Below are 57,671 nucleotides of genomic sequence, written 5' to 3'. Positions count from 1 at the left end.
CGTCATTCCGCTCCACGTTCCGCCGCTTGCCGAAAGACGGGAGGACATTGAGCCGCTGGCGAATGCCTTTTTGCAAAAATGCGTGACGAAAACGGGGCGCAGCTTTTTCGGCTTTTCCCCCGATACGTTGGCTGTGCTCAAGGCGTATGACTGGCCGGGAAATGTCAGAGAGCTGGAAAACGCGATCGAATATGCGATGAACATGGAGAGCGATTCCGTCATCACGCCAGGCAGTTTGCCACCCCGGCTGTGCAGTCGGTTGGTCACTGGCCACTCTGCTGCGACGACTGCGATCAAGGCGCGCGTCGCTGATGTGCAGGCGGACGCGATCCGCGCTGCTTTGCAAAAGCACGGAACCGATCTGAAAGGAAAGCAGAAAGTAGCGGAAGAGCTGGGAATCGGAATCCGCACGCTGTACCGGAAGCTGAAACTGCTGGGCATATAGCTGGCATATAGGAGGGCGACAAAATGGGTGAGTTCGATACTTTGTTTCGGCAACGAATTGGCATTCCAGAAACTGAGACGATTCCTTTTGAAAAGCTGGACTTGGTTCTGGAAAAAGCAGCGCTGGCTATCCCTTTTGAAAATATGCGCGTCATCGAGCAACAAACGAAAGCGATCACCAAAGAAAATGTGATGAGCAAAATATTGGTGGAGCGGGAAGGCGGGCTGTGCTACGAGCTTAATTCGCTTTTGTATTTCTTTTTGCTGGAAAACGGCTTTGATGCCGTTTTGACCAGAGGGGTCGTGTATAAGCCTGCGGAACGAGCCTTTTTGACGATTGGGCGCACGCATCTGACGATTGTGCTCCGTCATCAAGGGCGGCAGTATTTAGTGGATACGGGGTTTGGCGGGAACTTGCCGCTGAAGCCTGTTCCGCTGAGCGGGGAGACGGTGACTTCTGCTAATGGAGAGTTTCGTGTAGGCAGAATGGATAGCGAGTATGGGAGCCATGTGCTGGAGATGAAGTTGAAGCACAAGGATACGGAGTGGAGAATCGGGTATGCTTTCGACCCCGAAAGACCGATTGCCGGGCTATTCGAATGCGATGAGATTCAGACGATTATCGCTGATCACGCGGAGTCTCCTTTCAACAAAAGCCCATTGCTGACGCAGTTGACGCCTACGGGAAACATCACTTTGACGAATGCCACGTTTACCGAGTGGGTCGATGGGCGTGTGACGAAGGAGAGCGTTGACGAAGCTAGATTTAAAGAGTTGGCCAGGCGGTATTTTGGCTGGCGGGATTGGGATTGATGACTGTTAGGCTTTGGGCGGATCGTGGTTTTTTGAAAGATTGATCTGGGGTGGAAATTTTTAGTGCGGGTGTTGAGCGGAGCTGTAGTGGAGAGAGGAAACAGGAGAAACCGCTGTAGGGACTTGGGCCTCTAGCGGGGAAGCGTGGACTGGCCGTCTCCGGCGAAAAAGGAAAACCGCGTCAAAAGCAGCGAGATCGAGGAAGTGGACGCACGTTGCCGCTTAAAGGCGTGTTTTCCTTTTTCACCTCCGTCTCGGAAGGAGTCCCAAAGCCCTTTCGCTTGTTTCTCCTGTTTCCTCGGCCAACGTGTGGCTTTGGTCGGACATCGCTTTTGGATGGTTGATCAGGGGGGAAAATCCAGAGCAGAAATTGAACAAGTTTTTTCATGAACGGGTTGTATGAAGCGACCGTCTTCAAGAAGACTCTTGCTCATGTTTCTGTGTTTTTTTGAAATCCCCGATCACCACCGCTAAAGTACCGATGACGCAGACTACAAAGCGTCAGCTAAAATAAGCTTTTTGGCATTGGTATTTTTCTTTGAAACCCGCGCCGACCACAATCAGCCCCTGACGAGGAAAGAGACGAANNTTCCGAGGAAAAAGCGAAACACGATTTTAAGCGTCAACGTGCGTCCGCTTCTCTGAGTCCTCTACTTTTGACGCGGTTTCGCTTTTTCCCCGGAGCCGTGCAGTCTAGACCCACAGAGGGTATCCCAAGAAGCTACAGCGATTCGTCTCTTTCCTCGCCACGTCTAAAGTACCGATGAAGCAAACTGCAAAGCGTTACCCAGACCAGGTTTTCTTTTATGTATTCGCATTTGGCGTTTTATTAAAACTCGCGCCGACCACCGCCAGCCTCTTTCCACGTCACGCCTAAAGTACCGAAGAAGCAAACTGCAAAGCGCCGCCCAAAAAAGAAAAAAGGCTTCGCACACAACACAGTGGCGGAGCCTTCCATCGTATGTTCTATCAGTGAGCAGCTTATTGCGGCAAATATTTCAACGGATCAACAGGCGCTCCATCTTTGGTCATCTGGAAAAGAAGATGCGGCCCCGTGCTGCGGCCCGTGCTTCCCAGCAACCCGATAAGCTGGTCTTGGGCGACGAGTGCGCCTTGCTCGACCTCCAGCTTTTCCAGATGCGCGTAAACGGTTTGGTAGCCGTCTTCATGCGCAACGACAACATGATTCCCCGATTTTGCATCATAAGCGGCTTTGATTACAGTTCCGGCGGCAGACGCTTTGACAGGGGTGCCCTCTTTATTCATGATGGAAATGGCGTACTGCTCGCCGCCACTTACAACCTCACCCGCGACAGGCAGGTGGAACAGCGGCTCTTTGCCCCATGTTTCCTGGGCGCCTGTCAAAGTGAATGCGCCCAAAGCGATAATGGCGCTTATGCTGAAAGCGGCCCATGCATACGTGGTCCTTTGAAATCGACGGATCATGTGGATTCTCCTTTTGATGTATTTTTTTGAACTGGCAAATCCGGCGGTCAGGGCGCTTTGTTGTGGGTTCGCATACAATTCCAGCGCTTTGACCATGGTGTAGCCGTACGCTGTCACTTCCGATTCGCGCAAACAAGCAAGGGTCATGGCGTCGCAAGCAACCTCCTGATCTTGCCTCATGCGGAAAACGGCGTACCACATCAGCGGATTGAACCAGTTTAGAATCAGCAGCGCGTGTGCCAGGCCGTTCACAGCGATGTCATGCCGTTTGTAGTGACAAAGCTCGTGCAAGAAAATATGGCGCAATTCGTCTGCATCGAGCTTTTCCAAAAACAGCGCGGGCAAAAGAATCCGCGGCCGCCAAATCCCCAGCAAGGCAGGACTTGTCACGGCGCTGCTGATCGACAACGGAATAGAAGCGGCGATACCTAGCTGCTTTTTGCAACTCGCATACAGTTGTAAAATCGCAACGTCTTGCACTGGCTGAATGTCCAATTTGCGTGCCGAAAAGCTGCGGGCGGACCAGGCTGTCGCAACAGCAAAAACAATGACCCCGAGCAGCCACAAAAAAGAGAGCGGGTCGAACCAAAAGAAACGTGCCTCTTCCGGCATGTATGTATATGTATCTGGATGCGCGACAAAATGCGGCGGCTGAAGAGGAACATCGACTTGCAAAGCAGCGGTTCCAGCTCGGGAGGACGGATATGGCACGGGTGTGGAAAAGGCAGCTGGCAGCCAATTAAAGAGACTGAGCGGACTTGCGAGAGACAAAGGGACGGCCAGCTTGATGATCAGCAGAAACCAGACGCCATAGTGAAAGCGGGCAGGCAAATATCCGCCCAAAATCAGCTTGAACAGCAAAATCACCAGCACCAGAAAGCTTGCTTGCAGGGAGTTGAGCGAAATCCAGGAAAATGTCGCGTGCAGGAGCGAGACTAGCCATTCCACAGAGCTATTTCTCCTTCTCCGCCAAAATATTTTTCAACTCTTCTATTTCCTTGGCTGAGAGTTTCTCTTCCTGCAAAAAGTGGACGAGCATCGGCTTTAGCGCTCCCCCGTAGACGCGCTGCAAAAAAGACTGCCGCTCGGTTCGCTTGCATTCTTCTTCGCCGAGCACAGGCGAGTAATAATAGACGCGATTGATTTGTTCAAACGAAATGACGCCCTTTTGCAAAAGGCGGCTGAGCAATGTCTTGATGGTCTTTTCCTTCCAGGTCTTGTTGTCGCGCAAGGCAGCAATCACTTCAGATGCCGCAGCCGGGGATTTGGCCCAGAGGACCTTCATAATCTCCCATTCGGCATCGGAAATTCGCGGATGATCATCCATTAACGACAGTCCTCCTTGGATTACAATTGTAGTCGATCGACAGTTATAGATTACATTCGTAATCTAGTGTTGTCAACTCTCTCTGTCGCATATGAAATCTTTTAAATCCGACAAACGAAAAAGCCCCAACAGTCCCTGTGATCTGTTGAGGCGAAGCATGGCAGCCGTCTTTTATCGTAAAGTAGCATACAAAAACGCAGGAGGGATCGGGCATGGAAGTAATCGAGCAGTTTGGCAATATAGACATTTATTTGTTTGATCAGTTGCTAAAAGGGCGGATACAAAAGCAGATGCGCATTCTCGACGCAGGCTGCGGCTCAGGGCGCAACCTCGTTTACTTTTTGCGCAATGGCTATAAGGTTTACGCCGTGGATCAGTCCGCCAAGGCAGTAGAAAGCGTGCACAAGCTCGCAACGGAGCTGGCAGCGAGCGATTGGGCAGCAGATCGTGCGCGCGTAGAAGCGGTTGACAACATGAGCTTTGCCGACGAGCAGTTCCAGTTTGTCATCAGCAACGCTGTCCTGCATTTTGCGGAAAATGATCAGCATTTCCGGCAGATGCTGCAAGAGCTGTGGCGGGTGCTTGCGCCAGGTGGCGTACTTTTCATGCGTCTGGCTTCCTCGATCGGGATTGAGCATGCCGTGCAGCATTTGGGCGATGAGCGGTATTTGCTCCCGGATGGCAGTACGCGTTTTCTCGTAAACGAAGAGCGGATGCTCCAAGCGACAGCTGACTTGCAGGGCATTTTTGTGGAGCCGATCAAAACGGTAAATGTAGCCGGGCAGCGCTGCATGAGTACGTGGTGCATACAAAAGCCCGCGCTCTAAAAGTCGCGCAATTGGTCAAAGCGCTCGAACAGAGGCGCGAGGTCGATGGCGAGTCCTTGTGCGGCAAGGCTTTGCTTGGTCGAATCTAGCAGGTCGTGCAGCACGACATAAATTTCTTCCCGCTCGACTGTTTCGATAAAGCCTGTGCGCCGATCCATTTTGTTAAAGGCCAAAGTGTACGCTTCAACCAGCTCAAGCAAGGCAGCTTCGAGGTCGGCCGCTTTCGGAAGCTCGCTGGCCTGTTTTTGCAAGGCGGTGAGGGCAGTCGCTGTCTTTTTGTACTGATCAGCCGCTTTTTTGGCTTGTGCCGCCGTAATATTCTCCCTGCCGTCCCAATCGCGGAACGGATTGGTCAAATTGTTTGCGAGCCATTCCGAATTGCGCGGCTTCGTGATGGACAGATTCAGGCCGCGTTTGCTCTCCTGTTTGTAGGCAGTCTTGATGCTTTTGGCGGCATCTGCTGGCAAGCTGGTCATCCACAGTGTCGAGAGCTTTGGCAATTGTTGCGGCGGCGGAAACTGGTCTGGCAAAAAGCCGAATATGTCGTACGTCGAAAAGGAAGCAAGCTTGCTCAACTGACTGATGCTGTCGAGGTTGCTGATCGTTCCCGGTTTTCCCCACAGACGCATTTCTTGCAATTCCGGAAAGCGTTGGACGATAGGCAGCAAGTCCAGCTCCGTCACCTGATGCAGGTGAAGTCCTGCCAAACGGGGCAATCCGTGAAAGTCTGGAGGAGATGAGGTAAATCCAGCACTCAACCAATAGCCGCCCTCGTCCGCCTCTATGTGCAAGTCGGGTGAGATGTCGCTGCCCATCGTCAAATTGGTCAGCCCTTTGTTGAGCGTCAGCTTCTCCAGTCCTTGGGCATTTTGTATAAACAACTTGCGAATCTGGCTGCCGCTGAGGTCGATGGACGACATCGGCGTTTTGCCCAGGTGAAGCTCAATTATAAACGGATTGTTTTTGACAAAAGCCAGCAAGGAAGCAGATGCTTCTGCTGCATGGATTTTGGTGAGGCACGGGAGTTTTTCCAGCTCGGAAACATCATCAAGCTCGGCCAGCATGTCTTCCCAAACGACATTGGTGGAGCGGCGAAGGCTCCTGGTTCCCAAGGTGATGAGCGCGTCATCCTTTGCGGCTTGCTTGAACAGTTGGCGCTTCTCTGCGGGAATTTGCTCCCACTGCCATTGACGGTAGATGCTGCCGCCGACATTCCAGGTGCCGTAGCTGTTTGTTTCTCCCGGAAGAAGCGGCGGGATATTCCCTGCCTTGATGTAGTCTTTCGGTACGGCAGCCTCGACATAGCTGTGCTGCAAGTTGTTGTTCCAAAAATAAAAGTCGCAGGATAGCGGCTTCATCGTCAATAACTCAGCTTCGTCAGGGAGCGTGTCGCTTAGCCAGTCCAGTTCGAGCAGGCTGATCAGCTTGGAGGATTTGCCGGACTCGGACTCCTTGAACGAAGTCACCTGGCACGCTGTATATTTTTGCAGCTTTTCTACGAAAACGCAGTAAATATCTCCAACTGCGGGGATCAAACGAATCATCCTTTCCGTTTTGGGAGTCTTAACCCATTTGGCGCTTCTTAGCGTATTTTTACATATTGCCAAGATTTTGGCTATGCGACGAAAGTGCCTGTATGGGCAGCTGTCGTTGTCGTGGCAAGCTGCATTTTCTATAATGGAGGGAACGAAAGCGGCACCAGTTTGGCTGGCGCAAGAGGAGGCGGGCGAATGAAGAAAGATGAGAGCCGACAGCAGTGGATGAGCCGCGTTCTGGAAGGAATCGTGGAAACGTCCCGCGATCACCTGCTGATTACGGACCCCGAGGGCTACATTCAACTGGTCGGTGATTCCTCCTACGACATGTACGGAATCGGAAAAGAACAACTGCTGGGGAAAAATGTGATCGAGCTGGAAAAGGAAAAAGTATTTTCCCCGTCTGTGACGCGCAAGGTGATGGACACAAAAACACCGCAAACGATGATGCAGGAAATTCCCGGCGGCAGAAAGCTGATGGTCACAGCCTATCCCCTCTGGAACGAGGACGGCAGCATGCATTCGGTGATTAGCTATTCGCATGACCTGACAGAAATCATGGAGCTGAAACGGCGCTACGAGAGCCTGACCGAGCAATTGAAGCAGTTCGAAACAGAGATTGAGGAGCTGCGCGAAAAAAATCAGGAAGGCTTCGTCGCAGTCAGCCAGCCGATGCGCGACATTGACCGTCTCATCAAAAAGGTCGCCATGGTCGATTCTACGGTGTTGATCCTCGGCGAGTCCGGGGTCGGAAAAAACGTCATTGCCAGCCAGATTCACCGCCATAGCCGCCGATCCGCCGGGCAATTCGTGGAGATCAACTGCGGCTCGATTCCGGAAGGGCTGTTGGAGTCGGAGCTTTTCGGCTATGAAGCGGGAGCTTTTACAGGCGCTGGCAAGCAAGGCAAACAAGGAATTATCGAGCTGGCGAACCAAGGCACGCTGTTGTTGGACGAGCTGGGGGAGCTGCCGCTGACCTTGCAGGCCAAGCTGTTGAAGGTGATCCAGGAGAAACGGTTGCAGCGCGTAGGCAGCATGCAGTATCGCGATGTCGATTTTCGCCTGATCGCTGCCACCAATCGCGATCTGGAGAAGATGGTGAAGGAGGGCAAGTTTCGCCAGGACTTGTATTTCCGGCTGAACGTCGTGCCAATCCACGTCCCTGCTCTGCGAAATCGCCCGGAAGATATCGCCGCGCTCCTCAAGCTGGTCGTGCGCTCGCTGAACGAGCGATACGGGATGAACAAAAAGCTGGACGCCGCAGCTACTCACGCTTTGCTGCACTACGATTGGCCGGGGAATGTGCGGGAGCTGGAAAACGTGCTGGAGCGGCTGGTGGTAACGGCAGATGAAGAAGTAATTACGTCGCAGCACTTGCCTGCGGAAATCAAGGCGGCAGGGGAGGAGCAGACGGCAATGGAGCCGAGTGTTGCGGCCGCCAAAATGTCGCTGCGGGACGCGATGGAGCAAGTCGAGGAAAAGTGGCTGCGCCATGCGGCAGAGCGTTGCCGGACTACAGCGGAGATGGCCGAGTTTTTGGGAATCAGCCAGCCATCTGTCGTGCGCAAGCTGCAAAAATACCACATCCGTCCCCGTTAATTCAAAAATGAATTTTTAATTCAAAAATGAATCGAACTATTTACAGGTTTCGATTCATTTTTGAATTAGCGGAGATTTCTGCTATGCAAAAAACGCGCATCACAGCAGGCTTTCTCGTTTGGCACGGGTATTGCTACATATCGGAGTCGAAAGCATCACCTAAGCTGTTATCATTCTCATACAAGGAGAGATTACGATATGTCCAAACAACGCAAATTCGCCAATGTAGCTGCTGGTGTTCCAGGTCCGAAGGGGGCCGCTTTGATTGAAAAAAGAAAACAGTTCGTGCCAAAAGGCATCGGCAACAACACGCCGGTTTTTGTAGAGACGGCATCCGGGGCGCTCGTGACAGACGTCGACGGCAACACGTACATCGATCTGGCAGGAGCGATCGGAACGCTCAACGCTGGTCACTGCCCGCAAGAAGTGGTCGAGGCGGTAAAAGCGCAAATGGACAAATACATTCATCCTTGCTTCCACGTCGGCATGTACGAACCGTATGTGGCGCTGGCAGAAAAACTGGCTGAAATTACGCCGGGCAGCTTTGAAAAGAAAACGATGTTTGCAAACAGCGGCGCAGAAGCCGTAGAAAACGCGGTGAAGATCGCGCGCAAATACACAGGACGCCCTGGCATCATATCTTTTAGCCGTGGATTCCACGGACGTACTTTGCTCGGCATGTCGCTCACGTCCAAAGTAAAGCCGTACAAATTCCAGATGGGGCCGTTCGCGCCAGCTACCTACAAGGCTCAGTTCCCGTACCCGCTGAACAAACCGGAGTCCATGACAGAAGACGAGTACGCACAATTTTGCGTCCGCCAATTCGAAGACTTCCTGCTGACAGAAGTCGCGCCGGAAGAAGTAGCGGCCGTCATCATGGAGCCGATCCAGGGCGAAGGCGGATTCATCGTGCCGCCAGTATCGTTCGTGCAAGGCGTATTCCAAATTTGCAAAAAGCACAATATCTTGTTCATTTCCGACGAAATCCAAACAGGCTTTGGCCGGACCGGGGCGATGTTCGCTTCCACTCATTTCGGAATCGAGCCTGATATCATTACCATGTCCAAATCGCTTGCAGCCGGTTTGCCCATCTCCGCTGTGACAGGCCGCGCAGAAATCATGGATGCGCCGAATCCGGGTGAAATTGGCGGCACGTATGGCGGCAGCCCGCTCGGTTGCGTAGCGGCACTTGCTGTAATTGAGAAAATGGAGCGCGAAGACTTGTCCGGACGCGCCAGAGAGATCGGCAAGGCGATCAAGTCGCATTTTGAAGCCCTGCAAAAAGAGTTCCCTGTCATTGCAGATATTCGCGGATTGGGTGCCATGTGTGCGGTAGAATTTATTGATCCACAAACCAAACAGCCTGCAAAAGAACTGGTAGCCGGGCTGACCAAAGGTTGCTACGAATCCGGTGTCATCGTGCTTTCCGCAGGGGTACACAGCAATGTGCTGCGTTTCCTGTCTCCGCTCGTGATTACCGATGAGCAATTGCAAGAAGCGCTCGACATTATGACCGATGTGTTGAAAAGCCAGTACGTGACCCACTAATTCACCAGGGAGGTACGCATGAAAAAGCATCTGTATATTAACGGACAATGGAAAGAAGCAAACGAGTACGCGCCACTCTACTCTCCTTATTCCGGTGAGCTTTTGGCGGAGATCGCACAGGCTGACGAGGCTGACGTCGATGAGGCGATCCGCGCAGCGGCTGCGGCGGCAAAAACGATGGCAAAGCTGCCAGCCAGCCAGCGCGCACTGATTTTGGAAAAAGCGGTGGCGATCATGGAAGCGCGCAAGGAGGAGCTGGCAGTGATTCTCGCCCAGGAAGCTGCCAAGCCGCTGCGCACAGGACGGGTAGAGATCGCCCGCACGATTCAGACGTACAAATTCGCGGCCGAGGAAGCGAAGCGCATTCACGGGGAAACCGTTCCGCTTGATGCGGCTCCTGGCGGCGAAGGCCGACTTGCTTTTACCGTTCGCAAGCCGATTGGCGTAGTCGGGGCGATTACACCGTTCAACTTCCCGTTCAACCTGGTGGCGCACAAAGTCGGCCCGGCGATTGCGGCAGGGAATACGGTCGTATTGAAGCCCGCGAGCCAGACGCCGCTCAGCTCCTTGGTCCTCGCCGACATTTTTGCGGAAGCCGGATTGCCGGAAGGGGCGCTGAATATCTTGCCAGGAAAAGGCGCGGTCGTAGGCGAGAAGCTTGTCAGCGACAGCCGCATTGCCGCGATTACGTTTACAGGCAGTCCTGCGGTCGGAATCGCGATGAAAAACAAAGCAGGTCTGAAGCGCGTGACGCTTGAGCTTGGTTCGAACTCTGCCGTCATTATTGACCAGACGGTTGAGATTACGCAGGCGCTGGTTGATCGTTGCGTGGTGGGCGCATTTTCCTTTAGCGGGCAGGTGTGCATTTCGCTGCAACGCGTCTATATTCACCAGAGCAAGTACGAGGAGTTTCTCGATAAATTCAAGACTGCGACAGAGAAGCTCGTCCTGGGCGATCCGTTGCAGGAGGCGACAGACATGTCCTCCGTCATTTCGGCAAAAGACCACGAGCGGATGGGAGCATGGGTACAAGAAGCGGTTCAGGCGGGAGCGCAGGTCGTGACAGGCGGCAAAGCAGTGAACGAGCGGCTTTTCGCTCCGACGATCCTGACGAACGTAAGCGCCCACTCCTCTGTCTCTTGCCAGGAAGTATTCGGCCCAATCGTCGTAGTCACGCCGTTTGAAGCAATAGGCGAGGCGATTGAAGCCGTGAATGACTCCCGTTTCGGGTTGCAGGCGGGCATTTACACGAGCGACATTCATGCAGCGATGCGCGCAGCCGAAGAGCTGGAAGTGGGCGGCGTGATGATCAATGACATCCCGACCTTCCGCGTGGACAACATGCCGTACGGTGGTGTCAAAGACAGCGGATTTGGCCGCGAAGGAATCAAATACGCGGTTGAAGAGATGACAGAGTTGAAGTTGATTGCCATCAAGCTGTAAAAAGTTTTGAGCGAGAAGCAAAGACGAGCCGTTATGCGCTCGTCTTTTTTTGCGTGATAGCACGTCTTGCGATCGGTTTAATGTTCGATTTATAACGGATGTTAATATGGGAAATAACTATAAAAGCAACGAATTACCGATTAAAAACGAACATTAATTAGTTTTCGTTTGAAAAAGATCGCCTTTTATGTTACCTTAACTCATGTGAAAAAGCGGTCATTTGTATACAGCAGCGAAGTGAGGAGAAGGACAACATGGAATGGAAAGACATAGTAGCGGCCCTCAGTGTCGTATTGAACGGCTTGCCGCAAGGGCTGTTGGCATTGTCTCTTGGCTTTGCCTCCGTGCCGACGGCTCTGGCCTTTCTGGTAGGCGCAACGGGCAACGCTCTGACAGGCTCTGTCGCGGTCGTATCCTATCAGGCGGAAACGATTGCCTTGGCGGGAACGATCGGAAAAAGCATGAGAGAACGACTGTCCATGATTTTTGTTGGCGGAATTATTATGACCATCATCGGTCTGTTTGGTTTTCTGGAAAAGATCGTCGATTTTATTGGCCCGGTCATTACCAATGGCATGATGGCAGGTGTCGGCATCATGCTGGCGCGGGTGTCGTGGGAAATGGCTCGCAACAACATGCCTGTTGGTGTCACTTCGATGGGGAGCGGGTTGCTGACGTATTTCATCACAAAGGATCTCGTCTACACCGTGACGATCTCGGTGCTCATCTCCAGTCTGGTCGCCATCCTGCTTAAACAGGGAAGCTCGATCAAGCCGATTGCGAACGACCGTCTTGTTCTGCAAAAGCTGACGTTTTCCCCTGGCATTTTGCGCGGAGCGATGGCGATGGTTTGCCTCAATATCGGGGCGAACATCGCTTTTGGACAAATTAACGGTGAAATCGCCAAATCCGATGTGAACATTGACACGCTCAGCGTAATCTCCAGCGTGGCCGATATGGTGTCGGCACTGTTCGGCGGAGCGCCGGTAGAGGCGATCATTTCCGCTACGGCCGGGGCGCCCAACCCGGTTGCGTCCGGTGTTTTGATGATGGTGCTGATGGCGGCGATTCTGTTTGCAGGTCTTTTGCCGAAAATCGGCCGCTACATCCCGAGTGAATCGATTGCCGGGTTCCTGTTCGTGCTCGGGGCCATCGTGACGGTGCCGGGGAATGCGACTGCCGCTCTGACAGGGGGAGAAGCTTCGTCCGGTTTGATTGGCGGAACAACGATGGTTGTGACGGCGATTTCTGACCCGTTTTTCGGGATGCTGGCAGGCTTGCTGATGCGAGCATTGATCCATGCATTTGGCATGTAGGGACGCAAATCAGGAGGGATTTTTTGTGGATAAAACATACACGCTGGAAGTGGCAGGCGTAACGCGCGAGCTGCCGATTATGCCGATAGCGGACAACCTTAGCATCGCGAGCTTCGTCATCCTGGGCGATACAGAGCTGGTGACGGCAGCGGCACCACTGCTTGCCGAGAAGCTCCCGGAAGTCGATGTATTGATTACGGCGGAAGCAAAAGGCATTCCTTTGATTTTTGAAGTATCCCGTGTATTGAAGATGAAAAAGTATTACGTTGCCCGGAAAAGCACGAAGCCGTATATGGATGCTCCGCTGATCAATGAAGTCGAATCGATTACTACGCAGAAAAAGCAAATTCTTTGCCTGGATGGCGCGGATGCCAGAGAAATTTCCGGCAAACGCGTCGCGATTATCGACGATGTCATCAGCACAGGCAAGTCGCTGCAAGCGATTGAAGATCTCGTAGTCAAGGCAGGGGGCCATGTCGCAGCGAGAGCGGCTATTTTGGCGGAGGGAGACGCAGCCAAGCGCTCGGACATCATCTTTTTGCAAGAGCTTCCGCTGTTTTTCCACGAATAGAAGTAAGTTCAGCGCAACATAAAAAAACCTTCTCAACGATTGCTGAGAAGGTTTTTTGCTTGTGGATATAAGGCAAGGTTGAAGGCTGCATTCGCATGAGTCACGCGCAACTACTGCAAGTAGTAAATCGCCCGCGAGCTGATGATTCCTTTTACTTCTTGCCCTTCGGCGACCTTTTGCTCGATATACGGGATACCCGCCTCTTGCAGACGGATGCGATTGGCGTTGAAGTGGCGGAAGTCGACGATCATGGTCTTGTTGCTCGCCTTGATTTCCTGAAGCTGTTGCTCGGCCATTGCGTTAATGGACCTTTGTCCCAGCATGTGGGCGCTGCCAACGAGCAGCATGTTGACCAGCATGACAGCGAGCAGGATGCGGCTGCCGTAGCGGGTGAGCGCAGCTTGTGCGTCCCAGCCTGCCAGCGTGACGAGAAGCGGGATGAGCCAAAGCTGCGGAACGTACCGCGCCCACCAGCTTTCCGGGTTGATCAGGACAGTGATGAGCAAGATGATGCTTGCGACGAGGAGCGGCAAGGCTTTCCTGCGCTCGCGACCGAAAAGCAAAGCAAGCACGATCAGGAAGGCAAGCAGCACCGCGCCGCCAAACCATGGCCCAAAGCCCGCCACTCGCACGTCCGGAGCCAAAAACACCTTCAGTTCCTGCTCAGAGAAGGTAAAGGGCCATTTCAGCGTCGTTTCTTTTGGCGTAGCGATATTTTCCGATTGGGCGAACAAGGAAATGCCAAGCTTGCTCAGCGAGTTGATGTCTTTAAAGTCGTGCGGGCTGTTCGAAGTCATAATATCCACCGCGCCCTTGCCCGCCAGCGGGTAGAAAGGATGTCCCTTGGCAAGCGTATTGGTGACGTATGGATTGTAGCCGACAACGACGACGGTAATGACCAGACTCGCGGCGAGCCACGCCAGAACGGTTTTCCAGCGTTTTTGGCGATCGCAGAAAAAGAACAGCACCAGCAAAGCGCCGCCAAGCAGTACGGCATACACCAACGCTGTGAACTTGATCTGCGCAAGCAACATCAGGGCAGAGCAGAGAGCGAGCATGGTCCAGGTGTGGTAGCGTTTGAGCAGCAAATACCCGAGCGCGCAAATGATCAGCACGAGCGAGCCAAGCTGTCCGTCAATGTAAAAGGACGTCGCCTGCGACACGACGACCGGATTGCAGGCAGCCAAAATCGCCAGAACGACCGCCAGCCCCTTTTTCGCAGGAAAAGCCGTCCGCAGCGCTGCCAAGCTGAGGAAGAAGGACGCAGCCATGAGCAGCAGGTTGAAAATTTTCCCGACTTCAATCTGGTTAGTCACCTTGTACATGACCGCATCCAGCATCCAGGGCCCTTTGGCGTAATGGTTGATCCACAGGTGGAAGGCAGACAAGATTTCCTTGTTGTCCATTTCTTCGATCGGCTTGCCTGGCGGCTTGAGAATCGGGGCATCGTGCACCGGATTCCAGCCATTCGTAAGCAAGATGATGGCTTCCTGGTGATACGTTTGTCCATCAAAAGACAGATCGAACGTATTGGCGCTAATGTACCAGCCGCCCCCGATGACGATGGCCAACCCTGCGAGCAAGGCGACCAGCCAGGTCGGGCGGCGCAAAGGAACAAACGTGGCCGTCATGGCCAGCAGGCAAACAAGAGCGGCCAGGACAGACAGCCAGAAGCTGACCGCAGTAACCGGGATGCCCAGCAAAAAGAAAGTCGACGTAACGAGTACGATCGAGGCGATAAAAAACAGCAAGGTCGCCCCGATTACAAACGAGTAAGTAGCGGTACGGTTATTCATGAATGTAATCTCCTGTTTTTGAATCTACAGAACAGGGAGGTTTGCAGCCAAAAGGTGCAGGACGGTGGCGAGAATGATCCCCAGCACCAGCCCCCCGGCAATTTCCCATTTGGTATGACCCATGCTCTCGCGCAACGGCTTGGACAAAAGCTGCTTGTCCGGGTGTTCTTTTGCCAGCGCATTGAGAGCGGCGGCATGCTTGCCTACGGCTCTGCGCAGTCCGGTGGCGTCGATGATCACGATAAACGTTACGGCGACCCCGAGCCCGAATGCCGGATGAGTGAAGCCCTCCTGCAAGCCGATCAAAAATACGGTGGTGACCATGACCGTTGTATGCGTGCTGGGAAACCCGCCGTTCCCCACCATGTTTTTTGCTTCTTGCCCAAATCGGAGGTAATTAATCAAAAATTTGGTTATTCCAGACACAAGCCAGCCGATAAACGGCGCCAGCGCATATAACATGACTACGCTCCTCTTTCGTGATGATTATGACTGGGAGATGACAACGACGCCTACGACGATGATTGCCAGCCCTACGATACGGGTGAGCGACAACGGCTCTTGAAAGATCAGAAAAGAAAGTCCGGCTACCAGGACGTACCCGAGGGCCGCCATCGGATAAGCGTAAGAAAGCTGAACTTTTTCCAGCGCGGCAATCCAGATAAACGCGGAAAGCCCGTAAAGCGCCAAACCGACCATGATCGGCAGGTTCGTAAAATAGTGCAGGAACTTCAACACCAGCGCGTCATTGTTGCCAGAGAGGGAGGACGCCCCCATTTTCATGGCAATCTGACCACTTGCGCTGAGAATGACCGAGATGAGGATAAGAACGATGGATGGCATAGTTTGATCCACAACCTGTCTGTGCAATTAAAATTCAAAGGTGTAAATAATGCCGGCTACGGCGATGACGTAGAGCAGTACCGTGATGAGAATCGGCTTGTCCTGGAGCAGAACTTTTTCAGGGCTGCCGCCTTTGTCCGTAATCGTAATCAGGTACAGGTAGCGGAAAATGCCGAAGATCACCAACGGAATCGTCCACATCAAATGAACGGTTCGCCCGGAGGTAAAGGTGAACAAGCTGTAGCTGATAATCGTGGCTGTCGTGACAATCGTATTCAGTTGATTCAACAATTCGGACGAATAGCTGTCCAGTACCTTGCGATGCGTGCCTTTGTGGGCTTGCAGCAAAAGCAGCTCATGGCGTCGCTTACTGATCGCAAGAAACAGGGCAAGCAGCATGGTACAGAGCAAGAACCATGGCGTAAACGGCGTGTTGATCATCAGACTGCCCCCGATGGCCCGCAAGACAAATCCGGACGAGATAATCATCACGTCGAGGATGACGACATGCTTCAGCTTGAGCGAATAGGCGACGTTGAGCACAAAATACACCGTGAGCACGACGCCGAACAGTCGGTCAAAATAAAAGGCCGAAAACAGCGAGCCTGCCAGCAAAAATACCCCGAACGACAAGGCGAGCGCAGGCGGCAGCGCGCCGGAAGCCATCGGACGGAATTGCTTCTCCGGGTGGTTCCGGTCGTTTTTAATGTCTACGAAATCGTTCAAGATGTAGACACAGCCTGACACGAAGCAGAACAGCAGGAAAGCAAACAGCGATTTGCCGATGACATCTGTGCTGACTTTGTGCAAAGAAAAGAGCAGTGCCGCAAACACGAGCAAATTTTTGGTCCATTGGTGTGGACGAAGCTGCCGAATTAACAGATAGACCATATTTTGGCGGACGCGCGAAGTCGTTTTGACGTCGACTTTTACAGAGTTTGATGTTGCCCCCATATTTCTCTCCAATCCATAAGGAATCTTACCATCCTACTAATGACGAATCATGTAAAACGAAAGTTACATCTGTTGCAAGATAACGTTTAATTCTGTCGTAAAATGGGCGGGTTGTCTATACCTTTTTACAGCATTTGTGAGATTTTGGCAGAGGGAAATGAGAGAATGCATCATTTGAAGGTTGTATGTCCCTATGAAAAACGCAGCTTCCGGCACGGGTGTCATGCCAGTGAGCTGCGTTTTATGCTTGTATGCTTAATTTGTCCGCGGAACGCCTTTCGCTGGCTTTTTCCACGAATACAGCGACAGGTTCACCAAAATGATGGCGAGAATGACAAGCTGCGGAATCGTCGTTTCCCAGTTCGCGTAGATGCCCAGATCAGGCAAATGGAGCAACAGCTCCGAGCTGTGCGCCGGCAGGCTGCCCGTGACTTGCAGGGCGTGTACGCTGACCCCGATGAACTTGAAGGCCATGTAATAGAGCAGCAGGCTGGCAACCAAAAAGAACGGACGGACGGGAATCCGCGAGCTGAGCCTGATGAAAGCGAAGCTGATGATGGCGAGCAAAAGCAGCGCGCCACCGATCCCGAGCAAAAGGTTTGTCATGGAAATCGATGCTGCCATCCCCATGTAAAAAATGATCGTTTCCGCGCCTTCGCGAACAACTGCGAGGAAGGCCGTGAAGGCAAGCGACCACAAAGCGCCTTTTGCCAGAGAGGAACCGATTGATTTCTGCACAAACTCGTTCCAGGCTTGCAGGTTGGACTTTTTATGCAGCCAGGCGCCGATTGTCACCATGAACACGACAGCAATAAGTCCTGTAATGCCTTCGATCGTTTCCCGCGAGCTTCCTGTAGTGAGATTGGAAAAGACGATGCTGAGCACAATCGCGAGCAGCGCGGAGGCAACGATACCAAGCGCCGCCCCTGACCAGACCCATTTGCGCTTGTCCGCATTCCCTGACTTTTGCAGGAACGCAAGCAGCGACATGATGATCAGGATCGCTTCCAAGCCTTCGCGGAACAAAATCAGTCCTGCGTCCCACGCTGTATAGGAGGCGGCGGTAGCAAACGGCTCAAGCTCGACTTTCATTTCGCCCAGCAGAGCCGCTGCTTTTTCCCATTGCGGCGGGTTGGACAAGATCAAGGTCGGCACGGAAACCATCTTTGCTTCGATGCTGCTGTAGGTGGCTGGCGACTTGGTCATGACCACGCCTTCTACCAAAGGCCACGAGGCAATAAACGTGTCCATTTTTCCTGCGGCGTCGTCGGCCTTTTGGCTGGCGATGTCCGTTTCTACCGAACTGATCAGCTGCAAAAGCGAGGAGATCGTTGGCTGTTCCCCTGATGCGACGGCACTGGAGCCAGGCGCCACTGATTTTCCTGCTACGTAGTCTTCGACGGCTTGCTTCAACGTTTGCAGTTTTTCCGTACTTTTTTGTGCATTCGGCGGCTCGGTATTCAAGGCGATGCGGGCGCCGCTAATTTTTACTTCCATATCACCATAGACGGAGGCGTTTTCTGAGCGAACCAGACTCTCCGCCTTGTACCAGCCTGTTACGAAGCTGTTGTACGATTGCTTGGCCTGGGGCCAGTTGTTTTCCGAGATAGCAGTCAGACTTTTCTCCAGAAAAGGCAGCAAGTTGGCGATTTGCTTGTGCGCTTTTTCCTTTGGCTGACCTGCTGATTCTTTGCTGGTTACGTAGCGGTCGGCTGCTTTTGCCAGATTGGAGATGGCAGCCGTGGCTGCTTCGGGATTCGACTGTATTTCGCCGAGTGCCTGCTGGGCTTGCTCAACCGCTGCCGACAAAGCCTGAGCCTCTGCTGACGTATCGTCCGTGTTCGCGTCCCAGACGGCTTTCAGGCTGGTTACGGCTTTGGTAACCTCGTCCCAGTTCTTGTCTCCGCTGCTGATCAGCGCATCGCTGGAGAGCGCGATCAGCTGTTTGAGCTGATCAGGTGCGAGCGGAGCGGCAATGGCAGTCGACAGCCCGGAGATGAGCAGCAGGAGGCAGAGGAAAACGGAAAAAAGATAGCGTTTCAAAGTATTCACTCCATCCATGCTAGTTGGTTAGAACAGTGTGTCTCCGATGTAGCCGCCTTCGCTTACACCCGGAAGACATGCATAAAGCCCACTGCCGACATGGGTGATGTATTCGTTCAGCAAGTCGACTGACGCGAGTTTTTGTTGCATCGGGATGAATTGCTTGCGCGGGTCGCGGTTGAAGCAGATGAACAGCAGTCCGGCGTCAAGCTGCCCGGTGCGGACATCGAGTCCGCTGGAATACGAATAGCCGCGGCGCAGAATTTTGACTTTGCCTTCCATATGCGCCAAGGCTACGTGAGAATCAGCCGGAATGACCAGGTTGCCCTTGGCGTCTTTGCGATTCAGCTCCAGATCGTCGAACTCGTTTGCTTTTCCGAGCGGTGCGCCAGAATCGCGATGTCGGCCAAACGTGTTTTCCTGATCGTCCAGGGCTGAGCGGTCCCATACTTCGATTCGCATGCGGATTCTGCGCATGACCATGTAGCTGCCGCCAGCCATCCAGGCCGGATTGTCCGACGGTTGCGCCCAGACGATTTCATCGGCAGCGGCCGGGTCGTCGACTTTCGGGTTGTTGCTTCCGTCTTTAAAGCCCATCAGATTGCGAGGGGTAGAGCCGCTTGGATCGGCTGCGCCCGTGCGCTGGAAGCCTTCCTGAACCCAGTGCAGCACAGCTTTTCCGCGCGCGATTCGAGCCAGGTTGCGCAGCCCGTGGAAAGCAACTTGCGGGTCGTTGGCGCAAACCTGGACGACGATGTCTCCATCTGACCATTCCTTGCGAATTTCGTCACTGTTGAAGCGGGGCAGATCGACCAGGGCGGCGGGCCGCTTGGCAGACAGACCGAATCGTTCGTCGAAAAAGGAAGCGCCCAGTCCAAAAGTAATCGTCAGCCGCATCGGGTTGAGCCCGACGCTCTCTCCTGTATCGACAGGCGGGAGGTGCGGGCTGCCGCTCTCCTCATCTACCGTCTTGCCAGCCGCCAAACGGGCTGCGGCGGCCGTCCAGCTTTGGAACAGCTTGCGGACGTCGTCCAATGATGTCGTCGTTAAATCAAAAGCACCCATGCAGATAAAATCCTGCATAGGTGTAATGATCCCGGCCTGATGCTTCCCGTAAAAAGGGATAATGCCGTCGGAAAGAACAGGGGTCGCAGCTGCTTTCTCGCTGGAAGGAGTTGACGGCATGAACGATTTCATGCCAGTCGCGCCCAGAATCAGCCCGAGTCCTCCTACGCCAGCGAGCTTCAGCGCTTCACGACGAGTAAATTTTGTCTGGTCGTTTTCGGGATGCTTGTTGTTCATCAGTTAGCCTCCAATGATGGTGCCCATTTTGGACAGTGGCTCAGCCAATGCATCCAGAGCTTGGCTCAGTTTTTTCACTTCGTCTGGCTTCAATTCTGTGTACAGCACATATCCGCCATCTTTGCGGTAAGGAGCGAGGGCCGCGTCCAGCTCAGCAAAACGGGTTTCGATCTCTTTGGACAGAGCCGCGTCTTTGGCATCAACAGCAGGTTTCAGCACTTTGAAAATCTCGTTTGCGCCTTCTACGTTTGCTGCGAAATCGTACAGGTCAGTGTGGGAGTAACGCTCTTCCTCGCCTGTCACCTTGCTGGTAGATACTTCATTCAGCAGTTCTACAGCGCCTGTTACGAGCATTTTTACATCGATCTCCACGCTTTCGACTTTGACGCGGAGTTGTTTGACGTCTTGCAGCAGCTGGTCTGCTACAGCGCCCGAATCAGCAACCGATTTGGTTTCCCACAGAGCTTTTTCCAGTTTGTGATAACCGCGCCACTCGTTATCTGGAACATCGCCTTCGCGAGCATCGATCCAAGGGTCGAAATCACCCAAAGATTCAGCGATTGGCTCGATGCGCTCGAAGTAGGCGCGAGCTGGAGCGTATTCTTTTTTCGCTTTCTCCATATCGCCAGCTTTAACAGCTGCGGTAAAGCTTTCGGTTGCTTTTACCAGTTGGTCTGTCTGTTCGATGACCCATTTGCGGTAGTCGTCGATCGGAGCTTTCAAATCAACAGCGGTAGTAGCTGCTGGCGTTTCAGTAGCAGCAGGTGTAGCAGGTTGAGTTGCCTCAGGTTTTTTCTCTTCTTTTGGCGTCTCAGCGCTTCCGCAAGCAGATAGCATGAGAGACGAGCCGAGTACAACTGCGGACAACGGATAACCCCATTTTTTCATCATGTGAAAACATCCCCTTATTTATCATATAAGTGTGTACTTATTCGTTGATAATAAAAATCATTATCATCCCAGAAAGTAATGTAAACCTTTCATTGTATCTTTGCAATATTTTTTTACAGCTTGGTCAGTGGTTTATTTCGCCTGGCGAAAAAAGAGAGCAGAAAAAAGACGAACAGCCGCCGAATCGCTCGACAGCTGCTTTTTCGTTCTCTCAATTAGCCAAATATTTCAGAAGAATTTGTTCTACGTGGAGCAGGTGTTCAGTCATTCTGGCTTGGGACGCTTCCGGGTCTTGTCGCTTCACGGCCTCGTAGATCGCTTTGTGTTCGAGAAAAAACTGTTCGGAGACAGAGCGGTTGGAGTAAATCTCGACTCTTCTCGTCTCGCGAATGCCAATCTCCATCTGCTTGGAGATCGATTCAAACAGATGCACGAGTATGGAGTTGTGCGTCGCTTTGGCGAGCGCCAGGTGAAAGAGCAGATCGGTGCGCTCGCCTATGTCCTCGTTTCCGATATGCTGCTCCATCTCGCTCAAAATTTCTTCCAGGGCGTGCAGGTCATGTTCGTCCCGTTTGCTTGCAGCGATGGCAGCGTTGGCGACCTCCAGCGATTTTCGCGCTTCGATCAATTCAAGAATGGTCTGGCGATTGTTGCGCAAGCCTTGCAGATCAGGCAGCAAGCTTTGGACAGGAGAGCAGGTGCTTTTCACTGTGCAGTGGCCGCCCTGGCGAATCTCGATCAGCCCCATTGCCTTGAGGGCACTAAGCGCTTCGCGGGTGGTAGAACGCCCGACACCGAATTGCTCCGACAGCTCCTTGGTGGAGGGGAGCTTGCTCCCGGCTTGCAGTTCGCCGCTGAGAATGAGCGTTTTCAATTGCTCCGTAATGTGTTCATAATGGTTTTTTTTCGCGAGCCTGGAGAGATCCATTTCAACACTCCTGTACAATCCGTTTTTTTCCAAATTCATTGTAACACAAGAGAAAATGCGAGAAGAGAGGAGGGTTGAGGTTATGAAGAAGCTTGTGTAAACTGTTCATCAACAAGGGTGACTTCAAACGGTTCATCGCAGGAAGAACGGGGGGAGCGTAACGGATGGCGAGACAAAAACTGCACATCGATGAACTATATGAGGTATCGGGCAAAATTTTGGTGGAAAAAGGGTACGCGGGCTTTCACTTCAAGCTTGTGTCCGACCAGTTGAATGTGAGCCGCAGCACGATCTACGAATATTTTTCCAACAAGGATGAATTGATTGCTTCTTTAATGGTGCATCTCATGGATACGATTATGGCCGAGTACAAAGACACGGATGAGATCGCGCGGCCGCTTGCGAAGCTGCGGAACATGTACGATTCGTTCATGAAATACGCAGACATTCACCAGATTTTGTTGTTTGCTCCTTTCGTGAACGGGGCTGCATCGCCGAATGTGGAAAAGGCGATGACGACGCTCAGACAACAGCACTATATATTGAACAAACTTTTGACAGACGTCATTGAAGCTTGCAAGGAAGAAGGCACGATTCGCCGCGAAATTCCTAGCGAGCTGATCGCTGGCTTGCTGTTTCAATCGATACAAATTCCCAAAAGTCGCAAGGTCGCGGAGGAGGAGTGGCACAACCTGATTTTTCAGGTGATGCTGGATGGATACGGCGTCAAAATGTAGGGTAGCGCCTGGGCATTCGCGGCCTTTATTTTTTGTCCTTTTTTCGACACTTCTGTCAGACGTAGTGCAATGACGTGAACAACTGCAATAAGATTAGAGCGTCTACGAAAAGAATGATTCTGAACATTCGGCATACATCTGGAGGTTTCTATGATGAGCTTTACACAAGTAAAGTTCATGGGCGAAGGAAGGGATCGATTTTGAATCAGATGAAGCAACGCGTGATCGTGCTTTCCAGTGCTCTTTTGCTTGCTGCATGCAGTCCAGCTGTCTCTGATAAGGCAGCAGTGGAGCAGACCACTGTCAAACGAGTGGCAGTTACCCAAGTGAAGGAAGAGGCTTTTGGGCAGGTGGCGAAGTGGTCCGGCATTTTAACGCCAGTGGAAGAGACGCAGGTGTCGTTTGAAATAAATGGCCGCATCGTCACGCTGCTGGCAGAAGCAGGCGACTATGTGGAGACGGGGAGTGTCCTTGCCAGTCTGGATGGACGCGATTTATCGTTACAGGCTGCAAGCGCGGCGGCATCGGTTCAGCAGGCCAAGGCGCAATTGGCGCAAGTGACGAACGGCGCTCGCGCAGAGGAAGTGCTGCAAGCGCAAAACAATCTGGACAAAGCCAAGGCGCTCATGGATAAGGCAAAAGCGGATTTGCAGCGGTCGGAAGTGTTGTTCCGCCAGGGCGCTTTGTCGACAAACGATTGGGAAAACGTTCAGAACAAGGCGGCATTGGCCGAAAAAGATTGGGGAAATGCCAAAGAGACGTATGCCCTGGTTGCAGAGGGGCCGCGCCAGGAGCAGAAACAACAAACCGCTGGCGTGTATCGGCAGGCGGTAGTCGGCCAGCAGCGGGCCGCTTTGACGCAGACAAAAGCAGATTTGACCGCGCCCATCTCCGGTGTCGTGCTGGAAAAGCTGGCTTCGGTCGGCCAACTGACATCTACCGGCACACCCGTATACCGGATCGGCAATGTAGATGCGCTGCTGATCCAGCTCGCCGTTTCGGATCGTGACATCGGCTTCTGGAAAAAGGGAGACGAGGTTACCGTTACTTTGTACGATCAGAAACGAAGCGGAATCGTGCAGCGCGTGTCGCCCGCAGCCAGTCAAGGGAGCGGGACTGTCCCTGTCGAGGTGCGGGTAGAGAATCCCGACCGCGCTTGGCTTGCAGGGCAAGTCGCTACGGTCGTTCACGAGCATCAAGGACCAAAGGGCATTTTTGTCCCTGTACAAGCGGTGCAAAGCAGGGGAGAAACGCAGCCGTACGTTTTTGTTGTCCGGGATAACAAAGCGGCAAAAGTTCCCGTGACACTCGGCACGATCGTTGACAACCAGCTGCAAATCACATCCGGTCTCACCATTGGCGAGCAGGTGGTTACCAAAGGGGCGGAGCAATTGTTCGCGGGCGATACGCTGGAAGTCTCGACGGGTGAGCGGCCATGATCGACTTTTTGATCCGCAAGCAAAAAATTACGCTGCTGTTTTTCATCATGGTAGTTCTGGTCGGGGTGTTGAGCTTTTTTCAACTGCCGCATCAGGAAATTCCGGAGATTGCCGTTAATCGCGCATCTGTCACGACCGCGCTGCCAGGCGCTTCGGCAGAGCGAATCGAGCAGACGGTGACGAAGGAAATCGAAGCCAAAATCAAGGAAATGCAGGGGCTAAAGGCTATCACCTCGCAATCGCAGCCGGGCCTTTCCATCATTACGGTCGAGGTGAACAACGGAGTAGACCAAAAAGAAACGTGGGAGGAGCTGCGCAAAAAGGTCAAGGACGCAGAAGCCTTTTTGCCGGCAGAGGCGAGACAGCCTGTCGTGAACGACGACATGGGGAGAATGTTCGCCCAGACGTTCATGATTTCGGTGGACACGGCTTCCCGGCTCGATGAGTTGCGAGAGCCGCTGACCATGTGGGAAAAGCAACTGAGCAAAATTCCGGGCATCTCCAGCGTGACGATTGAAGGGCTGCCGGAGCAGGAAATCCAGATTAGACTCGACCCGCAAAAGCTTGCATTCATGCATTTGACCTGGGCACAAGTGCAAGCTGCGATCAAAGCGGCGAACGAGACGGCTCCGCTCGGCAGCTATCAAATCGATCAGCGGACGTACGAGCTGAGAATGACGGAATGGAAAGACATCAAGCAGCTGGAGCAGGTAGTGGTCGGCTACGGAAAAACCGGGAGCGCGATCTATCTCGGACAGGTGGCCGATGTGCAATTTACAGCCAAAGCCCCTGCCTATCTCGCCTATCACAACAACAAGCCAGCCGTCTCGATCAGTTTGATGACCGAGTCAAAAGCAAACATCACCCGATTGCAACAGCAAATCGATGCAAAGGTAGACATGCTTCGCAGCACCTTGCCTGCCGGGGCGCAAGCAGAGTCTCTCTACACGCAAAATGAGCGGATTGACGAGATTTTCTCAGACTTGTGGCGCGAGCTGTTGATTGCGGTCGTCGCCGTTCTCCTTGTTTGTACGCTCGGCTTGAATTTTACGACTTCATTAATGGTCGCCCTGGCGATCCCGATTTCGCTTGCGACCGGAATGATTTTTTTGCCGTTTTTTGAAGTGACCTTGAACCAGATTACGATTGTCGGCCTGATTATCGTTTTGGGGATTCTCGTCGATGATGCGGTGGTCGTGAACGACAATATCGAGCGAAGACTCGTCAAGCATGGCGAGCAGCCGCAGCGGGCGGCAGTGATGGGGGCGAAGGAAGTAGCGGTCTCCATTTTGACGGCTACCTTGGCAACGGTTGCTTCGTTCGGTCCGTTGCTGTTTCTCAGCGGCGGCTCGGGTGCTTTTGTCCGCCCGATTCCGGTCGTGATCATTGTCTCGATGCTGGCTTCCATGGTCATGTCACTGACGATCGTTCCGATTTTTCGCAGATGGAGTGAAGAGCGCAGACGCAAGAAGCTGGACATGAGAAAACCTGCGGGGCTGTTGGGCAAACAATTGCTTCATCTGTCCAACTGGTACGCCAGAACGGTCTTGCCGCGCTTGTTGAAAAGGCCGCTGGCGACAGGCGTTGCTGCCGTTTTGATCAGTACAATGGCTTATCTTTTGATCCCGTTGACGCCGATTCAGCTATTTCCGGTGTCTGATCGCGACGTCTTTCTGGTCAATGTCAAGTTGCCAAACGGAAGCAGCCTGGCAGAAACCGATCGGGTCGTCAAGCAGGTGTCGCAGGACTTTTCCGCTACGGACGGGGTTTGGATGGTCAGTTCCTTTGCCGGAGGAAGCGCACCGAAGATTTTTGGCAGCACTACGGGGGCGGGCAGCGGCGCAAATGTCGGGCAGTTGATTGTGCGCCTGGACAAACAGGCAACGTCTTTGCAAAAGCTGCAAAACGAGACGCTGGCTGAGATTCGCCAAAAGTTTCCGGAAGCTGTGATCGTCCCGCGCGATTTGCAAACAGGCCCGCCTGTGGGCAAGCCGGTGGTCATCCGGGTGTACGGCGAGAACATTACGACACTGCGTCAGTTGTCTTTGCAAATACAGGAGCAAGTCGCCAAGGTGAATGGCATAACCGAGGTGCAGGACGATTTGGGAGTGGACAGCTACGCCATCGCTTTTGAAACCAATCAAGCGATGATGGAGCAAAATCGCGTCACGGCGGCAGAACTGTCGCGGACGCTGCGGCTGGTGAGTGAAGGCATCAAAGTAAGCGAGTTTGACGACGGCAAGCAACTGACGGACATTACTTTATATGTGAAGCAGGATGGGGAAGCGGGCGTCAATGCTTTCCAGCGGCTGTTTGTCGCCAATGCAAAAGGCGAGCAAGTCCCGCTCGCTTCACTGGTGAGCGTTCAACCGTCTTTTAGCGTGCAAAACATCCCGCATCGCAACCTCGACCGGACGGTGACGATTACAGGCGAGGTAAAGGGACGGACAGCTACAGAGGTGATGAAGGAAATCAAGCCTGAACTCGCCAAAATGGCTTTGCCTGACGGCTATTTTTTGGAGTATGACGGAGAGACATCAGCGCAAGTCGAAGTCTTCCTCGATATGGGCAAGCTGTCGGTGATCGTCATCTTTTTGATTGTCATTTTGATCGCCATGCAGTTCTACTCGCTGCGGATTCCCGTTCTTGTCATGAGCACCGTCTACCTGGCGATTTCCGGCAGTCTCATCGGTTTGTTTGTCACGCGGACTCCGCTGGGCTTCATGTCCATGATGGGGATTGTGTCTTTGTCCGGCATTGTCGTTCGCAACGGGATTGTGCTGGTCGAGTTCATCGAGCAGGCTCGCAACAGGGGGCTGGCCTTGCAAAAGGCGGTGATTGAAGCGGGAGAGGCGAGATTCAGGCCGATCTTGCTGACGTCGATGACAGCGATTGCAGGTCTGCTTCCGCTGGCGATTTCCGGCGATGTGCTGTTCAAGCCGTTGGCTGTGACGATCATTTCGGGCCTGTTCTTTTCCACGGTACTCACGCTCGTGGTCGTCCCGGCGTTTTATACCGCGATGGAACTGAGGAGAAAGAAGAAGCAAGAAGCACGCAATCGCAAAAGAATGGAAAAGCTGGACATGTGACTGGTCTCTGATTTTCACACAATCGCAAACGAAGCTCAACAATTCCTTAACACTCGCTTGTTATACTCGTTACAGTATCAATAGAATAACGTCTGTAGTTGGGCCGAGACGTGGAGAAAGCCCTCATACAGCAACAGCTTAGGCAATACAGGCCGATTGGATCGGTTTGTTCATGCATGCTGTTGCCCGTATGAGGGCTTTTTGTGTTTCCCAAGGAAAGGAGCGGCAAGAGGCTTTGCTAGATACAGCTTTTTATGACGCGTATTTTTTTGATTTGGACGGGACGATCTTCATTGGAGATCAACTGTTGCCTGGCGTGGAAGAAATCCTCGCCACTTTGCGGCAAAAAGGGAAGAAGATCATGTTTTTGACCAACACGACGGTGCAGACGCGAGAGGGCTGTCGGCAGCGGCTGGAAAAGCTGGGGCTTGCCGTAGAACGCCATGAGATCATGACGGCAGCTTACGTGGCGGGCCTGTATTTCAAGCAGCTGGCAGACCATGAACAAGCGTGCGTGCTGGTGGTCGGCGAGCCTGCGCTTGAGCAGGAGATGGCCGAGTTTCACATTCCGCAGACAGCCGATGCGATGAGCGCCACACATGTGCTGGTGGGAATGGACCGGGCTTTTACGTACGAAAAGTTGCAGCGGGCAGCCGATGCGGTGCGAAACGGGGCCAAGCTGATCGTGGCAAATCCCGATTCGGTATGTCCGGTGCCTGGCGGAGCGATCCCCGATACAGGGGCGCTGGCGCGAGCGATTGAAACGGCAGGCGGTGCGAGCACGTGGGCGATGACGGGGAAACCGTCCCGCTTTTACGCTGACCAAGTCTTTTTGCAGCTGGATGTCCTGCCTGAGCGCTGTTTGATGGTCGGCGATCGTCTGGAGACGGACATTTTGCTCGGGATCAACAGCGGGATGAAGACAGCGCTGGTGCTGACCGGAGTGACGACAAGCGCGGAACTCGGTCACGCCAAAATTCAGCCCGATCTGGTCTTGCCGACGATGGACGGCGGGCAAATGTAGATCAAAGCTTTACAGTTTCCAAATATTTGCTTATCACGCGGTTGGTATCATCGGATGATGAAGGGCAAACGCCATAGGTTTTAGGAGGGATGGTCGTGGCGGAAGTGGAATTGCGACGCATTTCCAAAATGTACGAGCGGCAACAGGTTGTCAACGAAGTGAGCGCGATCATTGCGCCCGGGGAGTTTTTCGTACTGGTCGGGCCTTCGGGATGCGGCAAGTCGACGACGTTGAGAATGATTGCCGGGCTGGAAGAGATCAGCGCCGGAGAGCTGTTGATCGGAGGCAAACGGGTAAACGAGGTTCCGCCGAGTGGCCGGAATATTTCCATGGTGTTTCAAAATTACGCCTTGTATCCGCATTTGACGGTCAAAGATAACATTTTGTTCGGCTTGCAGGTGCGAAAAGTGAGCAAACAGGATCAGGTCAAGCGGTTGGAGCACGCAGCCGAGATGCTGGGCATTGCAGCGCTTTTGAACCGAAAGCCAAAAGAGCTGTCGGGCGGACAACGGCAAAGGGTCGCGCTCGGGCGGGCGATCGTCAGCCAGCATCCGATCTGTCTGATGGACGAGCCGCTGTCCAATCTCGATGCCAAGCTGCGCGGGCACATGCGGACAGAGATTCGCCAGTTGCAGCAGGAGCTGGGAATTACGATGATATACGTCACCCACGATCAGGTAGAAGCGATGACGATGGGCGATCGAATGATGGTGTTGCGCGATGGCGAGGTGCAGCAAGTGGGCAGACCGCTTGACGTCTACAACCACCCTGCAAACTTGTTTGTCGCTGAATTTACGGGCGCGCCGCCGATGAATACGACGCAGGCGGTGTGGCGAAGCAATGGCGCGCAATCAGGCGTGGAGCTGAGCGATGATCCGAGCAGACGTTTTTTGCCGCTTGCGCTTGGTTTTGGCCCACAGGCAGGCATCAAGGACGGCACTCCTGTTGTCCTCGGCTTGCGTCCAGAAGCTTTGCAGCCGCTGGAACCGGGCGCGGTCGCGGATGAGAGCCGCTCGTTGCTCGTCAGTGTGCAAGGCGTGGAAATTCTCGGTTCCGAGACAATCGTGGAATTTAAGCTGGGAGACAAGCTGTGGAAGGCAAAATGGAACGGGCAGTGGCCATGCCGCCGGGGAGATCTCGTTCGCGTAGGCTTTGCCCTGGAGCATGTCAGTCTGTTTGATTCGCAATCCGGAAAAAATTTGGCCATCACGGCCGGAAGAGAAAAAGGAGAGATACTGCGATGCGTACAGTAGTCAAAAGTCTGTTTTCAGTCGCGATGAGTCTGGCTCTACTTACAGGATGCTCCAGCGGGACTTCCACCACAGGCAGCAGCCAACCAGGGCAACCAGCACAGCCGGGCACATCTGAAACGAAGCCTGCGGGCAATACAGAGCTGTCTTTCTTCTATCCGGTAGCTGTCGGCGGCCCCCTGACCAAAATCGTCGACGGGATGGCGGAAGAGTTCAACAAGGAAAATCCGGGCATTACAGTCAAGCCCGTCTATACAGGCAGCTATCAGGACACGACCACGAAAATCCAGGCTGCCGTGCAAGGAAAAACGCCGCCTGACGTAGCGGTCATGCTTTCCACCGAGCTGCACACGATGATGGACATGAATGCGATTTTGCCGCTGGACGAGTTTATTGCCAAAGACGGCGGCAACGAATACGTCAAAGATTTCTTCCCGGGCTTCCTGGCCAACTCCCAGGTAGACGGCAAAACGTACAGCATCCCGTTCCAGCGCAGCACGATCGTGCTTTACTACAACAAGGCAGCGTTCAAGGAAGTCGGCCTCGACCCGGAAAAACCGCCTACGACGTGGGATGAGATGGCTGAGTATGCCGCCAAGCTGACAAAAGACGGGCGCTGGGGCATTGAAATTCCTTCCTCCGGCTTTACGTACTGGATGTACCAGGCTTTGGCCCTGCAAAACGGCAAAAACTTGATGACAGAAGACGGCAAAAAAGTATTTTTCGATACGCCTGAAAATGTTGAGGCGCTGCAATATTGGGTCGACCTGGCGAAAAAGCATAAGGCGATGCCAGAAGGCGTAATTGAATGGGCGACGGTACCATCCGATTTCCTCGAAGGCAAGACGGCGATGATGTTCCACACGACCGGAAACCTGACCAACGTGAAAAACAATGCGAAGTTTGACTTCGGCGTAGCGTTTTTGCCTGCGAAAAAGAACTACGGCAGCCCGACTGGCGGCGGCAACTTCTACATGTTCAAAGGCACGGATGCGAAGAAGCAGGAAGCGGCGTGGAAATTCATCCGGTTCATGACCGAGCCTAAGCGCGCGGCACAATGGAGCATCGATACGGGCTATGTCGCGACGCGCAAGTCTGCTTACGAAGAAGAGATCATGAAGCAGTACGTCAAAGATTTCCCAGCGGCAGCAGTAGCGCGCGATCAGTTGGAGTACGGTCACGCCGAGTTTTCTACGCACAACAACGGCAAAGTGACAAAAGCGCTGAACGACAACCTGCAAGCTGTTCTTACCGGAAAGGCAGACGCTGCTGCAGCGCTGAAAAAAGCACAGGAAGAGGCAGACAAAGTGCTGGCGTCTTTCAACAAATAATCGAACGAGGCAAATGGAGGAGCGACGATGGGGGAACTACGAGCAAAATGGAAAGTGAACGTGTACGCCTGGCTGCTGCTCCTTCCCTCCCTCATCTTCCTGCTGCTGTTTACTTTCTATCCTGTTTGGCAAACGGTTATTCTCAGTTTTCATCAAGCGGATCTGGGTTCCCCAGAGCCGTTTTTTAACGGGATAGACAATTACAAACAAATGCTGGAAGATGACGTGTTTTGGAAGGTGCTGACCAACAACCTCTGGTTCGCGTTAGGAACCGTTCCGACAAGCGTGGCGTTGGCGCTCGGGATGGCGCTGTTTGCCAACAAAGCGTTGCGGGGCAAAGGCTTTATCCGTACCGCCTACTTTTACCCGACGGTTGTCCCGATGATTGCCGTCGCCAACATCTGGCTGTTCATTTACACGCCGGAGTACGGAGCGCTTAGCCATGTGATGGACTGGTTCGGAAAAGGAGATATGAACTGGCTCGGGGATCAATCGAACGTGATGTGGGCGATGATTTTCATGGTCATCTGGAAGGAAGCGGGCTACTTCATGATCTTTTACCTGGCTGGCCTGCAAAATATTTCGCAGGAGCTGTACGAATCTGCTGCCATGGAGGGCGCGTCGGCCTGGACGGTTTTTCGGCGGGTGACGTTCCCGCTGCTCATGCCGACGACCATGTTTGTCAGCATTATCGCTTTTACCAATTCGTTCAAGCTCGTGGATCACTTGGTCATCATGACGAAGGGCGGCCCGGACAACGCCAGCAATCTCTTGCTGTACTACATTTACGAAACGGCATTTTCTTTCTGGGATCAAGGAATGGCATCCGCTTTGACGATTGTGATGGTCGTGCTGCTTCTGGCAGTGGCTGCTGTGCAGTTTTTTGGTCTGGATAAAAAAATTCACTACAACTAAGGGGGATGGCAGATGGTCCGGAAATTGACAAGCGCTGGCATGTACGGATTGGCTGTAGTCTGGCTGTTCCCTCTGCTTTGGGTGGTCTGGACATCCGTTCGGCCCAGGGAACTGGCGACATCATGGACGTTCAGCGCAGACTTTACGCTGGCAAACTTCGCGAAGGTGTGGGACGCAGCTCCTTTCGCCCAGTATTACTTCAATACTTTCTTGATTGTCACAGGAGTATTGGTTGCACAGATCGTTACGGCTACGCTGGCCGCGTACGCTTTTGCCAAGCTGCGTTTCTGGGGCAGGGACGTGCTGTTTGTCCTGTTTCTCGTGCAGCTCATGGTGCCGGCCGACATTTTGATTTTCCCGAACTACAACGTGCTTCGCGACCTGTCCTTGCTCGACACGAAGATCGGGATCATGCTGCCGTACTTTGCTTCCGCCTTTGGCGTGTTTCTTTTGCGGCAAACGTTCAAGACGATCCCCCACGAGCTGGAGGAAGCTGCGCGCATGGAGGGCTGCTCCTGGCTGCAAATTTTATGGCGGGTGTACGTTCCTTTGGCGAAGCCGACATACATCGCGTTCGGTCTGGTGTCAGTCAGCTACCATTGGAACAATTTCATGTGGCCGCTGATTATTACGAACTCGGTGGAGAATCGTCCGCTCACGGTAGGGCTGGCTATTTTTGCCCAGTCGTTTGAGACAGGAGCGCAGTGGGCAGAGGTCAGCGCGGCTACGGTGATGGTCATTTTTCCGTTGGTGCTTGCGTTCTTGCTGTTTCAACGGCAATTTATCAACAGCTTCATCCATTCCGGGGTGAAGTAGGCAAAAGGGGAACGAGAGATGAGGGACAAAAGCGGTTTTGCCGTATCCAGCTATGCCTTGTTCGAACTGCCATTGTCAGAAGCGATCGACAGGCTGATTGCCGATGGCTGGACAGCAATCGAAATCATGTGCGAGGACGGTCACGCCGAGCTGTTGGACTGGTCGAAAGAGCGACTGACGCAGCTGCAACAAAAAGGCGTCGATTATGGCATTAGCTGGTCGATTCACGCGCCGATTTCCGGCTGCAACCTGGCGGCGGAAGCGGGTGCAGTCCGGGAGCAAACGCTTGATACGATGAAGCGGTGTCTGGAGATCGCGAGCTTTTTGCACAGTACGCATGTGGTGATGCACGCGGGAGAAATCGCGGATCGGCTCGATCACACAGAACGGGCGAGAGGCGGGGAAAATGTCACCCGGGCGGTACAGTTGCTGCTGCCCGAGGTGAGTCATGGAAGCACCGTGCTGACTTTGGAAAATGTGCCGCCTTATTCAAAGCTGTTCGGCTGGGATGTTGGCGATTTGCTTGAGGTGTGCAAGGCAGTGGACTCCAGGCAGCTTGGTCTTACTTATGATGTGGGACACGCCCATCTGATTCGCCACGGGTATGCGCTCGAAGCGTTGGAGCAAGCGCTGCCGTACTTGTCTGCGCTGCATATTAGCGACAACCGGGGCGAGGCAGACGAGCACTTGGCGGTGGGCGAAGGAACGATTCCTTTTGCGGAGATATGGCCTTTGCTTGCCCGAAACGGGTTTGCCGGGAGCTGGGTAATCGAGACGCGGCAGTTGCCAAGTGCCGGAGTGAGCGTAGAGCGAATTGGATCGCAACGATGAGAACAGGAGGCGCTGACTATGGATCTGGGTACGATGTTGAAAACGAATCGGATTATCGCTGCGACTGAACAAGACCGTTTGGGAGAGGCGCTCGATTCCGCAGCTTGCGCCATTTTGCTCATGTACGGAAAGCTGACTCGCTTGATGGAGGAAGCAGAAGCCATCAGCCAGTCGGAAAAACCGATTTTTTTGCATACTGATCTGATGAACGGCTTGTCCAACGACAAAGAGTCATTTCGGTTCCTGTCTTCTTACATCAAGCCGACCGGAATTGTCACCACAAAAGGGCCGATGATTCGCGCAGCCAAAAAAGAAGGGATGCTGACGATCCAGCGCGTCTTCCTGATCGACACGACTTCGCTGACGACTACGATCAAAAACGTGCAGGAAAACCAGCCGGATGCGATCGAAATCATGCCGGGCATCGCGCCGTCGATCATCTCGTACATAAAAGATCATTTGTCGCAGCCGATTATTCTCGGCGGGCTGATCTGGAATTTGCAGCAGGTGGAAGCAGCGTTGGCGAGCGGTGCGGACGCGGTTTCGTTGAGCAGGCCGGAGATGTGGAATCATCTGACAGGCTGACGGTAGAAGAAAGCGGCTGTTGTTTCGTCTTATGCGGGCGGGACGGCAGCCGCTTTTGCATGGTCATGCACGATATGCACATTTGAGCATGGACACTTTTCAGCAGATCAAGTAAACTTTTAATTGATAACAATTATCATTTTCAACAAATGACCAGTTATGGTTACTGTGCGTCATTCGCGGGGTGCTGCCTATGAATACACTGGAAAAAATGGAAACTTTCATCGTGCTTGCCGAATGCGGTTCTTTTACCGAGTCGGCGAAGCGGCTGTTTTGCTCTCAACCAACGATCAGTCACCATATTCAGCAGTTGGAAGAGCTGTTTGAATCGCCGCTTGTTCAACGCTCGGGGAAACAGGTGCAGTTGACGCAACAGGGGGAAATTTTGCTCAGCTATGCCAAGCGGATTTCCCATCTGGTCGAAGAGGCTGCGGTGGAGCTGAAGCGGGTGAGCGAGCAGGAGCGGGTATTGTCTGTCTACGTCAGCAATTATATTGCGGGCTACTTTTTCTCCGATGTTCTCAATGAACTGCATACGATTTTGCCGCAGAAGCCGCTGGAGATCAATACGTATTGCTACAGCGATCTCATTCGCTGCTTTCAGGAGGGCAGGACGCACTACGCCTTGATGCCAATCTACCCCGAAGATGACTATATACGCAAAAATTTCGAGATTTCTGTTTTGTTCGAGGAAGAGCTGTTGCTTGTGCTGCCTGTGGATCACCCTCTGGCCAAAAGAAGGCTGCTGTACGCACGCGACTTGCACAATGAATCGATCTTGCTGCCCAAAAGCGAGTATTTGCAGCAATATGTCATCAATCATTTGAATAGTCGCCAGGTGAAGACGCGCTTTTTGCAGATGAGCAACTTCGAGACGATCAAACAGGCGATCAAGTCGCGCCATGGCATCGCTTTTCTCCCTTCCGGAGCGGTCAGGGAAGAGCTGAACAGAGGCGAGCTGGCGACTGTGCCTGTGTCGTCCATGCAAATCAGACGGCAAAACGGGTTTGTCTTCCGCAAAAACGCCGAGCTGAGCCAGGCGGATCGCGCCTTTTGCAAAAATGTGGAGCACTATTTGCGGACTGTTTGACTGTTTCCTTGTTGAATAGATACGTCCATAAAGCAAGCGGGCCAGTTCCCTGCACGGGTCAGTGTGGGGGCGGGCCTTTTTTCATGCCGGTTGTTTGCAGGTAAAGGGCTGGAAACATTTATGCTATCAAGAAAATGAATAGGTAGATTCAAAAATATTATGTGGGAATGGGCGCTGTTGAGGAGAGCGGGTTTTCGAAAAAGCGGGCGTTCAAGTGGGATTGATATTCATTATCAATCGGATTAAGATGTACCTAGTTTTCAGATACAAACACATACAAGTCAACGATGGAGGGGTTTTTTCATGTCTGTGATCCGTGTTCGAGATCGCAACCAAGTATTGGAACTTAGCTTTCACGATGTGACCAAATACCATGGAAGTCTCGCCTTGATGGCCGTAGCGGTTGGGTTTCGGACGCTTCAGGCGGCTTTTGCCGAGCTGTTTGGCGAAGAGGCGCCAGAGAGAAAAGAATTGTCGATTCTTTCCGGTCACGCCGGGCCAGGATTTCGCGACGTCTTTGAATACGTGACTCGTGCAGTGACGCGGGGAGCCTATCAAGTCGATGTGGACTACCCTGTCGCTCAATTCGATCCTCATCGGCCGCAGTCGTATGCATATGTCATTACGGCCGCAGATGGACGGGCAGTTGAAGTCGCGCTGCTGGACAGCTTTTTGCCCGCTGAATTTTACGATTACTTGAAAAAAGGTCGGGAGCAAACCATGACCGAGCAGGATGTGCACGACTTCGAGAAGCTGAAGCTTGCGCTGTCGGAGCGAGCGTTGGCATTGCCGCAGCATGAGCTTTTGACGATCAAGCGAATCGCCTAAGAAAGCAACTGACAAATTGGAAAGCAGGAGGTTGTACACGTGTATACACGCAAGTCTTTCGGACTTTTTCTCAGTTATTTGTTAGTCCTGTCTGTCTTCGTGCTGGGCTGCCAGTCGAATCAAAATGCGGCACCTGGTCAAGCTGACGCACCCAAAAACGGCGAAGCTGCGGGCGCAGCCAACCAAACGGTGCCCGAGTTGAAAATCGGCTTGCCGTCGGACGCAGGCCCGCTGAACATCTACACCGGAAACATCGATTATTTGACAGAGCTTGTCTTCGATAAATTGTTCTCGCCTTCCCCCTATGTAGAAAAGCCGCAGCCTTGGCTGGCGGAATCCGCGCAGCAGCTCGATGACGTGACATGGGTAGTCAAAATCCGCTCCGGCATCAAGTGGCACGATGGCAATCCGTTTACAGCTGAAGACGTCAAATTCACCTACGAATACTATCGCGACGGCCCAGCTAACCGCCACACCCACCACGTAAGCGAAGTGCCGCACATCTCCAAAATCGAGCTGGACGACCCTTCGACCGTACGCTTCACATGCGCTTATGCGTGCCCGACTTTGGAACGAATCACCTTTGCCGACCTGCCGATTTTGCCGAAACACATCTGGGAAAATGTGCAAAATCCGCGCAAATATACCGACCTGCCAATCGGAACCGGCCCTTACAAGCTGGTCGAATACAAGGCAGATCAATACTACAAGTTCGAAGCAAACAAAGACTATTTCATGGGCAGCCCGATTGTCGACAACCTGGTGATGCCTGTGATCAAAGACCCGACAGCGATCTTCAATGCGCTGCGTGCGGGTGAAATCGATATTTCTGCACGTCCGGTTCCCGCTGAGCTGGAGGCTTCTTTCCAAAATCAGGCCAACATGAAAGTCGTTCAGACCGCTCCGTTGTCGCTGATCGAGTTGAAGCTGAATTACGAAAAAGCGCCATTCAATCAGGAAGCGTTTCGCAATGCGATGTCGCTCGCCGTGGATCGCCAAGCGATTACAGATACCGTGCTGCTCGGAAAAGGACGACCTGGCTTGAAAGGCTATCCTCACCCGGATTCGCCGTGGACCAATCCAAACCTGAGCACGCCGTACGATGTGGAAAAAGCAAAAGCAGTGATGGATGAATTGAAGCTCACCGACCAAAACAATGACGGTGTCCGCGAGACAGCAGATGGAAAAGCACTCGCGTTTTCGCTGAAAGTACCGTCTACAGAGCCGGCGTGGATTCGCGCTGCCGAAATGCTGAAGGAGCAGTACGCCAAAGTCGGCATCAAAATCAACGTAGAAGTGCTCGATTCCGGAACGATGGCGACCGTTTCCCAGACGCGTGATTTTGACCTCGTCATCGGTACGATCGGCGCTCACGGCGTTGCCGACCCGGATCAATTTGTGATGTCCCACCGTTCGTCTTACTTGTGGAACAAAAAAATCCCGTATCCGGCCATGGACGAGCTGACCAAGCAATGGATGGCGGAAACGAGCGTAGACAAGCGCAAAGAGATCGCGTTCAAAATGCAGGAGCTGTTCAACAAGCAGCCGACCAGCATCGTCTTGTACTACCCGGAAGAGAAATTCGCGTACAATGCGCAAAAATTTGACCAATGGGTAGAGTCGCCAGGGTTTGGCGTCATCAACAAATTTTCCTTGCTGCCAGATGGCGTGAAAAAGGCAGTAGCGAAAGAGTAAGACGGGGGGGAGCTGTCATGGGTGGGAGCTGGTTCTCCTCTGCATTCGGCAAGAAATGCATTCAATATGTGCTGGTGCTGGCCGTCGCGCTGACAATCAATTTTGCTCTGCCGCGGCTGGCGCCTGGCGACCCGCTGGAATTTTTCTTTGGCGAGTCGACCATCAACGAGCTGACTCCGCAGCAACGCCAGCAAGTCGAGCATGAACTTGGCTTGGATCGCTCGCTTTGGCAGCAATACGCTGATTTCATGACAGGTGTGTTCCGGTTCGATCTCGGCAGCTCCATCAAGTACGGAAAGCCAGTAACAGAAGTATTGGCAGACAGACTGCCGTGGACGTTTCTGCTGGTAGCTCCTTCTCTCATCGTGAGCGCAGTCATAGGCATCGTCATCGGTGCCTATGCTGCGTGGAACCGGGGGAAGCGCCGCGACCTGCTTTTTCTGACGGGGATGCTCACGATCGAATCGATTCCCGGCTTTTGGATCGGCATGCTGCTCATTGCGGTTTTCTCGGTCAGTCTGGGCTGGTTCCCTTCCTTTGGAGCCGTGCCAATCGCTTTTACCGGGGGCGGCATGGAGTATGTGCTCGCCGTGCTCAAACATATGACGCTTCCCGTTATCACGATTACGCTTGCGACTATCGGGGGTAATTTTTTGCTCACCCGTTCGTCGATGCTCGATACGCTGGGGCAAGATTACGTGCTGATGGCGGAAGCCAAAGGGGCGGTCAAGCGCAGCCTGATTTTCAATCATGCGCTGCGCAACGCTCTGTTGCCCGTGTACACGCACATCACGATGAGCCTGGGGATCTTGGTGAGTGGCGCTGTCGTCGTCGAGACGGTCTTTTCCTATCCGGGGGTTGGCAGGCTGCTCTACGAGAGCGTGATTGCGCGGGACTACCCGATGATGCAAGGCGTCTTTTTAATCATCACGCTAGGGGTCATCGCGGCGAATTTGCTCGCGGATTTGACATATCCGCTGTTTGACCCGCGTGCCCGTCAAAGAAAACAAGTGGAGGAGTCTCCATGAGTCGTATTGGTTCCAAAATGATTGGTTGGCTCGGCGTGTTTTTGCTGGCGATCGTTCTGCTGCTTGCCTTCGTGGGACCTTACCTGGTGCCGTACGACGCCAGCGAGCAGTCTGGTGCCCCGTTCCAACCGCCTGGAAAAGAGCATTGGCTTGGAACGAATGACATGGGGCAGGACATTTTGGCCGAGCTGGTAGTGGGCGCGCGCACCTCGCTTACGGTAGGGATTGTCGCAGCTTTGCTCGCTACCTTGATCGGCACGGTTGTCGGCCTGGTTTCGGGATATTCAGGGGGCTTTTTGGACGCCTTCTTCATGCGGATTGTAGACATTTGCCTGACTTTGCCGTTTTTGCCGCTCATGATCGTGATCGGGGTGTACATCGGGCCGAGTCTGTTGACGCAGGTGCTCGTCATCACGCTCGTCATGTGGGCAGGAAAAGCGCGGAAAATTCGCGCCCAGACGCTGTCGTTTCGCACGCGAGGAGCGGTCTTGGCTGCGCGATCGATGGGCGCGGGTCACTTCTATATTTTGCGGAAGCACATTTTTCCCAGCATCCTGCCGCTGGTCATCCCGCAGTTCGTGCAGGCTGTCAATGTCTCGATCTTGATGGAATCTTCGCTCAGTTTTTTGGGGATGGGAGATCCGCTGTCCAAAAGCTGGGGAAGCATTTTGTTTTACGCCAACTCGCGCAGCGCCTTTTTGACTGAGGCGTGGATGTGGTGGGTGATTCCGCCTGGCTTGTGCATCGTGATGACCGTGCTCGCCTTTTCCTTGATCGGCTATTACCTGGAGGAGCGGGTAAATCCGCGCCTTCGCGCTTATCAGGCGCCTGCTGCGAAGAGAGATCAGCGACTGGCGCAAGAGAAGCTGTCCGCTGTGAAGCCTGCGGCGGCAGACGCTTTGCTGGACGTGCAAAATTTGACCGTACAGTATCCGAAAGACGGCGGTACGGTTCGCGCAGTGGATGCTGTCAGCTTTGCTTTGCGCAAAGGGGAAGTGTTGGGGCTGGTTGGCGAATCGGGCAGCGGCAAAAGCACGATTGCGTCGGCTGTCATGCAGTTGTTGAGGCCGCCAGCGCTCGTCTCGCAGGGAGCAATCTATTTTGCAGGCAGCGACTTGACGCAGCTCTCGTCCGAAGAGGTGAGACGGCTGCGGGGAAATCGGATTGCCTGGATTCCGCAGGCGGCGATGAACGCGCTCAATCCTGTGATGAACGTGCGAGAGCAGTTGGCAGAAGCGCTCCGTTCCCATCAGTCCATGTCCAAAGACGAGATCGCGGAACGAATTGACGAAGTGCTTGCGCAAGTCGGACTTGCTTCCCGGTGGGCCGCTGCTTTTCCGCATGAGCTGAGCGGAGGCATGCGCCAGCGTGTCGTGATTGCCATGGCGCTTGTGAACAAGCCCGATTTGATCATAGCTGACGAGCCGACGACTGGTTTGGACGTCATGGTTCAGGTGGAGATTATCAAGCTGTTGAAAAACTTGCAGCGCACGCTTGGGCTGTCGATGGTGTTTATTTCGCACGATCTCCCTGTCGTACTCAGCCTGGCTGACCGCACCCTCATCATGAATCAGGGCAAAATCGTCGATCAGGGGAACACGCTCGCTTTGGCGAAGACGTCGACACATCCGTATACGCGCCGCTTGATCGATTCGATTCCAAGGCTGACGCCAGCCCTTGAGCAGCGTTCCTTGCAGGGGCAGGGACAACGATAATTTCACGGAGGCAAGAAGGATGGGAGTGCACAAACAAGAGCGGGATACGAGGCAGCAAAAGGTGTTGTTGCAAGTATCCGGGCTGTACAAAACTTACGGGAGCAAGGGCGCATCGAGGCAGGCTGCTCCGGTTATTGACGGCGCCAGCTTTTCCATTCGGCAAACGGAAACGGTCGGCCTGGTCGGTGCGAGCGGAGCGGGAAAAAGCACGATTGGGAGAATTATCGCCGGGATCGAGCAGGCGGACAAGGGGAAGCTGATCTACCAGGGCCAAGACTTGCTGGCGATGAAAGCCAAAGAGCGCAGAGCAGCCACGAGGTCGATTCAGATGGTTTTCCAGGACCCGTACGAGTCGCTTTCTTCGCGGATGACGATTGAACAGCTGGTCGCAGAGCCGCTGGTGATCGCCAGGCTGCACAAGAACGATCCGGCCAAAAGGACGGAGCTGGTCCGGGAAGCTTTGCGGGAAGTTGCGCTGTCACCGGAGCGTTACATGCACCGTTACGCTCATGAACTGTCAGGCGGGGAGCGCCAGCGGGTGGGCTTGGCTCGCGCGTTCATCACCCGGCCGCAGCTCATCGTGGCTGACGAGCCGACTTCCATGCTGGACACTTCCTTGCGTCTCGATTTGCTGGGGCTTATGCGAGAACTGAGCCAGCGGCATGAAATCGCTTATTTGTTCATTACGCATGATCTGGCGTTGACGCGAGGTTTTTGTGATCGGCTGCTCGTGCTCAATCAGGGGCAGATCGTGGAGACGGGCACGCCAGAAGAAGTGACGGAAAACCCGCAGCATCCTTTTACGTTGCGGCTGATCGAGGCGTTGCGGGAGCTTGACCAGTTTTGAGCGGGGATTACTCGATTGCTTGATGGAAAAAAGGAACGAGGAGGCATACATGGATCAACGAACCGATTTTTTGATGCTCGATTCGGGCTGCTGCTTTGGGGAGCCGCGTCTGAAAGACCCGAATTATCAAGATTTTTTTTCCTTCATCGATGTGTACGATTTGCCGGGGCACGATTTGTCGCCATACAAGTGCCTGGTGATTACCGGGCTGATCGACCAGGAGCTTTTGTACAAGCAAAAAGAGCAGATTCGTGATTTTCTCGACGGAGGGAAAGTGCTGGTGTTCAGCGGCAATCTGTTTTTGCCGTGGCTGCCGGGCGCGTCTGCTTTTGTGCCAAAAGAAATTCGCAATCATTCCGACTATGATGTGACGATCGCCAAGGAGCATCCGATTTTTGCCGGAGTGCAGACGTACGACATGACGTACAACAAGGGTGTTGCAGGCTTTTTCGCCAGAGGTCATCATCCGCTGCCGGACGGGGCTGAGGTGTTGTTGACCTTGCCGGGGGGAGAACCGATTACGTATATCGACCGGAACAGTACGAAGGGCACGATTCTCGTCCATTCGGGAAATGACTTGTTCGGCTACAATCACCCGGGAAAATCGACCGGACGAATTGCGCTGCAACTCACCGAGTGGGCGCGGAACGAATATCGGCAGCTTCAGGAGCCTCAGGAAAGGGGAGCGTACGCATGAGAAAGATCGCAGCTTTGTACGGCGGCAGCTCGCAGCATTTTCGCAGTTTGAACGAGCCGAAGTACCGCAAGTATTACGACAGGCTCATCTACTTGCCTGATCTTGAGAACACGTCGCTGGATGAGTTCGATGCGCTGGTGGTTCCCTCGCAGCTGCACATGGGACTGGTGATGAAATCGCGCGAGAAAATCAAACAGTTCGCGGAAAAGGGCGGGATTGTCGTCGCTTTCGGTCCGCAGCCGCGCGAATGGATTCCGGGGCAAAACTGGGAGCTTCGCCCGACGAACTTCTGGTGGTGGCTGGACAAAAACGCGAAGAGCGGGCTGGTGCTGCAAAAGCCGGACTACGATCTGTTTTCCTACATTACGCTGGCAGATGCGACCTGGCATCAGCATGGGGTGTACTGGCCGCCGGAGGGTGCCGAGGTGCTGATTTCGACCGAAGACGGGGGAGCCGTCCTGTATGTCGACAAGGTGAGCACAGCGGGTACGTGGATCGTCACTACGCTTGATCCGGACTTTCATTTTGGCTCGTACTTCATGCCTGCGACAGAACGCTTTCTCGACGGCTTCCTGCCGTGGCTGGCAGAGGGGAACGTCTGATGATCCGGCTGCAAAAGCTTTGCAAGAGCTACGGGGAGAGAGTCATTCTGCAAGACCTCGACCTGCATCTGGAAGCAGGGGAGTTCGCCTTTTTGCAGGGGCGGTCGGGTTCGGGAAAAAGCACGCTGCTCAAGCTTTTGTACCGGGAGCAAACCGAGTTTGCGGGACGCATCGATATTAATGCCGTCCCGATCGAACAAATCCGCAAATTCGAGTTAAGGCGAATGATGGGCGTCATTTTTCAATCGTTCGAGCTGCTTCCGCGAAAGACGGTCATGGAAAACGTGGCGCTCGCTGGCGAGGTCGTCGGAAAACGGTGGGGCGAAATCGAACCGGAAGCGCAGCGGCTGCTTGCAAGAGTCGGACTGCTGGATCGGAAGGATGTCTTTCCTGACCAGTTGTCGGGGGGCGAGCAGCAGCGCGTTGCGATCGTGCGTGCCCTGCTGAATCGCCCGCGCATTCTTTTGGCAGATGAGCCTACCGGGAATCTGGATAGCGAGACAGCGTTTGAAGTGATGCAATTGCTGAAAGAACTGCATGTGGAGGAAAACATGGCGATGTTGATTGTCACCCATTCGGAGCGGCTGGTTGAACAATTTCCGGCAAAGACGTGGATGATGGAGCAGGGGCGGGTACGCGTCGTATGAACAGACAATCGTGCATGTACATGCTCAGGGATGCGCGCGAAGGCATTCAGCGAAACATAGGGGCTGCGGCGGCTGCGGCAGTCTTGATTTTTGTCGCAGTGCTCATCGCGGGCATCCTGTTGCTCGGAAGGTTCGGTGTCGGGGATTTGATGGGCTATCTGGAGTCACAGGTAGCCATGAAGCTGTATGTAGACCCTGCTGCGGATACGAAGGCTATCGCGGCCATTTTGCAGGAAAAAAGCTTCGTTCAATCCGTCGAAATCGAGACAAAGGCGCAAATGCTGGAGCGATTGGCCGGATTTTTTGCCGGGCGGGAGCACCTGCTTGTCTCTTTTCAGGAGAGTCAAATTCCGGACGCAATCCGCCTGGAGCTGCGCGACAAGACGCAGATCAAGCTCGTGGCGGAACAATTGCAGACGATGAACGGCATCACAAAAGTCGTCTATCCGCAGGAATTTGCCGAAACGATCTTGCGCTGGTCGGCCCAACTGAACAAGTACGGCTTGGGCTTGCTGCTTGGTCTGGGCGCGCTCGCTTTCGGGATGGTGTTTATCGCGATGAATCTGGCCTTGTATCAAAGGCAGCAGGAGATTCGCGTCCGGCTGTTGCTTGGTGCGAACCCGTGGCATGTCAGGGGGCAATTTTTGTTTGAAGGCTGGCTGATTGGCTTCGTTGGCAGCTTGCTTGCGGCCGTAGCGATTTATTGGCTCTTTTCGGGCATGCTGTTGCCTTTGCAAAAACAGTTCCCGCTGGTGTTTCACTTCTCGCAGCAGCTGGTGTACGAGATGATGGGAGGCATGGCGCTCGCAGGCTCTTTGCTAGGGCTGTCAGCCAGCTATGCTTCGACAAGGAAGCTGATCAATCATGCGTAAAAAGTTGATGCTGCTCGTGGCGGCAGGGCTGTTTTTGGGGGCGACAGGGGCGTATGCGCATTTGACAGGCGCATTTGCGAATTTTCTCGTGACCGTCAACGACGAGAGCACCACCGAACGGCTGAAAGCAGAAGTGGCTCAGACCAAAAAAGAGATCGCCAGGCTTGCGCCGCAGATTGCCAAGCTTGAGAAAAGCTATGTTGCGGATCAAAAGGTAGCAGTCGACAAGCTGCAATTTTACAGTGAGATGGGATTGGATACGTGGGTCAGCTTGTTGCAGCAGCAACAGGAGCCTGTCGATATTCTCGGCAGTCAATGGCTGATCGAGCGGAATCTGGACGCATACATGGAGGAGCTGGACAAGCTGTATCTGGCTTACAAGCAACTGGTCGCCACGAAAGAAACGCTGGAAGGACACGAGAAGCTGCTTGGCATGATTGAGCAAAATCTTCAAGCCAGAGGCGCATTTCTCGCCGACAACCCGGAACTGCCGATCGAGCAGCTCGCCAATTATTTGGATATCGACTGGATGGCGGAGGTGGAGCCGGCTTTGCTCGCCATTTTGGCAAAAGACCGCGCTTTGACGGAGCAGCAGGCAGCCACCTGGGCTTCCACTCAGACGGGCACCGCTTCCCAGCCGTATCGTCTGGACGAAAGCTGGATCAACGAACGCAGCGAGCTGCGCTACTTTTTCCGTTCGGATCACGTGTACGTGGTGTTTCAAAAGCCTGACTTGCACGTGATTTTGATTGGACAAGTGTTGAAAGATGCTTCGGATGCGGCTGCCCTGGTTTTCGAGGCGGGATTTTTCAACGGCTTTTTGATGCCGGAAACATTGATTGAGGAATTGCAGGGCTTCCGCATTCCTTATGCACAGCTTTTGCAATTGCCTCGTGTACAGGCGCCCTTTTATCTCCAGCAAACAAGCGGAGGGCTGATCGTACGAACCGGAGATAGCCAAAACTAGCAGATCATCTGGATGGGAGAGAAAGACATGAGAAGGAGCTTGTGTTTGTTGGCGATGCTGGTATGGCTGTTGCCGAGCCTGGTATCGGCGCACATCGTCAACGAGCAAAACTTGTACGACGACCTGCAATATTCCAAGGCGACGTCGCAGATCGTGTATTTGAGCGGCCTGGGAGTGATTCCTTACGATCATCACGGCTCGACGCTGTTTTCCCCGCAGGAGAAGCTGACGCGTGAAGAGCTGGCGTATTGGGCGGGAACGTTCGGGAAGCTGCAAGAGAGCGGAGCGGCCCGTACAGAAGTGACAGCGGCAGCTTTGGCAAAAGGACTCGTGCCCTCTTTGGACGGCAATGCCACGTATGCGGACGTCAATCAGGCTTACTTTGCAGGCAAGCTGGCTGTGCAGGATGCCGGACGTGAGCTGACTCGCGAGCAATTTGCGTTGTTTGTGTTCGAGCACAGAAAAGATGAAGCCGAAGGGAAAAGCTTGTACGACCGGGGCGGCTTTCTCGCGGGGCCAACAGGCAAAGTGGACAAAGTGAGCGTTCGCGAGGAAAAAGATGCAGAGGGCAAGGCTGCAAAAGTGTATTCGCTTACTGTATCTGGCGCCGTGTATGACGTGTCGGCGCATCCGCGCGTGCTGCAAGCCGCCGTTGACCCGGCAGAGTGGGAAGGAAGGGCGATTCAGGAAGCGTGGCTGATGAATGTCGCAGGCAAACCGCAGCCGCAGCTCCAGCTGATTCAGTTTGAACAAAGCGCCAATGCTTCCGCACAACCGAAAAAAGCGACGAGTGCAGACCACGAGCATGAACACGCTGGTCATGAAGCGGCAGCCAGCAGTGACGAGTCGGGGTCATCGCTTGCTCCGCTGGTGATCGTAATCGTTCTGCTCGTGCTTGTCGGCGGCTTTTTGTTCACGCGAAAACGGAAATAAAGCCGCAGCCGCTATGGCGCTATGGATAGCTATAGGGAAAGCGAACGAAACAGGGCTTTGTCAGGGGCGGTCTGGCGAAGCCCCTGCTTTTTCTTGCGAACCGGACCGAACAGATCAAGCCAATCTAATCCATAAGTCGAAAATGGATTGACAGTGGTGCAGGCCGCGTCTTAGGATAGACAGTAACTCAGCATGTTTGGATGGAGGTTCTGTTATGTGGTATGTACGCATGCGCTAATCAGGCACGGACGACTCGCCCGTTTTTCGATGGGTTATTTGTCATGCCTGCATAGTCAGCTTGCGTATTCCTCCAAAGCTCCCTGCCTGATTCGTTGTTAGGCAGCTCTTTCAAGTGCTTTGATGCAGCAAGCTTTCGCACGAATGACACCCCCTCGGACGGGACGTTCTCCGTGCTTTTTTGCGTCCAAAAACGGATGCCGCACTTGAATGTCCACATGAGGAGGATGTATATGAATACGAAAAAAGACAGTTGGAAGAGAACTTTTTATACGATTTTTGCCGGGCAGGCTTTCTCGCTTCTGGGCAGTGCCGTTGTTCAATTCAGTATCATCTGGTGGCTGACAGAGGCGACAGGTTCAGCGGTGGTGTTGACTATCGCTTCGATGGCCGGCTTTTTGCCCCAGGCTTTGATCGGGCCTTTTGCCGGAACGATTGTGGATCGGCTGGATCGCAAAAAAATCATGATAGCCGCAGACATGTTCATTGCCTTTGTCAGTCTTGTCCTGGCTATGTTGTTTTTCGCCGGGATGGAGCCGCCTGTTTGGGCCTTTTACGTGATTCTTGGCTTGCGTTCGATCGGAAGCGCGTTTCACATGCCGTCCATGCAAGCTTCCATCCCGCTGATCGCGCCCGAAGATCAGCTGATGAAGGTGCAAGGCTGGATGCAGACGCTGACCTCTGCCGTACACATGGCGGGTCCGATGCTCGGTGCTTTTTTACTGGCCTATTTCTCGATGGAAGCAGTGCTCTTGCTCGATGTTTTGGGGGCGCTGCTGGCAAGTGCCGCTTTGCTGATGGTGCATATTCCGAATCCTGAGCGCAGCGCGCCGGAGGAAGGCGCGAGCGGCATGCGCAGCGAGATCAAGGCAGGGCTGCGCGAACTGATGAAGTCAAAAGGCTTGCTGGTGATCACAGCGGCAATCGGGTTCACGACGTTTGTGTATGTGCCGGTCGGGGCATTGTTTACTCTTATGGTACTGAATCATTTTGGCAAAGGGGCGTGGCATGCCGGAGTGGTGGAGTTTTCTTTTGCAGCAGGTATGCTCGTCGGCTCGCTGCTTTTGGGCAGCTGGGGTGCCAAGCGAAATCGCGTGTACTTGTTGACAGGCGGGATTGCGTTGCTGGGAGCGGGACTGTTCTTCGCGGGGCTGTTGCCTGCGTCCGGATTTGTCGGGTTTGTGCTGCTGTCGGGCTTGATGGGGGTATCGGGACCATTGTTTGGCGGCCCGTTTGCGGTGCTGTTGCAAACGACGATCGACCCGGCTGTTCAGGGGCGAGTGATGTCTCTGGTCAACAGCCTGATGCTGATCGCAACGCCGATTGGTTTGTTGGTGGCAGGCCCGGTAGCTGAGGCAATCGGGGTGGACAGCTGGTTCTCGCTGTCCGGTATTGCCATTGTGCTCATCGGCTTGTGCCCCTTGCTCTTTCCGGCAGTGAGGGAGCTGAAGGCATCCGCAGCGAGCCAGTAATCACGTGCATACAAGCAGCCAAGGTCACGCATGGTGGCTTTGGCTGTGTTTGTGTCAACGGAGTGGATGGAGGTTTTACAGTTATGTGTCGAAATGCCTGTGAGATTGGTAATGCAAGCCTTGTAAATTTATAATGAAGGTGTACATGAACAGCGAGGAAGCGCCTTTCAGCGGGAAAGAGGGTACTATGGAACCAGATCAACGGATTGAAGCAGCTCAACACTTTATCCGCACCTGCTACAGCGAATTGAATAAAACAGAGGCCGAGACAGAGCGACGTTTGCAGCAAGTCCGGCAGCAGATGGAGTCACAAGGCTACTATGAGCATACAGAGGAGGAGTTGCGTCACGGGGCGAAAATGGCCTGGCGCAACAGCAATCGGTGCATTGGCCGCTTTTTCTGGGAGTCGCTGATTGTGTTGGACGAGCGCCATGTCCAGACAGAGGAAGAGATGGCGCAGGCGTTGCTGCGACACATCGAGTTCGCGACGAACGGCGGAAAAATCCGGCCGACGATCACCGTCTTTGCGGCGGAGACACCAGAGCGCCCAGCCATGCGCATCTGGAACCATCAGCTCATTCGCTATGCCGGATATGAAACCGAGTACGGCGTACTGGGCGATCCGATTTCGATTGAATTGACGAAGCTCTGTTTGAGCTTGGGCTGGCAGGGCGCTGGCACTCACTACGACATTTTGCCGCTCGTCGTACAGATCGGGGATCGCAAGCCGCAGTTTTTCGAGATTCCACCTGAACTGGTCATTGAAGTGCCGATTACTCATCCGGAAATAGCAGGCTTCGCGGACCTTGGCTTGCAATGGTACGGCGTGCCGATCGTGGCTGATATGCGAATGGAGATCGGCGGCATGAATTACTTGGCGGCGCCATTCAACGGCTGGTACATGGGAACGGAAATCGGCGCGCGCAATCTGGCAGACGAATATCGCTACAACATGCTGCCGAAAGTCGCAGAGGTCATGGGGCTGGACACGAGCCGGGAAGCGACGCTTTGGAGGGACAAGGCGTTGGTCGAACTGAATGTGGCCGTCCTGCATTCTTATAAGGAAAAAGGCGTGTCGATTGTCGACCACCATACAGCCAGTCAACAATTCAAACGTTTTGAGGAAAGAGAAGAAAAAAATGGCCGGGCCATTACAGGAGACTGGACATGGCTGATTCCGCCGATTTCTCCTGCGGCTACGCACATTTTTCACAGCGCGTACGACAACAAGCTGGAATCGCCGAATTTTCATTACCAGACCAAACCGGAATGGCCCCAAAATAAGTGATGGAAGATGTCGCGGACGACGGTTCGCGGCATTTTTTTGTAAAGAGGAAGCCTCCGCCAACAGATTGCCGAACCCAAAATCCAAAGGTTTTTACTGGATGTAAAGGCGCGATGCGGGCAGAAAAGCGCCGCCATGAAGCTTGCACAGCGTTAGAGCTGTAATGGATTTACAGTGATTTTCTTCGACAGAACAGTGGCGAAATCAGTAAGATGTGATAAAATCATAACGATAATGATTATCATTATTACAGAAGGTGGGGGAGATTCACTTTGCGCAAAACCGGGTTTTACAAATCAAGCTTGCTGGCGATCATGCTGGTTCTCGTAGGGATTTTGTCGGCTTGCGGACAAGCTCCAGCCAATAACGCCGCTCAACCAGCGCAGGAACAAAAGGCTGCTCCGGCGGCGACCGAAAGTAACAGTGAATTTATCACGTACCAGGCTCCGAATGGAGAGGTGAAAATTCCGAAGGACGTGAAACGATTAGTTGTGCTTGCCGATATTTACGCCGGAGATTTCCTGGCTTTGGGAATCAAGCCGATTGCCGTTACCGATCACGTCTTGCAAAACCCGTACATGAAAGGCAAACTGGACGGCGTGGAAAGCGTTGGCGACGGTACTTCCGTTGAGAAAGTGCTGAGCATGAGTCCAGATTTGATCATCGTGTTTGAAGGCGATGCCAATACGGCAGAGTTGTCCAAAATTGCTCCGACCGTTGCTGTTCCTTACGGCAAGAAAACGTTCCGCGAGCAGCTTCAAGAGTTCGGCAAAATGACAGGCAAAGAAGACAAAGCCAATGAATGGATTGCGGCTTGGGACAAGAAAATTGCTGATCTGAAACCGAAAGTACAGGCGGCGGTAGGAGACAAAACCGTTGCCATCCTTCAGCCTTACGCCAAAGGGATTTACGCCTTCGGACACAACTTCAGCAGGGGCGGCGAAATCATTTACGGCGAATTTCAGTTGAAGGCTCCGGCTGCTACGCAAAAAGTTGCCATCGACACTGGCACGGGCTGGGCAGATGTTTCGCTGGAAACACTTCCCGACTTTGCGGGTGATGTCATTTTCACCAGCGGATGGTCTGGAGATGATACCAATCCGGATGGCGTGTATGAGAACAACGTATGGAAAAACCTTCCTGCTGTGAAAAACAATAAAGTATTCCAGCTCGACCGCGTCGGCTCGTATTTTAACGACCCGATTTCGCTGGACGCGCAGCTCGATTTCTTTGTAGAAAAACTGACGCAAAACTAGGCCAATCCAATAGAAAACCCCCGAACCGGACAGCGGCAGAACGCTGATCCCGGCTCGGGGGTTTGTCTGTTTTTAACGGTTGTAGTAACTGCTGAGAGCTTGCAGCAGACCGAGCGGATTTTTGCGCAAATCTTTGGCGCTAAAGAAGATGCTGCCTTGCACTTCCGGAACGGATGCGTTGAAGTTCAACTGGTTAATAATTTCCTGCGAGCTTTGCCAGCCTGCCTCGGCTGTTCCCAGCTTGTAAGGAGAGTGGCCGATGAAAAGCTTGACGTTGGTTCCGCGCACCTCGTCTGCCCACCAAGTAACGAGCTTGTCGTACTGGGCTGGTGCAAAGGAAAGGCTCCAGTAAACTTGCGGCGTTACATAATCCATCCATCCTTGCTTGATCCATGTGCGCACGTCGGCATACATGTTGTCGTAGGCGGTGACCCCTGCTTTCGTGTCCGAGCCTGTCTGATCGACGGCGATGTTTCGCCATACGCCGAATGGGCTGATCCCGAACTGAACGCGTGGCTTGGCACTTTTGATCGACTGGTTCAGCTGTTGGACGAACTGATTGATGTTGTCGCGGCGCCAGTCGGCTTTGGTCGCGATTTTTTTGCTGTTATAGGCTTTGAAGGCCGCGTCGTCATTGAAAGTGCCGTTGGACGGATAGAAGTAGTCGTCCAGGTGGACACCATCGACGTCGTAACGCTGCACGACCTCCATGATTTCGGCAATGATTTGCTGACGGGCTTGCGGAATGCCCGGATTGATGTACAGCTTGTTGCTGGAATTGACAATCCATTCAGGATGCTTTTTTGCTACATGCGTAGCGGCCAGCTGGTCGGTTTTGGCATCTACATTGGCGCGGAACGGATTGAACCAGGCGTGGAACTGCATGCCGCGTCTGTGCGTTTCCTCGACCATAAAAGCAAGCGGGTCATAGCCCGGATTTTTCCCCTGGGTGCCAGTCAAGTATTTGGACCAAGGCACCAGTGAAGACGGGTACAAGGCGTCTGCGGAAGGACGCACCTGCACGAATACGGCATTCATGCCCATCGCTTGCAGCTCGTCCAAAAGCTGTATGTATTCCTGCTGCTGCTTGCTCTGGTTGCCGTAGGAGCCAGTCGACGGCCAGTCCAGATTGTAGACAGTAGATACCCACACACCGCGCAAAGAACCGTTCTGGACAGGCGGGGTTGTCGGTACAGGTACAGAACCAGAACCGTTATTGCCGCCGGAAATATCTGCGGGCGGCGGTGTAACGACAGCTGTGCTGCCCGTCAGCAGCGTAATCGTTCTTGTTTCCTGCGCCCAGTTCACTTGCAAGCCAAGCTGTTCGGAGACAAAACGGAGAGGAACCATAACCCGGCCCTGTCTGTTTTGAACCGAAGCATCCAGCGGGATCGTGCTGTCGTTTACGAGCGCGTAAGTCTGATTAATGGTCATGGACAGCACCGTGCTGTCTTTTAAAATCGTGGCTGTCTGGGAGTTTTGATCCCAGTATACTTCTGCGCCAAGACTTTCGCTGATGACCCGCAAAGGAACCATCGTGACGTTTACTTTCGGGATGATGTACGGAGCGACGTCGCTTCTGATTTGCTGCCCGTCCAAAAAGATGCTGATGCCAGGAGCTGCCTGCGCTGTATGCACAGATGTCCCCATCGCTGGAATACACAACACGAACATAAGCAAAAGCATGAACCACTTGCGTAACTTCATTTTGTGAATCCTCCGACACGTAATATTTGCGGCAAAACTCTCACTAAACGTTTGACGTCTTATTATATCGCTTTGTTACGGCGGAATGGGAGGAGAATTGAGTCGATTCGGTTCATTTCGACAAAAATAAGGTCGTTGGAACCATCCAAGCTGATGAGGAATAGGCAAAGACATAGCCATTTTTTAGGGAGAGGAATAACTGCATGAGTTTGTTTCTTTCACAAAAGGTGCCGATTGTGTTTGTTCCGGGGCTGTTTGGGTCGATGAACGATCAGATTATTCCGGGAACCGGAGACTGGAGCTTTGGACTTGCGCGAACTGCATATGAACCGTTTGTTCGTATGCTGGAAAATATGGGATACCGTTTAAACGAGCAGTTGTTTGTTGCCTTTTATGATTGGCGTCAACCTGTCGGCCTCTCCGCCGAGCAATTTCTTGTGCCTGTTATCCAATGGGCGAAGCAAAAGACCGGCTCGCCGTATGTCAATCTGGTTTGCCACAGTATGGGCGGGCTGGTAGCCAGGTCGTATGTACAAGGGGATGCGTATCAAAACGATGTGGACCAGCTGCTTGTTTTTGCCACGCCAAACGCAGGTTCTCCGATCAGTTATTGCTATTGGGCTGGCGGAAAGCTCCCGCGTTCGGTCCATGCCAAAAGAAATGTAGTCGAGATTTACATGAATGTATATCTGGCTTATTTGGAGCACGGAAGACCGTTCAAGCGGGTGCAGGCGATCCAGAAACATTTTCCGAGCCTGCTTGATTTGGTGCCTGCGGCTGACTATGGGGATTACTTGCTGGAGAAGAAAAACGGGGTCGAATCGTTCGTCCCGTACAGCAGCATGGTGGTCAGAAATGAGTATGTCGATCTGCTTAACCGTACGATGGGGATTATTTACGACCGCAACATTCGCGTCACGGTTGTAGCTGGGGTCGGGCACGAAACGATCCATTACTTGCGCACCGTCCCATCGCTGTCTCCGACAAAATGGGTCGATGGCAGAGTAGTAGGCTCGATCAACAGCAAAGCCGGGGATGGCAGCGTCATGGCAAAAAGCGTTTTTGCCTTGGAAGGTGACAAATATTACGTGGAAGCATCGCATCTGGATGTTTTGTATAAAAGCGAACCGCTCCTGTGGCAGCTTCTGGGATAGCAGCATGTACGGGGACGGGGGCAGGCAAGAAAAAGAGGACTGAGCCAGGAGAAGCTGGCCCAAGTCCTCTTTTTGAATTATACGGCGCTCTTTCTGCGATACAGCAGGATGGAAAGACCGATCAGCAGGGAGGAGATTCCGGCGAGCAAATAGCCCGTTGGTGCTTCCTCGCCAGTCTGTGGCAGCACATTTCCGCTTGGGAACGCTTCGTCCGCGTTGTTTTGTACGTTGGCGTTTTTCGAGCCTGCGGATTCGGTTGGCTGGGCAGGAGTGCCGGGGCTTGCTGTCTGCCCGGCGTTGTTCGTCTGCTCAGGGTTGCCGGATTGTTCGGGTGTGGGCAGGTTGCCCAGGAGTACCGGAGTGCCCAGAAGTGCCCGGCTGTCCCGGAGTGCCCGGCTGTCCTGGAGTGCCTGGCTGTCCCGGAGTGCCCGGTTGCTCAGGAGTACCTGGCTGCTCAGGAGTATCTGGTTTGTCTGGTTTATCCGGTTTGTCCGGCTTATCCGGTTTGTCTGGTTTATCCGGCTTTTCGGGTTTTTCAGGTTTGGTCGGCTCTTCCGGATCTGGATCGGTACCGCCGCCTGTTTTTACCTTGTTCTCCACAACGACTTCCACGTGTTTGCCTTTGGTTTGCCCTTTTTGGACAACAAAGGCGATCGGCGTGCTGTCTTTCTCATAACCAGCTGGCGCTTTTGTCTCGATGAACTCGTATTTGCCAGGGTTGAGGTTCTCGACGATCAGTTCGCCGTTCTCGTCAGTTGTGAGATTGTCCTGCACGGTCCGGCCATTCTCGTCCTCCAAGGTGAAGACCGCTCCTGCCAGCTTGCGATTCGCATTTCCAGCCTTGACCTTGATCAGTTTGACTGAACCTGGAATCAGCTTGTTGGTCAGAGTGAGGGAGAGCGGATCGCCAGCGGTCAAGTCGAAACGCAGAGGGTCTGCCAGCTGATAGTCGGCAAGCGCCTTGGTTTCAACGAATTTGTACGTTCCAGGCTGAAGGTTCTCAACGTGGATTTTGCCATTCGCATCCGTAATCAATCCGCTTTGTACCACTTTGCCGTCTGCATCAACCAGATCGAAGGTGACACCAGCGAGTGGTTCCTTCGTAAAGTGATCGATTTTCAGCAATTCCACGGAGCCTGCCTGCGGGATTCCTGTAATGACTTGGTTTTCCGCGATGACTTCCACGTGTTTGCCTTGGACCTGGTTTCTTTTGATCTCGAAGGCGATTGGCTTGCTTGTTCTCATGTAGCCAGCCGGAGCTTTCGTTTCGACAAACTGATACTTTCCGGGATTGAGGTTCTCCACAATCAGTTCGCCGTTGTCATCGGTCGTCAATTCTTTCAGTTCCAGCCCGTCTTTATCTTTGACGGTTTGCCCATTTTCGTCCTCCAGGGTGAAAACGGCTCCCTTCAGCTTGTGGTTGGGATAGCCTGCTCTTACTTTGGTCAGTTTGACCGAGCCTGGAATCAGTTTGTTGGTCAAAGTAAGCGTCAATGTGCCTTCGTCGACCAGATCGAATTTCAGCGGAGCCGCCAGCTGATAGTCCGGGAGTGTTGTCTTCTCCACGAACTGGTAGCTTCCGGCTTTGAGATTCGGAACGGTAATTTTGCCTTCCGCATTCGTTGCCAATCCGCTTTGCACCAGTTTGTCGTCTGCGTCAAGCAGGTCGAAGGTGACGCCAGCGAGAGGTTCCTGCGTGAAGTGGTCGATTTTTAGCAGTTCAACCGAACCGACGTTTTTCTCGTTTTTCATGGTGAGCTTCACGATTTCCGTCTGGTTGGCAACGATGGTGAATGTTTGCGGAGTGGTATCCAGTTTGTACCCTTTCGGCGCTGTTTTTTCTACCAGACGATAGTCGCCTGTTGGCAGATCACCTTTGAACAGCTTGCCGTCCGGTCCTGTCGTCAGTTCAGCGACGTCTTCGAATGTGCCGTTTTTATCGAACTGGAGCAGGAAAACGGCCCCGTCCAGTTGCTTCGCTGCATTTTCCGAGTCCACCTTGGTCAGCTCGAAACCTTGCCGCAGCAGTTTGTTTTCCACGGTGATTTCCAGCGTGTAAGGGACTGCGGGATCGGGCGTGCCGGAAGCTTTCAAGATAAGCTCTTTGCCGCTGCGGTACTCATCCGGGATGACGTAGACAGCTGGCGCGGAAATTTCTTTCAGCTTGTAAGTTTTGTATTTGTAATTTTTGAAAAGGGCAAGACCATCGGCATCTGTCACGATTTTTTCCAGCAGAGTCGCTCCCGATTTGTCGTACAGCCCGAACTCTGCCCCGGCCAGAGGCTCTTTCGTGTCAGCGTCTTTTTTAATGACTTGGATGTGGCCTTTGCCCGGTGTGTTTGCCCCGCCGCCTGCACCGGACAATTTCACCTTGATGCCTTCATTCCCTTTATCGTCGACCCCGACAACGGTTTTGCCTGCAAAAGAAGCTTCATTGTCGATCTTTTCGCCGTCGTCAGCGTTGATAAACGACTGGTATTCGAGGATGTAGGCTGTGTGCAGTTCATTTTTGAACGTGATGGAAAACGAATTGCCTTCTGTGTGCAGCGTGTATTCAGCCGCATCCAGTTCAGTCGACTTGAACAGCGCTCCGTTGGCAGAGACATCCGTTGTGTACAGCTTGAAGGAATCTTGCAGCAAAATTTGATTGGCAGACAAAGTATCCTTCAACTGGGCACCTGCCGCGATTTGCGACTGGCTCGGGTTGATCATGATGCTCCAAAATGCGTACTCAGATTCTGCTCCCGTACCTTGACGGCCTGTTTTCAGCAGGTAATCTCCGCCGTATTTCGGCTTCACAGTCGTTGATCCTGTGAAGAGCGGAGGGGTAGAGGTGTCACTGTCGTGCAACGTCGCTTTGTTTGTGTATTCGCTCTGGACGGGGAGATTTTCCAGGTTGGTTTTGTAGGTAATACGGACAGCGGATTTGATTTCGCCGAGGTGTATTTCAAAACCGTCGTTGCCGTTTTCCTTCAGCTTCTGGAAGTTGGAGAACGGGATTTCCTCGTCCACGACTTCTACACCGTTTGCTCCACCCGTCAGCTTCAGCTTGTAAACCTTCAGCGAGTTGTCCACGAAAGTTTGCTCGCCGCTGTAAAAGTCGCGCACAATCGCATTGGAAATCTGGTGAAGGTTGTAGTTCACATCGATTGTCCATGTAATTTCTTTCGTCTTGGCGTTGTATGTGCCCGTCTTGTTTCCGTTGTTCGTGGTGTAGCGGTCTGGAGTGACCGTAGCCGATTTGGTGATCGGTGTCTGTGGCGTACCGTTTTCGGTCCAGTTCAACGTAGCTTCGTTTTTGTAAGCGGTCGGACGGTCTTTGGACGTTGGATCGAATCTGGTTTCGTACGTGATCACATGGCTTTTGGTCAGTTTGTTCATGAACGTGATTTTAAAGCCTTTTGCGTAGTCGGGATTCGGTTCCAGCGTGTAGTCTGTGTCTTTTTGCAGCTCGTTCGTCCAGTCGCTGACTTTCACACTTTCCGGGATGAGTGTCAGCCCCTGGCCTGCGTAGTTGTCCGTGATGAACAGGCCCGCGTCCATTTCCCAGTTGTCGCCGTTGAGGTAGAGGGTCCATTCAATCGTTTTCTTGTCGTAATTGACCCGTTCTTTTTTGGCCGATTTCCAGAAAATTTCCTGGTTGATGTCCCTTGGAGCTTCCGCTGTATCGCCTGCGCTGTTTTCCACTTTGTTGATCACCGTGTATTTGTCTTCATGGACCCGCTTTTTCGCTTTGGTTTGGTAGACGATCTCGTAAGCTGTTGTCACGTCTTCGGCAAACTGGAGCTTGAAGCCAGTCGGAGTGTCCGTTACGGTGTAGTTTGTAACAGCTGCTCCCGCCTTGGTTGCCTTTCCGTTATCGTCGATGCTCATTTGATAAACGGTGAAAGAGCCAGGCAAAAGCTCCTGATGATTCGTATCGAATGTGTCCGCGATCCAAGCGTTGGCCTGCGGGATCGTTTTCTCATTGTAGTTGTACTGGATCGACCATGTAATGGTTTGGGTTTCCGATTTGTAGTCAGGCGTACCTTTGGTCAAGGGCTTGCTGTACTTGACCGAGACGCTTGCCGAGTCTTTCAGGGCATCAGGAAGATTGCTTCCTGTGACAGTGGCCTGGTTGGTAAACGTTTGATCTTTGCTTTCCGTGATCTTGGTTTTGTACGTGACTCGATAAGCGCTGTTGATATCGCCGAAATTAATTGTAAATCCGTTGGCTGTCGTCAATTTTTCAGGGGTAAAGGAAGTGATTTCGCCCTTTTGATTGACGAGGCCGTTCAGATTTACTTCCAGCGCGTACACTTTGATGGACGTCATGTCGATTTCCAGACCGTTTGGAAGTTCATCTGTAAATACGGCGTCTTTTATCGGGTGCTCCCCTTGGTTAAAATCAACCGTCCAGTCGATTTCGCTGGCGTTCATCCCTTTGTTTGCTTTGGCTGCCTTTTTGATTTGAGTGTCGTTTTTGTTTTTGAAGTGAACCTGAATCAGGGCGACTCCGTCCAGTTTGAAGTCAATTTCCTGTCTGGTGCCCCCTTCAAACTTTAGTTCATCAAACTCGCGCCAAACAAAGAAGTAGCCGTTATCTACCTCTTGCCCATCGTTGATGGAATCGTTGAAGGTAAAAGTGACCTGTCCGTCTGTTGTCACCTCGTACGTTCCGTAGCCTCCGTCGAGGTCTCCGGTCAAGACGCGGTCTGTTTTGAATTTGTCCGGTAATGGAAAGGAGAAAGTAGAGCCTTCGGAATAAGCATGGCCTGCTTCCAGCTTCCATGTGAAGTCGATTTGAACGCGCGATCCCTGGTCCGGTCGGATTTCCTCGATGTTGTTCCCGTTTTTGTCCTTCATAACCACGCTGGTGATGATGTTCTCGGTTATGACGTCGCCTTGTGGGACAGGCACTTCAAGGACAGGCGGGGGAGCGCTTGGCGATGGCGGGACAGAGCCGTCGCCCGGGACGGGGCCCGTGCCTGTGCCGGGGTTGGTGCCGGAGCCGTCG

Annotated in this window: 48 protein-coding genes (1 of these 48 running past the window's edge); 34 read left to right on the top strand and 14 right to left on the bottom strand. The window is 53.3% G+C overall.

Annotated elements, in window-relative coordinates:
* Positions 1 to 445 carry the final stretch of a sigma-54 interaction domain-containing protein gene (locus DEP07_RS14680; RefSeq protein WP_287102651.1) on the top strand. Its footprint begins 1,310 nt before the window's first position, so only the last 445 of its 1,755 coding nucleotides appear in the window; its start codon lies off the left edge, out of view; its stop codon occupies positions 443 to 445.
* 23 nt (positions 446 to 468) lie between these two features.
* A complete protein-coding gene (locus DEP07_RS14675; RefSeq protein WP_287102650.1) occupies positions 469 to 1,257 on the top strand; it encodes an arylamine N-acetyltransferase family protein in 789 nt (262 codons plus the stop codon).
* Between the two features lie 981 nt (positions 1,258 to 2,238).
* Here the strand turns inward: DEP07_RS14675 and DEP07_RS14670 are convergent.
* A complete protein-coding gene (locus DEP07_RS14670; RefSeq protein ID WP_217022037.1) occupies positions 2,239 to 3,651 on the bottom strand; it encodes a M56 family metallopeptidase in 1,413 nt (470 codons plus the stop codon).
* Between the two features lie 4 nt (positions 3,652 to 3,655).
* Positions 3,656 to 4,030: a BlaI/MecI/CopY family transcriptional regulator gene (locus tag DEP07_RS14665; protein ID WP_173598964.1), complete on the bottom strand. Its 375-nt coding sequence runs from the start codon at positions 4,028 to 4,030 to the stop codon at positions 3,656 to 3,658.
* Between the two features lie 212 nt (positions 4,031 to 4,242).
* On the opposite strand from DEP07_RS14665, the gene DEP07_RS14660 reads away from it, so the two are divergent.
* A complete protein-coding gene (locus DEP07_RS14660; RefSeq protein WP_122962355.1) occupies positions 4,243 to 4,857 on the top strand; it encodes a class I SAM-dependent methyltransferase in 615 nt (204 codons plus the stop codon).
* On the opposite strand, the gene DEP07_RS14655 is transcribed toward DEP07_RS14660, so the two are convergent.
* A complete protein-coding gene (locus DEP07_RS14655) occupies positions 4,854 to 6,401 on the bottom strand; it encodes a hypothetical protein (RefSeq protein WP_287102649.1) in 1,548 nt (515 codons plus the stop codon). The genes DEP07_RS14660 and DEP07_RS14655 overlap by 4 nt on opposite strands.
* Before the next feature lie 186 nt (positions 6,402 to 6,587).
* On the opposite strand from DEP07_RS14655, the gene DEP07_RS14650 reads away from it, so the two are divergent.
* The 5 genes from DEP07_RS14650 to DEP07_RS14630 all read left to right on the top strand — a co-directional run bounded on the left by DEP07_RS14650 (position 6,588) and on the right by DEP07_RS14630 (position 12,869).
* On the top strand, positions 6,588 to 7,991 hold the full coding sequence (locus DEP07_RS14650) for a sigma-54 interaction domain-containing protein (RefSeq protein WP_173598967.1): 1,404 nt from the start codon (positions 6,588 to 6,590) through the stop codon (positions 7,989 to 7,991).
* Positions 7,992 to 8,189: 198 nt separating this feature from the next.
* A complete protein-coding gene (gabT, locus tag DEP07_RS14645; RefSeq protein ID WP_063231545.1) occupies positions 8,190 to 9,539 on the top strand; it encodes a 4-aminobutyrate--2-oxoglutarate transaminase in 1,350 nt (449 codons plus the stop codon).
* 18 nt (positions 9,540 to 9,557) lie between these two features.
* Positions 9,558 to 10,982, top strand: coding sequence for an aldehyde dehydrogenase family protein (locus DEP07_RS14640; RefSeq protein WP_122962359.1), 1,425 nt, complete (start codon positions 9,558 to 9,560; stop codon positions 10,980 to 10,982).
* 254 nt (positions 10,983 to 11,236) lie between these two features.
* Positions 11,237 to 12,298 (top strand): solute carrier family 23 protein, encoded by a 1,062-nt coding sequence (locus DEP07_RS14635; RefSeq protein WP_122962360.1) that lies wholly within the window; start codon positions 11,237 to 11,239, stop codon positions 12,296 to 12,298.
* A gap of 25 nt (positions 12,299 to 12,323) precedes the next feature.
* On the top strand, positions 12,324 to 12,869 hold the full coding sequence (locus DEP07_RS14630; protein WP_122962361.1) for a phosphoribosyltransferase family protein: 546 nt from the start codon (positions 12,324 to 12,326) through the stop codon (positions 12,867 to 12,869).
* Positions 12,870 to 12,979: 110 nt separating this feature from the next.
* On the opposite strand, the gene DEP07_RS14625 is transcribed toward DEP07_RS14630, so the two are convergent.
* The 8 genes from DEP07_RS14625 to DEP07_RS14590 all read right to left on the bottom strand — a co-directional run bounded on the left by DEP07_RS14625 (position 12,980) and on the right by DEP07_RS14590 (position 21,626).
* Complete coding sequence (locus DEP07_RS14625) at positions 12,980 to 14,665, bottom strand: hypothetical protein (protein ID WP_122962362.1); 1,686 nt, start codon at positions 14,663 to 14,665, stop codon at positions 12,980 to 12,982.
* Between the two features lie 24 nt (positions 14,666 to 14,689).
* Positions 14,690 to 15,127, bottom strand: coding sequence for a divergent PAP2 family protein (locus DEP07_RS14620; RefSeq protein WP_122962363.1), 438 nt, complete (start codon positions 15,125 to 15,127; stop codon positions 14,690 to 14,692).
* Positions 15,128 to 15,151: 24 nt separating this feature from the next.
* On the bottom strand, positions 15,152 to 15,508 hold the full coding sequence (locus tag DEP07_RS14615; protein ID WP_122962364.1) for an SMR family transporter: 357 nt from the start codon (positions 15,506 to 15,508) through the stop codon (positions 15,152 to 15,154).
* Positions 15,509 to 15,535: 27 nt separating this feature from the next.
* Positions 15,536 to 16,462, bottom strand: coding sequence for a decaprenyl-phosphate phosphoribosyltransferase (locus DEP07_RS14610; RefSeq protein ID WP_122962365.1), 927 nt, complete (start codon positions 16,460 to 16,462; stop codon positions 15,536 to 15,538).
* A 255-nt stretch (positions 16,463 to 16,717) separates the two neighbouring features.
* Positions 16,718 to 18,514, bottom strand: a complete 1,797-nt coding sequence (locus DEP07_RS14605; protein WP_287102648.1) for an FTR1 family iron permease — start codon at positions 18,512 to 18,514, stop codon at positions 16,718 to 16,720.
* A gap of 18 nt (positions 18,515 to 18,532) precedes the next feature.
* On the bottom strand, positions 18,533 to 19,807 hold the full coding sequence (gene efeB, locus DEP07_RS14600; RefSeq protein WP_173598971.1) for an iron uptake transporter deferrochelatase/peroxidase subunit: 1,275 nt from the start codon (positions 19,805 to 19,807) through the stop codon (positions 18,533 to 18,535).
* A gap of 3 nt (positions 19,808 to 19,810) precedes the next feature.
* Positions 19,811 to 20,698 (bottom strand): iron uptake system protein EfeO, encoded by an 888-nt coding sequence (efeO, locus tag DEP07_RS14595; RefSeq protein WP_217022041.1) that lies wholly within the window; start codon positions 20,696 to 20,698, stop codon positions 19,811 to 19,813.
* A gap of 211 nt (positions 20,699 to 20,909) precedes the next feature.
* On the bottom strand, positions 20,910 to 21,626 hold the full coding sequence (locus tag DEP07_RS14590) for a FadR/GntR family transcriptional regulator (protein ID WP_122962369.1): 717 nt from the start codon (positions 21,624 to 21,626) through the stop codon (positions 20,910 to 20,912).
* 164 nt (positions 21,627 to 21,790) lie between these two features.
* Between DEP07_RS14590 and DEP07_RS14585 the strand changes: the two genes are divergently transcribed.
* The 25 genes from DEP07_RS14585 (at position 21,791) to DEP07_RS14465 (ending at position 49,814) form a co-directional block, all read left to right on the top strand.
* The gene (locus DEP07_RS14585; RefSeq protein WP_173598973.1) at positions 21,791 to 22,363 is read left to right on the top strand and encodes a TetR/AcrR family transcriptional regulator; all 573 of its coding nucleotides are present in this window, start codon (positions 21,791 to 21,793) and stop codon (positions 22,361 to 22,363) included.
* Between the two features lie 209 nt (positions 22,364 to 22,572).
* Positions 22,573 to 23,802, top strand: coding sequence for an efflux RND transporter periplasmic adaptor subunit (locus DEP07_RS14580; RefSeq protein WP_287102683.1), 1,230 nt, complete (start codon positions 22,573 to 22,575; stop codon positions 23,800 to 23,802).
* A complete protein-coding gene (locus tag DEP07_RS14575) occupies positions 23,799 to 26,891 on the top strand; it encodes an efflux RND transporter permease subunit (protein WP_173598975.1) in 3,093 nt (1,030 codons plus the stop codon). Before DEP07_RS14580 ends, DEP07_RS14575 begins: the two co-directional genes overlap by 4 nt.
* A gap of 235 nt (positions 26,892 to 27,126) precedes the next feature.
* Entirely contained in the window at positions 27,127 to 27,915 is a 789-nt protein-coding gene (locus tag DEP07_RS14570) for an HAD-IIA family hydrolase (RefSeq protein ID WP_173597268.1), read from the top strand.
* A gap of 95 nt (positions 27,916 to 28,010) precedes the next feature.
* A complete protein-coding gene (locus tag DEP07_RS14565; RefSeq protein WP_122962373.1) occupies positions 28,011 to 29,168 on the top strand; it encodes an ABC transporter ATP-binding protein in 1,158 nt (385 codons plus the stop codon).
* The gene (locus DEP07_RS14560; protein ID WP_287102647.1) at positions 29,156 to 30,496 is read left to right on the top strand and encodes an ABC transporter substrate-binding protein; all 1,341 of its coding nucleotides are present in this window, start codon (positions 29,156 to 29,158) and stop codon (positions 30,494 to 30,496) included. Before DEP07_RS14565 ends, DEP07_RS14560 begins: the two co-directional genes overlap by 13 nt.
* 27 nt (positions 30,497 to 30,523) lie before the next feature.
* Positions 30,524 to 31,411, top strand: coding sequence for a carbohydrate ABC transporter permease (locus DEP07_RS14555; protein WP_122962375.1), 888 nt, complete (start codon positions 30,524 to 30,526; stop codon positions 31,409 to 31,411).
* Between the two features lie 12 nt (positions 31,412 to 31,423).
* Positions 31,424 to 32,227: a carbohydrate ABC transporter permease gene (locus DEP07_RS14550; RefSeq protein WP_173598978.1), complete on the top strand. Its 804-nt coding sequence runs from the start codon at positions 31,424 to 31,426 to the stop codon at positions 32,225 to 32,227.
* An 18-nt stretch (positions 32,228 to 32,245) separates the two neighbouring features.
* Positions 32,246 to 33,058, top strand: coding sequence for a sugar phosphate isomerase/epimerase family protein (locus tag DEP07_RS14545; RefSeq protein WP_274874575.1), 813 nt, complete (start codon positions 32,246 to 32,248; stop codon positions 33,056 to 33,058).
* Positions 33,059 to 33,076: 18 nt separating this feature from the next.
* A complete protein-coding gene (locus DEP07_RS14540; protein ID WP_173597270.1) occupies positions 33,077 to 33,643 on the top strand; it encodes a glycerol-3-phosphate responsive antiterminator in 567 nt (188 codons plus the stop codon).
* Positions 33,644 to 33,836: 193 nt separating this feature from the next.
* Positions 33,837 to 34,733: a LysR family transcriptional regulator gene (locus DEP07_RS14535; protein ID WP_254456870.1), complete on the top strand. Its 897-nt coding sequence runs from the start codon at positions 33,837 to 33,839 to the stop codon at positions 34,731 to 34,733.
* A gap of 303 nt (positions 34,734 to 35,036) precedes the next feature.
* A complete protein-coding gene (locus DEP07_RS14530; protein ID WP_122962380.1) occupies positions 35,037 to 35,561 on the top strand; it encodes a hypothetical protein in 525 nt (174 codons plus the stop codon).
* A 39-nt stretch (positions 35,562 to 35,600) separates the two neighbouring features.
* On the top strand, positions 35,601 to 37,256 hold the full coding sequence (locus DEP07_RS14525) for an ABC transporter substrate-binding protein (protein WP_274874572.1): 1,656 nt from the start codon (positions 35,601 to 35,603) through the stop codon (positions 37,254 to 37,256).
* 17 nt (positions 37,257 to 37,273) lie between these two features.
* A complete protein-coding gene (locus DEP07_RS14520; RefSeq protein WP_217022049.1) occupies positions 37,274 to 38,284 on the top strand; it encodes an ABC transporter permease in 1,011 nt (336 codons plus the stop codon).
* Complete coding sequence (locus tag DEP07_RS14515; protein ID WP_287102646.1) at positions 38,281 to 39,999, top strand: dipeptide/oligopeptide/nickel ABC transporter permease/ATP-binding protein; 1,719 nt, start codon at positions 38,281 to 38,283, stop codon at positions 39,997 to 39,999. Before DEP07_RS14520 ends, DEP07_RS14515 begins: the two co-directional genes overlap by 4 nt.
* Before the next feature lie 19 nt (positions 40,000 to 40,018).
* Positions 40,019 to 40,846, top strand: coding sequence for an ABC transporter ATP-binding protein (locus tag DEP07_RS14510; RefSeq protein ID WP_217022051.1), 828 nt, complete (start codon positions 40,019 to 40,021; stop codon positions 40,844 to 40,846).
* A gap of 49 nt (positions 40,847 to 40,895) precedes the next feature.
* Positions 40,896 to 41,543: a phosphate starvation-inducible protein PhoH gene (locus DEP07_RS14505; protein WP_173597275.1), complete on the top strand. Its 648-nt coding sequence runs from the start codon at positions 40,896 to 40,898 to the stop codon at positions 41,541 to 41,543.
* Positions 41,540 to 42,145, top strand: a complete 606-nt coding sequence (locus DEP07_RS14500; protein ID WP_122962386.1) for a hypothetical protein — start codon at positions 41,540 to 41,542, stop codon at positions 42,143 to 42,145. The genes DEP07_RS14505 and DEP07_RS14500 overlap by 4 nt, the downstream gene beginning before the upstream one ends.
* Positions 42,145 to 42,792 carry a cell division ATP-binding protein FtsE gene (locus DEP07_RS14495; RefSeq protein ID WP_173597276.1) on the top strand — a complete coding sequence of 216 codons (648 nt, stop codon included), beginning with the start codon at positions 42,145 to 42,147 and terminating at the stop codon, positions 42,790 to 42,792. The genes DEP07_RS14500 and DEP07_RS14495 overlap by 1 nt, the downstream gene beginning before the upstream one ends.
* The gene (locus DEP07_RS14490) at positions 42,789 to 43,664 is read left to right on the top strand and encodes a cell division protein FtsX (RefSeq protein ID WP_242773613.1); all 876 of its coding nucleotides are present in this window, start codon (positions 42,789 to 42,791) and stop codon (positions 43,662 to 43,664) included. Before DEP07_RS14495 ends, DEP07_RS14490 begins: the two co-directional genes overlap by 4 nt.
* Positions 43,657 to 44,631, top strand: coding sequence for a hypothetical protein (locus DEP07_RS14485; RefSeq protein WP_173598984.1), 975 nt, complete (start codon positions 43,657 to 43,659; stop codon positions 44,629 to 44,631). Before DEP07_RS14490 ends, DEP07_RS14485 begins: the two co-directional genes overlap by 8 nt.
* A 27-nt stretch (positions 44,632 to 44,658) precedes the next feature.
* Positions 44,659 to 45,564 (top strand): hypothetical protein, encoded by a 906-nt coding sequence (locus DEP07_RS14480; protein WP_229049772.1) that lies wholly within the window; start codon positions 44,659 to 44,661, stop codon positions 45,562 to 45,564.
* 470 nt (positions 45,565 to 46,034) lie between these two features.
* On the top strand, positions 46,035 to 47,273 hold the full coding sequence (locus tag DEP07_RS14475; protein WP_242773615.1) for an MFS transporter: 1,239 nt from the start codon (positions 46,035 to 46,037) through the stop codon (positions 47,271 to 47,273).
* Between the two features lie 187 nt (positions 47,274 to 47,460).
* Positions 47,461 to 48,561, top strand: a complete 1,101-nt coding sequence (locus DEP07_RS14470) for a nitric oxide synthase oxygenase (protein WP_173598985.1) — start codon at positions 47,461 to 47,463, stop codon at positions 48,559 to 48,561.
* Positions 48,562 to 48,830: 269 nt separating this feature from the next.
* Positions 48,831 to 49,814: an iron-hydroxamate ABC transporter substrate-binding protein gene (locus DEP07_RS14465; RefSeq protein WP_173598986.1), complete on the top strand. Its 984-nt coding sequence runs from the start codon at positions 48,831 to 48,833 to the stop codon at positions 49,812 to 49,814.
* A gap of 72 nt (positions 49,815 to 49,886) precedes the next feature.
* Here DEP07_RS14465 and DEP07_RS14460 read toward each other — a convergent pair whose 3' ends face one another.
* Positions 49,887 to 51,521, bottom strand: coding sequence for a family 10 glycosylhydrolase (locus DEP07_RS14460; RefSeq protein WP_173598987.1), 1,635 nt, complete (start codon positions 51,519 to 51,521; stop codon positions 49,887 to 49,889).
* Between the two features lie 203 nt (positions 51,522 to 51,724).
* Here DEP07_RS14460 and DEP07_RS14455 point away from each other — a divergent pair, with 203 nt between their 5' ends.
* Positions 51,725 to 52,675 (top strand): esterase/lipase family protein, encoded by a 951-nt coding sequence (locus tag DEP07_RS14455; protein WP_122962394.1) that lies wholly within the window; start codon positions 51,725 to 51,727, stop codon positions 52,673 to 52,675.
* A 77-nt stretch (positions 52,676 to 52,752) separates the two neighbouring features.
* Here the strand turns inward: DEP07_RS14455 and DEP07_RS14450 are convergent, their stop codons facing one another.
* Positions 52,753 to 52,863, bottom strand: coding sequence for an LPXTG cell wall anchor domain-containing protein (locus DEP07_RS14450; RefSeq protein WP_167470227.1), 111 nt, complete (start codon positions 52,861 to 52,863; stop codon positions 52,753 to 52,755).
* 121 nt (positions 52,864 to 52,984) lie between these two features.
* Positions 52,985 to 57,671, bottom strand: a 4,687-nt coding sequence (locus DEP07_RS14445; RefSeq protein ID WP_287102645.1) for a SpaA isopeptide-forming pilin-related protein, incomplete at its 5' end; no start/stop codon positions are given.

The organism is Brevibacillus sp. (genome assembly GCF_003521185.1).
GTDB lineage: Bacteria > Bacillota > Bacilli > Brevibacillales > Brevibacillaceae > Brevibacillus > Brevibacillus parabrevis.
This window is presented reverse-complemented; position numbering and strand designations above follow the sequence as displayed.

Excerpts from the sequence above, each read along its gene's own strand:
- DEP07_RS14675 (WP_287102650.1), top strand. The coding sequence starts at position 469 with ATGGGTGAGTTCGATACTTTGTTTCGGCAACGAATTGGCATTCCAGAA.
- DEP07_RS14665 (WP_173598964.1), bottom strand. The coding sequence starts at position 4,030 with ATGGATGATCATCCGCGAATTTCCGATGCCGAATGGGAGATTATGAAG.
- DEP07_RS14660 (WP_122962355.1), top strand. The coding sequence starts at position 4,243 with ATGGAAGTAATCGAGCAGTTTGGCAATATAGACATTTATTTGTTTGAT.
- DEP07_RS14655 (WP_287102649.1), bottom strand. The coding sequence starts at position 6,401 with ATGATTCGTTTGATCCCCGCAGTTGGAGATATTTACTGCGTTTTCGTA.
- DEP07_RS14650 (WP_173598967.1), top strand. The coding sequence starts at position 6,588 with ATGAAGAAAGATGAGAGCCGACAGCAGTGGATGAGCCGCGTTCTGGAA.
- gabT (WP_063231545.1), top strand. The coding sequence starts at position 8,190 with ATGTCCAAACAACGCAAATTCGCCAATGTAGCTGCTGGTGTTCCAGGT.
- DEP07_RS14640 (WP_122962359.1), top strand. The coding sequence starts at position 9,558 with ATGAAAAAGCATCTGTATATTAACGGACAATGGAAAGAAGCAAACGAG.
- DEP07_RS14635 (WP_122962360.1), top strand. The coding sequence starts at position 11,237 with ATGGAATGGAAAGACATAGTAGCGGCCCTCAGTGTCGTATTGAACGGC.
- DEP07_RS14625 (WP_122962362.1), bottom strand. The coding sequence starts at position 14,665 with ATGAATAACCGTACCGCTACTTACTCGTTTGTAATCGGGGCGACCTTG.
- DEP07_RS14620 (WP_122962363.1), bottom strand. The coding sequence starts at position 15,127 with ATGTTATATGCGCTGGCGCCGTTTATCGGCTGGCTTGTGTCTGGAATA.
- DEP07_RS14615 (WP_122962364.1), bottom strand. The coding sequence starts at position 15,508 with ATGCCATCCATCGTTCTTATCCTCATCTCGGTCATTCTCAGCGCAAGT.
- DEP07_RS14610 (WP_122962365.1), bottom strand. The coding sequence starts at position 16,462 with ATGGGGGCAACATCAAACTCTGTAAAAGTCGACGTCAAAACGACTTCG.
- efeB (WP_173598971.1), bottom strand. The coding sequence starts at position 19,807 with ATGAACAACAAGCATCCCGAAAACGACCAGACAAAATTTACTCGTCGT.
- efeO (WP_217022041.1), bottom strand. The coding sequence starts at position 20,698 with ATGATGAAAAAATGGGGTTATCCGTTGTCCGCAGTTGTACTCGGCTCG.
- DEP07_RS14590 (WP_122962369.1), bottom strand. The coding sequence starts at position 21,626 with ATGGATCTCTCCAGGCTCGCGAAAAAAAACCATTATGAACACATTACG.
- DEP07_RS14585 (WP_173598973.1), top strand. The coding sequence starts at position 21,791 with ATGGCGAGACAAAAACTGCACATCGATGAACTATATGAGGTATCGGGC.
- DEP07_RS14580 (WP_287102683.1), top strand. The coding sequence starts at position 22,573 with ATGAAGCAACGCGTGATCGTGCTTTCCAGTGCTCTTTTGCTTGCTGCA.
- DEP07_RS14575 (WP_173598975.1), top strand. The coding sequence starts at position 23,799 with ATGATCGACTTTTTGATCCGCAAGCAAAAAATTACGCTGCTGTTTTTC.
- DEP07_RS14560 (WP_287102647.1), top strand. The coding sequence starts at position 29,156 with ATGCGTACAGTAGTCAAAAGTCTGTTTTCAGTCGCGATGAGTCTGGCT.
- DEP07_RS14555 (WP_122962375.1), top strand. The coding sequence starts at position 30,524 with ATGGGGGAACTACGAGCAAAATGGAAAGTGAACGTGTACGCCTGGCTG.
- DEP07_RS14550 (WP_173598978.1), top strand. The coding sequence starts at position 31,424 with ATGGTCCGGAAATTGACAAGCGCTGGCATGTACGGATTGGCTGTAGTC.
- DEP07_RS14545 (WP_274874575.1), top strand. The coding sequence starts at position 32,246 with ATGAGGGACAAAAGCGGTTTTGCCGTATCCAGCTATGCCTTGTTCGAA.
- DEP07_RS14540 (WP_173597270.1), top strand. The coding sequence starts at position 33,077 with ATGGATCTGGGTACGATGTTGAAAACGAATCGGATTATCGCTGCGACT.
- DEP07_RS14535 (WP_254456870.1), top strand. The coding sequence starts at position 33,837 with ATGAATACACTGGAAAAAATGGAAACTTTCATCGTGCTTGCCGAATGC.
- DEP07_RS14530 (WP_122962380.1), top strand. The coding sequence starts at position 35,037 with ATGTCTGTGATCCGTGTTCGAGATCGCAACCAAGTATTGGAACTTAGC.
- DEP07_RS14520 (WP_217022049.1), top strand. The coding sequence starts at position 37,274 with ATGGGTGGGAGCTGGTTCTCCTCTGCATTCGGCAAGAAATGCATTCAA.
- DEP07_RS14515 (WP_287102646.1), top strand. The coding sequence starts at position 38,281 with ATGAGTCGTATTGGTTCCAAAATGATTGGTTGGCTCGGCGTGTTTTTG.
- DEP07_RS14510 (WP_217022051.1), top strand. The coding sequence starts at position 40,019 with ATGGGAGTGCACAAACAAGAGCGGGATACGAGGCAGCAAAAGGTGTTG.
- DEP07_RS14505 (WP_173597275.1), top strand. The coding sequence starts at position 40,896 with ATGGATCAACGAACCGATTTTTTGATGCTCGATTCGGGCTGCTGCTTT.
- DEP07_RS14500 (WP_122962386.1), top strand. The coding sequence starts at position 41,540 with ATGAGAAAGATCGCAGCTTTGTACGGCGGCAGCTCGCAGCATTTTCGC.
- DEP07_RS14495 (WP_173597276.1), top strand. The coding sequence starts at position 42,145 with ATGATCCGGCTGCAAAAGCTTTGCAAGAGCTACGGGGAGAGAGTCATT.
- DEP07_RS14490 (WP_242773613.1), top strand. The coding sequence starts at position 42,789 with ATGAACAGACAATCGTGCATGTACATGCTCAGGGATGCGCGCGAAGGC.
- DEP07_RS14485 (WP_173598984.1), top strand. The coding sequence starts at position 43,657 with ATGCGTAAAAAGTTGATGCTGCTCGTGGCGGCAGGGCTGTTTTTGGGG.
- DEP07_RS14480 (WP_229049772.1), top strand. The coding sequence starts at position 44,659 with ATGAGAAGGAGCTTGTGTTTGTTGGCGATGCTGGTATGGCTGTTGCCG.
- DEP07_RS14475 (WP_242773615.1), top strand. The coding sequence starts at position 46,035 with ATGAATACGAAAAAAGACAGTTGGAAGAGAACTTTTTATACGATTTTT.
- DEP07_RS14470 (WP_173598985.1), top strand. The coding sequence starts at position 47,461 with ATGGAACCAGATCAACGGATTGAAGCAGCTCAACACTTTATCCGCACC.
- DEP07_RS14460 (WP_173598987.1), bottom strand. The coding sequence starts at position 51,521 with ATGAAGTTACGCAAGTGGTTCATGCTTTTGCTTATGTTCGTGTTGTGT.
- DEP07_RS14455 (WP_122962394.1), top strand. The coding sequence starts at position 51,725 with ATGAGTTTGTTTCTTTCACAAAAGGTGCCGATTGTGTTTGTTCCGGGG.